Annotated in this window: 50 protein-coding genes, 1 tRNA gene and 1 pseudogene (1 of these 52 cut by a window edge); 11 read left to right on the top strand and 41 right to left on the bottom strand. The window is 71.5% G+C overall.

Annotated features, from left to right (window positions below; translation table 11 throughout):
* From yaaA to dnaE, 3 genes are all read right to left on the bottom strand, one after another.
* Positions 1 to 487: the 5' portion of a peroxide stress protein YaaA gene (gene yaaA / locus AACH11_RS19575; RefSeq protein ID WP_341375951.1), read on the bottom strand. The gene continues 299 nt to the left of window position 1, outside the view; the window shows 487 of its 786 coding nt (coding positions 1–487); the start codon lies at positions 485 to 487; the stop codon falls past the left edge of the window.
* A 119-nt stretch (positions 488 to 606) separates the two neighbouring features.
* A complete protein-coding gene (gene ypfH / locus AACH11_RS19570) occupies positions 607 to 1,401 on the bottom strand; it encodes an esterase (RefSeq protein ID WP_341375950.1) in 795 nt (264 codons plus the stop codon).
* A 150-nt stretch (positions 1,402 to 1,551) separates the two neighbouring features.
* Positions 1,552 to 5,229 (bottom strand): DNA polymerase III subunit alpha, encoded by a 3,678-nt coding sequence (dnaE, locus tag AACH11_RS19565; RefSeq protein ID WP_341375949.1) that lies wholly within the window; start codon positions 5,227 to 5,229, stop codon positions 1,552 to 1,554.
* A 242-nt stretch (positions 5,230 to 5,471) separates the two neighbouring features.
* On the opposite strand from dnaE, the pseudogene AACH11_RS19560 reads away from it, so the two are divergent.
* Together AACH11_RS19560 and AACH11_RS19555 are read left to right on the top strand one after the other, a co-directional pair.
* Positions 5,472 to 5,873 (top strand): annotated as a pseudogene (locus AACH11_RS19560) (VOC family protein); the annotation flags it as partial.
* The gene (locus AACH11_RS19555; RefSeq protein ID WP_341375988.1) at positions 5,850 to 6,344 is read left to right on the top strand and encodes a nucleotide triphosphate diphosphatase NUDT15; all 495 of its coding nucleotides are present in this window, start codon (positions 5,850 to 5,852) and stop codon (positions 6,342 to 6,344) included. The pseudogene AACH11_RS19560 and the gene AACH11_RS19555, both read left to right, overlap by 24 nt.
* 13 nt (positions 6,345 to 6,357) lie before the next feature.
* On the opposite strand, the gene AACH11_RS19550 is transcribed toward AACH11_RS19555, so the two are convergent.
* Positions 6,358 to 6,855 (bottom strand): NUDIX hydrolase, encoded by a 498-nt coding sequence (locus tag AACH11_RS19550; RefSeq protein ID WP_341375948.1) that lies wholly within the window; start codon positions 6,853 to 6,855, stop codon positions 6,358 to 6,360.
* 179 nt (positions 6,856 to 7,034) lie between these two features.
* Here AACH11_RS19550 and AACH11_RS19545 point away from each other — a divergent pair, with 179 nt between their 5' ends.
* The 4 genes from AACH11_RS19545 to AACH11_RS19530 all read left to right on the top strand — a co-directional run bounded on the left by AACH11_RS19545 (position 7,035) and on the right by AACH11_RS19530 (position 11,915).
* Positions 7,035 to 7,529 carry a pyridoxamine 5'-phosphate oxidase family protein gene (locus AACH11_RS19545; protein WP_341375947.1) on the top strand — a complete coding sequence of 165 codons (495 nt, stop codon included), beginning with the start codon at positions 7,035 to 7,037 and terminating at the stop codon, positions 7,527 to 7,529.
* 282 nt (positions 7,530 to 7,811) lie between these two features.
* Complete coding sequence (locus AACH11_RS19540) at positions 7,812 to 8,783, top strand: NAD-dependent epimerase/dehydratase family protein (protein ID WP_341375946.1); 972 nt, start codon at positions 7,812 to 7,814, stop codon at positions 8,781 to 8,783.
* A 127-nt stretch (positions 8,784 to 8,910) separates the two neighbouring features.
* Positions 8,911 to 10,179, top strand: a complete 1,269-nt coding sequence (locus AACH11_RS19535) for a glycosyltransferase family 4 protein (protein ID WP_341375945.1) — start codon at positions 8,911 to 8,913, stop codon at positions 10,177 to 10,179.
* Positions 10,176 to 11,915, top strand: coding sequence for an FAD-dependent oxidoreductase (locus AACH11_RS19530; RefSeq protein ID WP_341375944.1), 1,740 nt, complete (start codon positions 10,176 to 10,178; stop codon positions 11,913 to 11,915). The genes AACH11_RS19535 and AACH11_RS19530 overlap by 4 nt, the downstream gene beginning before the upstream one ends.
* A gap of 141 nt (positions 11,916 to 12,056) precedes the next feature.
* Here the strand turns inward: AACH11_RS19530 and AACH11_RS19525 are convergent, their stop codons facing one another.
* From AACH11_RS19525 to AACH11_RS19450, 16 genes are all read right to left on the bottom strand, one after another.
* Positions 12,057 to 12,809, bottom strand: coding sequence for a WecB/TagA/CpsF family glycosyltransferase (locus tag AACH11_RS19525; RefSeq protein WP_341375943.1), 753 nt, complete (start codon positions 12,807 to 12,809; stop codon positions 12,057 to 12,059).
* 337 nt (positions 12,810 to 13,146) lie between these two features.
* Positions 13,147 to 14,622 (bottom strand): lipopolysaccharide biosynthesis protein, encoded by a 1,476-nt coding sequence (locus AACH11_RS19520; RefSeq protein WP_341375942.1) that lies wholly within the window; start codon positions 14,620 to 14,622, stop codon positions 13,147 to 13,149.
* Positions 14,622 to 15,704, bottom strand: coding sequence for a glycosyltransferase family 2 protein (locus AACH11_RS19515; RefSeq protein WP_341375941.1), 1,083 nt, complete (start codon positions 15,702 to 15,704; stop codon positions 14,622 to 14,624). Before AACH11_RS19515 ends, AACH11_RS19520 begins: the two co-directional genes overlap by 1 nt.
* A gap of 72 nt (positions 15,705 to 15,776) precedes the next feature.
* The gene (locus tag AACH11_RS19510; RefSeq protein WP_341375940.1) at positions 15,777 to 17,000 is read right to left on the bottom strand and encodes a glycosyltransferase family 2 protein; all 1,224 of its coding nucleotides are present in this window, start codon (positions 16,998 to 17,000) and stop codon (positions 15,777 to 15,779) included.
* Positions 17,001 to 17,003: 3 nt separating this feature from the next.
* Complete coding sequence (locus AACH11_RS19505) at positions 17,004 to 18,278, bottom strand: glycosyltransferase (RefSeq protein ID WP_341375939.1); 1,275 nt, start codon at positions 18,276 to 18,278, stop codon at positions 17,004 to 17,006.
* Positions 18,275 to 18,850 carry a serine O-acetyltransferase gene (locus tag AACH11_RS19500; protein ID WP_341375938.1) on the bottom strand — a complete coding sequence of 192 codons (576 nt, stop codon included), beginning with the start codon at positions 18,848 to 18,850 and terminating at the stop codon, positions 18,275 to 18,277. Before AACH11_RS19500 ends, AACH11_RS19505 begins: the two co-directional genes overlap by 4 nt.
* A 21-nt stretch (positions 18,851 to 18,871) precedes the next feature.
* Complete coding sequence (locus AACH11_RS19495; RefSeq protein WP_341375937.1) at positions 18,872 to 20,422, bottom strand: O-antigen ligase family protein; 1,551 nt, start codon at positions 20,420 to 20,422, stop codon at positions 18,872 to 18,874.
* A 2-nt stretch (positions 20,423 to 20,424) separates the two neighbouring features.
* Positions 20,425 to 21,153 carry an exosortase C-terminal domain/associated protein EpsI gene (locus AACH11_RS19490; protein WP_341375936.1) on the bottom strand — a complete coding sequence of 243 codons (729 nt, stop codon included), beginning with the start codon at positions 21,151 to 21,153 and terminating at the stop codon, positions 20,425 to 20,427.
* 28 nt (positions 21,154 to 21,181) lie between these two features.
* Complete coding sequence (gene xrtB / locus AACH11_RS19485) at positions 21,182 to 22,048, bottom strand: exosortase B (protein WP_341375935.1); 867 nt, start codon at positions 22,046 to 22,048, stop codon at positions 21,182 to 21,184.
* Positions 22,049 to 22,187: 139 nt separating this feature from the next.
* Positions 22,188 to 23,102: a polysaccharide biosynthesis tyrosine autokinase gene (locus tag AACH11_RS19480; protein WP_341375934.1), complete on the bottom strand. Its 915-nt coding sequence runs from the start codon at positions 23,100 to 23,102 to the stop codon at positions 22,188 to 22,190.
* Complete coding sequence (gene epsF / locus AACH11_RS19475; protein ID WP_341375933.1) at positions 23,102 to 24,529, bottom strand: chain length determinant protein EpsF; 1,428 nt, start codon at positions 24,527 to 24,529, stop codon at positions 23,102 to 23,104. The genes AACH11_RS19480 and epsF overlap by 1 nt, the downstream gene beginning before the upstream one ends.
* A 43-nt stretch (positions 24,530 to 24,572) precedes the next feature.
* Complete coding sequence (epsE, locus tag AACH11_RS19470; protein WP_341375932.1) at positions 24,573 to 25,442, bottom strand: polysaccharide export protein EpsE; 870 nt, start codon at positions 25,440 to 25,442, stop codon at positions 24,573 to 24,575.
* 25 nt (positions 25,443 to 25,467) lie between these two features.
* On the bottom strand, positions 25,468 to 26,421 hold the full coding sequence (locus tag AACH11_RS19465; protein WP_341375931.1) for an EpsD family peptidyl-prolyl cis-trans isomerase: 954 nt from the start codon (positions 26,419 to 26,421) through the stop codon (positions 25,468 to 25,470).
* Positions 26,422 to 26,665: 244 nt separating this feature from the next.
* Positions 26,666 to 27,397, bottom strand: coding sequence for a bifunctional demethylmenaquinone methyltransferase/2-methoxy-6-polyprenyl-1,4-benzoquinol methylase UbiE (ubiE, locus tag AACH11_RS19460; RefSeq protein WP_341375930.1), 732 nt, complete (start codon positions 27,395 to 27,397; stop codon positions 26,666 to 26,668).
* Between the two features lie 176 nt (positions 27,398 to 27,573).
* Complete coding sequence (locus AACH11_RS19455) at positions 27,574 to 27,984, bottom strand: gamma-butyrobetaine hydroxylase family protein (protein WP_341375929.1); 411 nt, start codon at positions 27,982 to 27,984, stop codon at positions 27,574 to 27,576.
* Between the two features lie 129 nt (positions 27,985 to 28,113).
* Positions 28,114 to 32,064, bottom strand: coding sequence for a DUF3683 domain-containing protein (locus tag AACH11_RS19450; protein WP_341375928.1), 3,951 nt, complete (start codon positions 32,062 to 32,064; stop codon positions 28,114 to 28,116).
* Positions 32,065 to 32,442: 378 nt separating this feature from the next.
* Here AACH11_RS19450 and ugpQ point away from each other — a divergent pair, with 378 nt between their 5' ends.
* Complete coding sequence (ugpQ, locus tag AACH11_RS19445) at positions 32,443 to 33,195, top strand: glycerophosphodiester phosphodiesterase (RefSeq protein ID WP_341375927.1); 753 nt, start codon at positions 32,443 to 32,445, stop codon at positions 33,193 to 33,195.
* Between the two features lie 110 nt (positions 33,196 to 33,305).
* On the opposite strand, the gene argJ is transcribed toward ugpQ, so the two are convergent.
* The 3 genes from argJ to secA all read right to left on the bottom strand — a co-directional run bounded on the left by argJ (position 33,306) and on the right by secA (position 38,252).
* Positions 33,306 to 34,535 (bottom strand): bifunctional glutamate N-acetyltransferase/amino-acid acetyltransferase ArgJ, encoded by a 1,230-nt coding sequence (gene argJ / locus AACH11_RS19440; protein ID WP_341375926.1) that lies wholly within the window; start codon positions 34,533 to 34,535, stop codon positions 33,306 to 33,308.
* Positions 34,536 to 34,719: 184 nt separating this feature from the next.
* Positions 34,720 to 35,253, bottom strand: a complete 534-nt coding sequence (locus AACH11_RS19435; RefSeq protein ID WP_341375925.1) for an FxDxF family PEP-CTERM protein — start codon at positions 35,251 to 35,253, stop codon at positions 34,720 to 34,722.
* 254 nt (positions 35,254 to 35,507) lie between these two features.
* Positions 35,508 to 38,252 carry a preprotein translocase subunit SecA gene (gene secA / locus AACH11_RS19430; RefSeq protein ID WP_341375924.1) on the bottom strand — a complete coding sequence of 915 codons (2,745 nt, stop codon included), beginning with the start codon at positions 38,250 to 38,252 and terminating at the stop codon, positions 35,508 to 35,510.
* Positions 38,253 to 38,583: 331 nt separating this feature from the next.
* Here secA and AACH11_RS19425 point away from each other — a divergent pair, with 331 nt between their 5' ends.
* Entirely contained in the window at positions 38,584 to 38,919 is a 336-nt protein-coding gene (locus AACH11_RS19425) for a hypothetical protein (RefSeq protein WP_341375923.1), read from the top strand.
* Positions 38,920 to 38,968: 49 nt separating this feature from the next.
* Here the strand turns inward: AACH11_RS19425 and AACH11_RS19420 are convergent.
* The 6 genes from AACH11_RS19420 to petA form a co-directional block, all read right to left on the bottom strand.
* Positions 38,969 to 39,044, bottom strand: a tRNA-Thr gene (locus AACH11_RS19420).
* Positions 39,045 to 39,136: 92 nt separating this feature from the next.
* On the bottom strand, positions 39,137 to 39,721 hold the full coding sequence (locus AACH11_RS19415) for a ClpXP protease specificity-enhancing factor (protein WP_341375922.1): 585 nt from the start codon (positions 39,719 to 39,721) through the stop codon (positions 39,137 to 39,139).
* 34 nt (positions 39,722 to 39,755) lie between these two features.
* Positions 39,756 to 40,379: a glutathione S-transferase N-terminal domain-containing protein gene (locus AACH11_RS19410; protein WP_341375921.1), complete on the bottom strand. Its 624-nt coding sequence runs from the start codon at positions 40,377 to 40,379 to the stop codon at positions 39,756 to 39,758.
* 161 nt (positions 40,380 to 40,540) lie between these two features.
* Positions 40,541 to 41,326, bottom strand: a complete 786-nt coding sequence (locus AACH11_RS19405) for a cytochrome c1 (protein ID WP_341375920.1) — start codon at positions 41,324 to 41,326, stop codon at positions 40,541 to 40,543.
* Positions 41,327 to 41,351: 25 nt separating this feature from the next.
* Complete coding sequence (locus AACH11_RS19400) at positions 41,352 to 42,749, bottom strand: cytochrome b (RefSeq protein ID WP_341375919.1); 1,398 nt, start codon at positions 42,747 to 42,749, stop codon at positions 41,352 to 41,354.
* A gap of 121 nt (positions 42,750 to 42,870) precedes the next feature.
* Positions 42,871 to 43,470 carry a ubiquinol-cytochrome c reductase iron-sulfur subunit gene (gene petA / locus AACH11_RS19395; protein ID WP_341375918.1) on the bottom strand — a complete coding sequence of 200 codons (600 nt, stop codon included), beginning with the start codon at positions 43,468 to 43,470 and terminating at the stop codon, positions 42,871 to 42,873.
* Between the two features lie 188 nt (positions 43,471 to 43,658).
* Here petA and mscL point away from each other — a divergent pair, with 188 nt between their 5' ends.
* Together mscL and AACH11_RS19385 are read left to right on the top strand one after the other, a co-directional pair.
* Positions 43,659 to 44,078 (top strand): large conductance mechanosensitive channel protein MscL, encoded by a 420-nt coding sequence (gene mscL / locus AACH11_RS19390; RefSeq protein WP_341375917.1) that lies wholly within the window; start codon positions 43,659 to 43,661, stop codon positions 44,076 to 44,078.
* Positions 44,079 to 44,245: 167 nt separating this feature from the next.
* Entirely contained in the window at positions 44,246 to 45,610 is a 1,365-nt protein-coding gene (locus AACH11_RS19385; protein ID WP_341375916.1) for a hypothetical protein, read from the top strand.
* Here the strand turns inward: AACH11_RS19385 and pdxA are convergent.
* Both pdxA and AACH11_RS19375 read right to left on the bottom strand, forming a co-directional pair.
* Positions 45,585 to 46,580, bottom strand: a complete 996-nt coding sequence (pdxA, locus tag AACH11_RS19380; protein WP_341375987.1) for a 4-hydroxythreonine-4-phosphate dehydrogenase PdxA — start codon at positions 46,578 to 46,580, stop codon at positions 45,585 to 45,587. The two genes, AACH11_RS19385 and pdxA, sit on opposite strands and share 26 nt — an antisense overlap.
* Positions 46,581 to 46,669: 89 nt before the next feature.
* On the bottom strand, positions 46,670 to 47,422 hold the full coding sequence (locus tag AACH11_RS19375) for a Nif3-like dinuclear metal center hexameric protein (protein ID WP_341375915.1): 753 nt from the start codon (positions 47,420 to 47,422) through the stop codon (positions 46,670 to 46,672).
* Between the two features lie 61 nt (positions 47,423 to 47,483).
* On the opposite strand from AACH11_RS19375, the gene AACH11_RS19370 reads away from it, so the two are divergent.
* Positions 47,484 to 48,650, top strand: a complete 1,167-nt coding sequence (locus AACH11_RS19370) for a S1C family serine protease (protein WP_341375914.1) — start codon at positions 47,484 to 47,486, stop codon at positions 48,648 to 48,650.
* A gap of 92 nt (positions 48,651 to 48,742) precedes the next feature.
* Here the strand turns inward: AACH11_RS19370 and tatC are convergent, their stop codons facing one another.
* The 10 genes from tatC to AACH11_RS19320 form a co-directional block, all read right to left on the bottom strand.
* The gene (gene tatC, locus AACH11_RS19365; protein WP_341375913.1) at positions 48,743 to 49,528 is read right to left on the bottom strand and encodes a twin-arginine translocase subunit TatC; all 786 of its coding nucleotides are present in this window, start codon (positions 49,526 to 49,528) and stop codon (positions 48,743 to 48,745) included.
* Between the two features lie 21 nt (positions 49,529 to 49,549).
* A complete protein-coding gene (gene tatB / locus AACH11_RS19360) occupies positions 49,550 to 50,029 on the bottom strand; it encodes a Sec-independent protein translocase protein TatB (RefSeq protein ID WP_341375912.1) in 480 nt (159 codons plus the stop codon).
* Between the two features lie 143 nt (positions 50,030 to 50,172).
* The gene (tatA, locus tag AACH11_RS19355) at positions 50,173 to 50,397 is read right to left on the bottom strand and encodes a Sec-independent protein translocase subunit TatA (protein ID WP_341375911.1); all 225 of its coding nucleotides are present in this window, start codon (positions 50,395 to 50,397) and stop codon (positions 50,173 to 50,175) included.
* A 244-nt stretch (positions 50,398 to 50,641) separates the two neighbouring features.
* Positions 50,642 to 50,989: a histidine triad nucleotide-binding protein gene (locus AACH11_RS19350; protein WP_341375909.1), complete on the bottom strand. Its 348-nt coding sequence runs from the start codon at positions 50,987 to 50,989 to the stop codon at positions 50,642 to 50,644.
* A 69-nt stretch (positions 50,990 to 51,058) separates the two neighbouring features.
* Positions 51,059 to 51,451: a DUF4870 family protein gene (locus tag AACH11_RS19345; protein ID WP_341375908.1), complete on the bottom strand. Its 393-nt coding sequence runs from the start codon at positions 51,449 to 51,451 to the stop codon at positions 51,059 to 51,061.
* A gap of 46 nt (positions 51,452 to 51,497) precedes the next feature.
* Complete coding sequence (locus AACH11_RS19340) at positions 51,498 to 51,842, bottom strand: phosphoribosyl-ATP diphosphatase (RefSeq protein WP_341375907.1); 345 nt, start codon at positions 51,840 to 51,842, stop codon at positions 51,498 to 51,500.
* Positions 51,839 to 52,240, bottom strand: a complete 402-nt coding sequence (gene hisI / locus AACH11_RS19335) for a phosphoribosyl-AMP cyclohydrolase (RefSeq protein WP_341375906.1) — start codon at positions 52,238 to 52,240, stop codon at positions 51,839 to 51,841. The genes AACH11_RS19340 and hisI overlap by 4 nt, the downstream gene beginning before the upstream one ends.
* Before the next feature lie 61 nt (positions 52,241 to 52,301).
* Complete coding sequence (locus AACH11_RS19330; protein WP_341375905.1) at positions 52,302 to 54,218, bottom strand: acyltransferase family protein; 1,917 nt, start codon at positions 54,216 to 54,218, stop codon at positions 52,302 to 52,304.
* A gap of 82 nt (positions 54,219 to 54,300) precedes the next feature.
* Positions 54,301 to 54,813: an NUDIX domain-containing protein gene (locus tag AACH11_RS19325; protein WP_341375904.1), complete on the bottom strand. Its 513-nt coding sequence runs from the start codon at positions 54,811 to 54,813 to the stop codon at positions 54,301 to 54,303.
* Positions 54,806 to 55,765 carry an ATP-binding protein gene (locus AACH11_RS19320; protein WP_341375903.1) on the bottom strand — a complete coding sequence of 320 codons (960 nt, stop codon included), beginning with the start codon at positions 55,763 to 55,765 and terminating at the stop codon, positions 54,806 to 54,808. The genes AACH11_RS19325 and AACH11_RS19320 overlap by 8 nt, the downstream gene beginning before the upstream one ends.
* Positions 55,766 to 56,233: the final 468 nt, after the last annotated feature.

Here is a 56,233-nt window from a genome sequence, read left to right as displayed (position 1 = left end):
CCAGCCGCTCGTTGAGGTGGTCGGCGAGGCGGGTGCCCCAGAACGCGTAGAGGTCCTTGCCGCGCGGGTTGGCCAGGCGGGTGCCCATCTCCAGCCGGTAGGGCTGCAGGCGGTCCATCGGGCGCAGCGCGCCGTACAGGCCCGACAGGATCACCAGATGCTGCTGCGCCCAGTCGAGCTGGGCCGCGCCCAGGCTGCGCGCCTGCAGGCCGTCGTAGACGTCGCCGTTGAAGGCCAGCACGGCCGGCCGGCTGTTGGCCTCGGTGGCCTGTGGCTGCCAGGCGGCATAACGGCCGACGTTGAGCGCGGCCAGCGTGTCCGACAGGTCCATCAGGCTGGCGACCTGGGGCGGGGTCAAGGGCGCCAGCTGCGCGATCAGCTCGGCGGCCTGGTCGGTGAACAGCGGCTCGGTGGCCCGCGCGCGGGCGGCATCCGACAGCGGGGTGTCGTAGTCCAGCGACTTGGCCGGAGAGAGGACGAAGATCATGGGGCGGCAGTGTACGAAGGCCGCCTCGGCCTTGCCCGGACCCGGACCCGGGCCGGACTTGAAGACCGACGGAGGCCGGACCGGGGCCGGACAGCGCCGGACCCGGGCCGACGGCGGGCTCAGGGGGACGGAGTGGACGGTGTGGGCGGGGCCGCAGGGCCGTCCTCGCCCGCGGCGCTCTCCGCGCCCTCGCCGCCCGCCGCGCCCATGGCCGCCAGCCAGGTGCGGCGCGGGATGTGCGAGGTCAGCCGCTGCAGTGCGCACTGCACCAGCGCCGGCGGCATCGCGTGGCCGACGCCGCTGGCGATGTCGATCGTCGCGTCGCCCTGCAGCTGCTGCAGCCGCGCCATCGCGGCGCGCGCATGGTCGGCCGGGATCACCGGATCGTCGGCGCCATGGAAGAAGTGCAGCGTGGTGTGCTGCAGCGTGGCCTCGGGCAGGCGGGCATAGCGGCCGGAGAAGGCCAGCACGCGGCCGCAGAGGCCGTCGTGGCGCTGCACCAGCTCCAGCGAGACGATGGCGCCCTGCGAGAAGCCGAACAGCGCAGTGGCCTGCGGCTCGATGCCCCAGGCGGCCTGGGCCGCACGCAGCCAGTCGGCCAGCCGCGGCAGCATGGCGTCGACACGGGCCGGACGCTCCTCGTCGCTCAGGCGGCCGCCGGCCTCACCGGTCAGGCTGAACCACTGGCGGCCCGCGAGCGGGGTGGTGCCGGCGCCGTCCAGCGGCTCGAAGCCGTCGGGCGCGACGATGACGGCACGCGGGAACTGCTGGTGCAGCGTGCGCGCCAGCGGGGCCATGTCCTGTGCGCTGGCGCCCCAGCCGTGCAGCAGCACCAGCAGCAGCGCGGGCGGCTGTCCGTCGGCGGGCAGCCATTCGAGGGTGGCGGGCAGTCGGGTGGGGCTCGGTGTGGTCATGGGCTGGATTGTCGGCGGCGTCCCGCGACAGGCGGTTGAAGCGGCTTGCATGGCGGCTTCGGGCGGGCTGAAGTGCCGCGGGGGGCCACCGCCGGAGGCCCCGGGACCATGCCCGGCGGCATCCGACGGCCAAGGCCGGCCGGCGGCCCGTCAATGGAAGTCCCGGCTGTGCACGGCCAGGCCCTGCAGCAGCGCGCTGTGGTCGACCAGGCGGCGGGCGATCAGGTGGCGCACCTCGCCCTCGCACTGCCACTGGCCGTGCACCGCCAGCAGCCGGGCGGCCAGCAGCGGGCGGCGCTGGGCTTCGGCCACCTGCGGCCAGACGATGACGTTGACGGTGCCGGTCTCGTCCTCCAGCGTGACGAAGACCACGCCGCGCGCGGTGCCCGGGCGCTGGCGGTGGGTGACCAGGCCGGCCGCGCCCAGCCACTGACCGGGCCGCGCCTGGCGCAGCTCGGCGGCCGTGCGCAGGCGCAGGGTCGCCAGCTGCGGCCGCAGCAGGGCCAGCGGATGGGCGCGCAGCGACAGGCCACTGCTGCGGTAGTCGGCCAGCACCTGGTCACCGGGCGCGGGCGACGGCAGCACGACGGCCTGCGGCAGCGCATCGGCGCCAGCCAGCAGCGGCGGCGCACGGGTGTCGATGCCGCGCACCGCCCAGGCGGCCTGGTGGCGATGGCCGATGCGGGGTACGGCGGCGGGGCCCGCCACCGATCGGCCGGCCACGACGACCCGCTGCGGCGTGCCGGCGGCCGCCGCCGCATCGACGGCCGGCAGCCAGCGCAGCGCATCGGCCGCGGCCAGCCGCTGCAGCGCCCGCGCGTCCAGCCCGGCGCGGCACGCCAGATCCTCGACGCCGGTGAAGGGCGCGGCCGCACGCGCGGCGACGATGCGCCGGGCCTCGGCCTCGCCCAGGCCGGCGATGCGGTTGAAGCCCAGGCGCACGGTGCGCAGCGCCGGCCCTGCCGCGGCAGCGACACCGGGCGACGGTGCATCCGCCCGGTCCGCCGCCACCGCACCGGCTCGGACGCCCTCACCCTTCCCCTCACCATGCCCCTCGCCCGCCCCGGCGCGGACCGGCACCGGCTCCAGCCGCGTCCCCCAGTCGCTGCGCAGCACGCACACCGGGCGCACTGTCACGCCGTGCTCGCGCGCGTCGCGCACCAGCTGGGCCGGCGCGTAGAAGCCCATCGGCTGGCTGTCGAGCAGCGCGGCCAGGAAGGCGTCCGGATGGTGGCACTTGAGCCAGGCGCTGACATAGACCAGCAGCGCGAAACTGGCCGCATGGCTCTCCGGGAAGCCGTATTCGCCGAAACCCTGGATCTGGCGGAAGATGGCCTCGGCATAGTCGGCCGCATAGCCCTTGGCCACCATGCGGCCGACCAGGCGCTCATGGAAAGGACCGAGCCCGCCCTTGCGTTTCCAGGCCGCCATCGCGCGGCGCAGCCCGTCGGCCTCGCCGGGGGTGAAGTCGGCGGCCAGGATGGCCAGCTGCATCACCTGCTCCTGGAAGATGGGCACGCCGAGGGTGCGTTCGAGCGCCTGCGCCACCTCGGCGCTGGGGTAGCTGACCGGCTCCAGGCCCTGGCGGCGCTTCAGATAGGGATGGACCATGCCGCCCTGGATCGGCCCCGGCCGCACGATGGCGACCTCGATGACCAGGTCGTAGAAGCGCGCGGGGCGCAGCCGCGGCAGCATGCTGAGCTGGGCCCGGCTCTCGACCTGGAACACGCCGAGGGCGTCGGCGCGCTGCAGCATCGCGTAGACGGCCGGATCCTCGCGCGGCACGTCCTGCATCGAGAACGGCAGGCCGCGCACCGCGGCGCCGGTCAGGCGGGCGTCGTCGGCGGCCGGATCGGCGCCGAAGAGCGCTGCGGGGTCGCTGCCACCGATGCCATCGCTGCGGTCCTGGCCGTCGTCGCGGTCGCCGCCGTGGGCAGCGTCGGGGGCGTCGGGGGCGTCGGTATGGCCACGGCGGTCCGCGGCCTGCGCCGGCCGCACGTCGGCCATGCCCCGGCCGAGCTTGTCGCCCACCCACACCAGCGCGCGGCGGATGGCGCTCAGCATGCCGAGGGCGAGGATGTCGACCTTGATCAGGCCGAGCACGTCGAGGTCGTCCTTGTCCCACTCGATGACGGTGCGCCCGTCCATGCCGGCGTTCTCGACCGGCACCAGCCGTGCGATGTCGTCGCGCGCGATGACGAAGCCGCCCGGATGCTGGCTGAGGTGGCGCGGAAAGCCGATCAGCTGCGCGGTCAGCGCCAGCCACTGCGCGCACACCGGCGCGGCCGGATCCAGCCCCTGCTCGGCCAGGCGTTCGGGCGCGATGCCGTGGCCATCCCACCACTGCTGGCCGCGGCAGACGGCCTGGATCAGGTCCGGATCGAGCCCGAGCGCACGACCGACATCCCGCAGCGCCGAGCGCGGCTGGTAGCGGATGACCACCGCCGTCAGCGCCGCACGGTGCCGCCCGTACTTGCGGTAGAGGTACTGGATGACCTCCTCGCGGCGCTGGTGCTCGAAGTCGATGTCGATGTCGGGTGGCTCGTTGCGCTCGGGGCTGATGAAGCGCTCGAACAGCAACGGGGCGTCGACCGGATCGACCTCGGTCACGCCCAGGCAGTAGCAGACCGCGGAGTTGGCCGCGCTGCCGCGGCCCTGGCACAGGATGCCGCGCGCATGGCGGGCCCAGCGCACGATGTCGGCCACGGTCAGGAAATAGGGCTCGTAGCCGCGGGCGGCGATCACCGCCAGCTCGTGCTCGATGGCCGCGCGCACCGCCGCGGGCAGGCCCTGCGGATAGCGCTGGCGCGCACCGGCCTCGGTCAAGCGGCGCAGCCAGCTGGCCGGGTCGTGGCCGGCGGGCACCAGCTCCTCGGGATATTCGTAATGCAGATCGGCCAGCGAGAAATCGCAGCCGGCGGCCACCGCCAGCGTGGCCTCCAGCCAGGCCGGTGCGTACAGCGCCTGCAGCCGGGCGCGGCTGCGCAGATGGGCCTCGGCATTGGGCGCCAGATCGAAGCCGCAATCGGCCAGCGGCCGGCCCAGCCGGGTGGCCGTCAGCACATCGGCCAGCGGCTTGCGGTGACGGGCATGCATGCGCACCTCGCCGACGGCCACCAGCGGCAGGCCGACGAGCGCGGCCAGCCGCGGCAGCAGCGCGCGCTTGAGGTCATCCTGCGGCTGGTGCAGCAGCGAGATCGCGATGCCGCAGCGCGCGGGCCCGAACCAGGTCTTGAGCCACATGGCCTGGGCGTGCAGGGTCTCGAACACGGTGCCGTCGGCGTCGTCCGCACACAGGTCGGGCAACAGCAGTGCGTGGCAGTCAGGCAGGCCGGCCAGATGCGGCGCATCGGGCGCACGGCCCTCCAGATCGCCGGCCAGTGCGACGTAGCGGCCCTTGGGCGCGCGCCGGCGCGCCAGGCTGATCCATTGCGCCAGGTTGCCGTAGCCGCGCCGGCTGCGCGCCAGCAGCACCAGCGTGGGCGGCGGCCGGCCGGCCAGCGGCGAGGCCGCACCCGGGGCCAGCGCGGCCTGATCGGCACCGGCGGGCGCCGCACCGATGCGCCCGGCCACCGTCGCGGCCACGGCCGCACCGGCGTCAGCCGTCGACAGCCGCACCGTGGCCCCGATGATCAGCGGCAGGCCGACCTCGGCCGCCCGCGCATGGGCCCGCACCACGCCGGCCAGCGAGCATTCATCGGTCAGCGCCAGCGCGGCGTAGCCACGGGCGAGCGCGGTGTCGACCAGCTCCTCCGGATGGGAGGCCCCGTCGAGGAAGCTGAAGTTGCTGCGGCAGCACAGCTCGGCATAGGCGGGTGGGCCGGACATGGGGGGCGTGGGGCGGACGGGGGCAGGCAGCGGCGGCAGGCGCAGAGCCGGCATCGTAGCGCCGGAAACTGTATGGATATACAGCATTCGTGTGGGTGAGGCGATGCGGCGGCAGGCCGCGTGCAGACCACCACACGACGACCCGGCGGCTGTGACCGGTGCGGCCGACGGCCACGCCCCTTCCCGCGCCCCGGCTGCTGCGGCATGCTCGCGCCCTTGCCGATCCGGACCCTGCCCGCCGCATGAACCCCCACCTGTCCTGCATCACCCTGGCCGTCGACGACCTGGAGGCGGCCGTGCGCTTCTACCGCGACGGCCTGGGCCTGGCCACCGACGGCATCGTCGGCACCCAGTACCCGAACGGCGCCGTCGCCTTCTTCGCGCTGCAGGACGGGCTGAAGCTGGCGCTGTGGCCGCGCACCAGCCTGGCCGCGGACGCCGGACTGGCCGTGGCGGCGCGCAGCGCCACCGAGGTCGAACTGGCCCACAACGTGGCCAGCGAGGCCGAGGTCGATGCGCTGATCGCGCGGGCCCGCGCCGCCGGCGCGCGCGTGATCCGGCCGGCCGGCCGGGTGTTCTGGGGCGGCTGGGCCGGGCTGTTCCAGAGCCCCGACGGCCATCTGTGGGAGATCGCCCACAACCCGAACTGGACGCTGCCAGCCTCGGCCTCGGCCTCGGCCACGCCGCCGGCCGCACCACGGCCCGAGGTCGGTGTCGGCGTGCTGGTCCAGGCCGCCGACGGCCGGCTGCTGCTGGGCCGCCGTCGCGGTGCGCATGGCGCCGGCACCTGGTCGGCGCCCGGCGGCAAGCTCGAATTCGGCGAGTCGGTCGAGGCCGCGGCGCGGCGCGAGCTGGGCGAGGAAACCGGCCTGGCGGTCGACCACCTGCAACCCGGCCCCTGGACGAACGACGTCTTCGACGACGCCGGCCGGCACTTCCTCACCGCCTTCGTGCTGGCGCGCGGCGTGCGCGGCGAGCCCTGCAACCGGGAGCCGGACAAGTGCGAGGGCTGGCACTGGTTCGACTGGGACGCGCTGCCGCAGCCGCTGTTCGCCCCGCTGGCTTCCCTGCGCGCCAGCGGCTGGCGGCCGCCGGCGCCCGACGCCGCGGTCTGAAGGTCAGGCGGCCTCAGCCCGCCTCGCGCTCGACCACGTGGCGCGGCCAGTGACCCTGCCGCGGATCCAGCGCCGCGCTGCGCAGGAACACCGGATAGACGGCCAGCGCCGGCAGTTCGGCCGCACGGAACCAGCGGAACTCCAGCGCGAGATGGTCCTCGAGGCCGGCATGGACGCGGCCGGTGTCGGCCAGCGCCACCGTGGCATCGTCGAGCACCGCATGGTGGATGAAGCCCAGCTCCTGACGTGAGCGTCCCTGGTGGCGGAAGAAGCTCTCGCAGATCCAGGCCGCGCCGGTCACCCGCACCGTCACGCCGAGCTCCTCGCGCAGTTCGCGCACGACGGTGGCTGCGCTGTCCTCGCCCGGCTCGACGCGGCCGCCCGGCAGGCTCCAGAACGCGTCACCGGCCAGCCGGTGCAGCAGCAGATGGTCGTCGTGGCGCAGCAGCGCGGCGGCACGGACCTGGAAGTGGAAGCCGTCGGGACGGTCGGGGCGATCGATCACCAGCATCGGCCGATGCTACTGCCGCACCGCAGGCAGCCGGGCACGGGCACGGGCACGGGCACGAGGCGCCGCGACGCCGGCCGCGCGGCACCCGGCGCAGGCCCGCCGTCACACACGCGCTGGCCGTCGCCGCCGGGGTCGGCTGGGCATACTGCAGGCCACACGCCCACTGCCGGAACCGCCCGATGCTCGAAGCCGCCGAAGCCCTGCTGCTGCGCCGCCTGCTGACCGACCAGGAACTGGCCAGCCTGGCCACCCTGCACCGCGGCGAGCCCGCGGTCTCGATGGTGCCCTACGCGCTGCTCGACGGCCGCCACGACGCCGACGGCACGCCGGCACTGCTGCTGCACGTCAGCCGCCTGGCCCCGCACACGGCCGACCTGCTGGCCACGCCCACCGTCGGCCTGCTGGTGATGGCCCCGCGCACGCCGCAGGACAACCCGCTGGCGCTGCCGCGGCTGAGCCTGCAGGGCCGCGCCCTGCCCTGCCGGCCCGAGGACCCCGCCTACCCGGCCGCCCGCGCGGCCTATCTGGCCCGCCTGCCCGAGGCCGAGCCGATGTTCGGCTTCGGCGATTTCACGCTGGTGCGGGTGGTGCCGACCAGTGCCCGCTTCGTCGCCGGCTTCGGCCGCGCGATGGCGCTGGGCCCGGCACAGCTGGCGCAGGTGCTGGCCGCCTGAGCGGCCCTGAAGGCCCCGACCGGCGCCCCGGAAACCGCACGGCGTCCGGGTGCGCCCCCCCGCGTTCTGGCGGGGTGCACCCGCGGAACACATCACACCGGGGCTTGTAACTCCCCAAGTTGTTCATGATCTCCGTCACGGGACTGGGATCCAATCGGCCTGCCCGGAAAGTCCGGGTTGACCCTGATGCCGTGGCGCGCCCGCTGACGGTCCCGGTGGGCCCGCAAGGCCACGGGGCTGCCCGACGGGACGGGCGCGACGGCCTCGCCGACCCCCGCCCACGTGCACGAGCCCTCCGCCTCCCCGCTGCCCTCCCCCGCCGGCCCACCGGCCCCGAGCCTGGGCGAAGGGCCGCCGCGTCCCGTCGTCGTCACGGGCGCCGGGGGCTACATCGGCCGCGCCCTGCTGGCCGAGCTGCGGCGGCGCGGCCATCCGGTGCGGGCGCTGCTGCGCCGCCTGCCGGGCTCGACCGCGCTGCGCGAGGACCCCGGCCTGCAGTGGCTGCAGGTCGATCTGGACGATGCCGTGGCGGTGGCCCGCGCGGTCGAGGGCGCGGCCGCCGTCATCCACCTGGCCTTCGAGGTGCGGCGCACCCGGGCGGACCAGGCCGATCTGACCCAGCGTGTGCTGCGCCACCTGGTCGCGCCGCTGGATGCCGAGGCCCGCTTCGTGCTGGTCAGCAGCTTCTCGGTCTATGACTGGCGGCAGGTCGGTGCGGTGCTGCAGGCCGACTCCCCCCTGCTGGCCCCGCACGAACAGACGCCCTGGTACGGCGATTACGCGCATCTGAAGCGGCGCCAGGAGCACTGGGCCGGCCAGATCTGTGCGGCCGCCGGCGTGCCGCTGCACGTGCTGCGGCCCTCCCGCGTCTACGACCGCGAGCGGGTGCCGGCCGATCTGGTCGGCATCGGTCTGGGGCCGCTGCTGCTGGTGCCGCGTGCGCGCCGCCAGGCCCACGTGATCGAACGCCAGGCCTGCGCCGCGGCCATCGCCGACGCGCTGGCCCCCGAGGCCACGGCCGGTGTCCGCCTGCTGACCGCCTCGCCCGCACCGGCACTGCTGGACTGGGCGCGCCCGCTGCTGCCGCACCGTCGGCTGCTGGCCTTGCCGCGGCCCGTCGAATGGCCGCTGCGCCTGCTGCATCCGCTGGCGGCCTGGGCCCTGCGCCGCGGCTGGCCGGTGCCCGGCCTGCTGCTGCGCCACCGCTACGAGGCCCGCTACACGACCGCACGCGTCGGCCCGCTGGAGGGCTGAGGCGATCCTGGCCACCCCGCGGCATCACACGCCCGCGGCCACGGCGGCCCACGCCCTCCCCCCCTCGCCCGGCCTGCCTGCCCGCCTGCCCCGCCCGCCCCTCCGTCCCGCCGCCTTCCCCGCCCGCATGCGCATCGCCTACCTGACCAGCCACTACGCCCGCGCCAGCGACACCTTCATCCGCAACGAGGTGGCCGGGCTGCGGGCGCGCGGCCACGAGGTGCTGACCTACTCGATCCGCCGCGAGAGCGCCGGCGACGACGAGGAACTGCGGCGCGAGCAGGCGACGACGACCTACATCCTGGAGCAGCCGCTGGCGCGCCTGGCCGCGGCCGCCGCCTGGGCCCTGCTGCGCCGGCCGCGCGCCAGCCTGCAGGCGCTGGGCCTGGCGCTGCGCACGCGCAAGGCCGGCCTCAAGGGCCTGGCGCTGCAGGGGCCCTACCTGGTCGAGGCCGCGCTGCTGGCCCGCGAGATGGTCGAGCGCGACATCGCCATCGTCCACAACCACATCGCCGAGAACTCGGCCACCGTGGCCATGCTGGCCTCGGTCATCGCCGGCCGGCCGTTCAGCATGACGGTGCACGGCCCGGGCATCTTCTACCGCCCGGGCGACTGGGCGCTGGGCGAGAAGCTGGCCCGCGCCGCCTTCACCGCCGCCATCACCGACTTCTGCCGCAGCCAGTGCATGCTGTTCGCCGATCCGGCGCACTGGTCGCGCATCCACATCGTGCGCTGCACGCCGGGCGCGGCCTTCCGCCAGGCCCGCCCGCTGCCGGTGGTCGAGGCCCCCCGCCTGCTGTTCGTCGGCCGGCTGTGCGCCGAGAAGGGCGTGCGGGTGCTGATCGACGCCTTCGTCGCCGCCCGTGCGCGCGGCGTGGCGATGCAGCTGGTGCTGGTCGGCGACGGCCCGCTGCGCGGCGAGATCGAGGCCCTGGTGCGGCAGCACGGCCTGCAGGCCGACGTCAGCCTGCTGGGCTGGCGCTCGAGCCCGCAGGTGCGCGACGAGCTGCAGCGCGCCCGCGCCTTCGTGCTGCCGAGCTTCGCCGAGGGGCTGCCGGTGGCCATCATGGAAGCCTTCAGCCTGGGCCGGCCGGTGATCACCACCCGCATCGCCGGCATTCCCGAGCTGGTCGAGGACGGGCGCAACGGCTGGCTGGTGGCGCCCGGCTCGGTCGAGGCGCTGACCGACGCGCTGATCGACGCCGCGCAGCTGCCGGTGGCCGCGCTGCAGGCCCGCGCCGACGCCGCCGTGCAGGCGGTGCGCGAGCGCCACGACCTGGACACCGAACTCGGCCGGCTGGAGGCGCTGCTGCTGCGCCATGGCCATGGCGCGACGGCGCATCCCCCCCTGATCCCGACCGCCGCGGCGGTCACCGACGTGGAGTCCGCCCGATGATCGTGCCGCTGAACGAGACCCGGGACGAGCAGCTGCTCGACCACGACGTGTGCGTGGTCGGCGGCGGCGCCGTCGGCCTCGCCCTGGCCGACCGTCTGCTGGCGCGCGGCCTGCGCGTGCTGCTGATCGAGGCCGGTGGCCGCGACGAACACGCGGCCTACGAGGACGCCTATGACGGCCATGCCGAAGCGCCGCATCCGCCGACGCGCGACTACCGCCGCCAACGCCTGGGCGGCACGACCCATCTGTGGGGCGGCCGCTGCGTGCCCTTCGACGAGATCGATTTCCTGGCCCGGGACTGGGTGCCCGACAGCGGCTGGCCACTGCGGCTGGAGGCGCTGCAGCCCTGGATCACCGAGGCCACGGCCATCGCCGATGCAGGCCTCGCCGACTTCGGCACCACGGCGCTGCCGCAGGGCGACCGCCCGCTGTTCGACGGCCTGCAGCAGCTGAGCGGCCGCGTCGACGAACGCATCGAACGCTACAGCCTGCCGACCGACTTCGGCCGCAAGTACGGTGCGGCGCTGCAGGCCCATCCGCGGGCCACCGTGGTGCTGCAGGCCAAGGTGATGGACCTGGTGTGCGACGGCGAGGGCCGCCGGATCGTCGGCCTGACCCTGCGCTGCCGCAGCAGCGGCCGGCTGCGCACGGCCCGGGCGCGCGAGGTGGTGCTGGCCGCCGGCGGCATCGAGGCCACGCGACTGCTGCTGGCCACCCGTGCGGCCCAGCCGGGCTGGGCCCATCTGGACGCGCATCTCGGGCGTCACTACACCTGCCACTTCGACGTCATCCTCGGTCGCTTCGAGACACCGGGGCAACTGCCGCGCTTCGGCTTCGAGCGCACGCGTGACGGCGTCTACGCGCGGCGCAAGCTGCAGCTGTCCGCCACGGTCCAGCGCGAGCACCGCTTGCTCAACGGCTGCTTCCGCCTGCACTTTCCGGCCTACGGCGACCCCTCGCACGGCAGCGGCGTGATGTCGCTGATCCATCTGCTGAAGTCGAGCCTGCCGCGCGAGCACCAGAAGATCCTCAACCACGGCCATGGCCACCATGCCGGGGACCGCCAGCGCCTGGCCCATCTGCGCAACGTGCTGCTGGACGCGCCGGCGATCGCCCGCTTCGCGACCGACTACCTGCTGCGCATCCGCCTGGCCACGCGCAAGCTGCCCTACACGCTGGAGCGCGGGCGGACGCAGCAATGGCCGCTGGAGTTCAACGGCGAGCAACTGCCGACGGCCAGCAACCGCATCACGCTGCTCGACGCACGCGACGCGGACGGGCTGCCCCGGGTGCATGTGCACTGGGCCCTGACGCCGCAGGACATCGACTCGGCCCGCCGCAGCTTCGAGCTGCTGGCCGCGGAACTCGCGCGCAGCGGCCGTGCGCGCCTGCACCTGCCGGCCCGCGACGCGCTGGAACAGGCGCTGGCCGCCGCGCTGCCGGTCGGTGGCCACCACATGGGCAGCACACGCATGAGCGAGCGGGCGGGCGACGGCGTCGTCGATCCGACGCTGCAGGTCCATGGCGTGGCCAATCTGCACGTGTGCGCGAGCTCGGTCTTCCCGACCTGCAGCCATGCCAATCCGACGCTGATGGCGCTGGCGCTGGGCTGCCGGCTGGCTCAGCGGCTGACCCGCCGGCACCAGGATGCGACACCGGCCCGGCCGCTGAAGGCGACCGACGGCACGGCCCACACCGCACGCGACTGGACGCCGGTCGACAGCAAGGCGGCCTGAGCGAGGGCCTGAGCGAGGGCCTGGGAGGGCCGCAGAACGCCTGGGACGGCGCCTGGGACGGCGCCCGGGCTCGTCGGCCGCGGACCGGTCCGCGGCACGCGAGGCATGCCACCCGCGTGCAGACGCGGGCCCGCCCGCCGCTCAGGCCGTGGCGCGTGCGTTGCGGGCGCTCGAGTGACGCTCCCGCCAGCACTGGCGGAAGAACTCGTAGCCGCCGACCGTGTAGCGGCGCAGCAGCCGCCGCGGCTCCAGCGAGAGCCGGAACGCCCATTCGAGCCTGAGCATGCGCACCAGACGCGGCGCCCGCGGCGCAAGGCCGGAGAGGAAATCGAAATAGGCCCCGACGGCCGTGTAGACGGCCGGTGGCAGTTCGTCCAGGTGATCGATGATCCAGCGCTCCTGGCGCGGATTGCCGAGCGCGACCAGCACGATGTCCGGCTCGGCGGCACGCAGGCGGGCGATCAGCTCCCCCTCGGGCAGCACGGTGTAGCCGTCCAGCTGACCGACGACCTCATGGCCCATCGCCTGCAGCGCACGCGCCGCCCCCTCGATCGAGGCCGGCCGCGCGCCGTAGAGGAACAGCCGCATCGGCCGCCCGCAATGCTCGAGCATGTAGGGCGTGAAATCCGTGCCGTTGAGGTTGGACGGGAAGCGACCCCCGCACAGCCAGCGGGCGGCCAGATCCATCGCGACGCCGTCGTTGGCGACGATCACGCGGGGATCATCGAAACGCTCATGCCAGGGCGCGCACTGCACGACCATGTTGGCGTTGGCATAGACCAGCGCGGTGACCTTGCGCAGCGCCATGCGCTGCAGGATCACCGACTGCAGTTCCTGCTGGTTGGCCGCCACGACCCGGTAGCCGCCCAGATGCTTGTACGGTAGCTGGATCACAGGATGTGGTGGGGCCATCGGTGCGTGCGGACAGTGGCGACGGCGCCGGCTGGAAGATGCCGGTCGGCTGCGGAGCCACCCAGCGACGCGGACTGTAACGGGGCCGATCCACGGCCCGCACGCTGCCCACCGAAGTGCAGGGACCCGAAATGGTGGATGGCGGAGGTACGACTCATGGGGGGGCGGATCGAGACGGATCTGCGGCATGACCGGCTGCGCCGGCCCGCCAGACCCTCGGGACGATCTCGATTGTCAAAGCAATGTGTTTCGGCAGAACGCTGTGTTCGTGGGATGGGAGCCCCTGGGTGTGGAGTCTGACCGTCTCGCAATGCACGCATCAGGCCTTGAGCTGTGCCAGCAGCTGGCGCAGATCGGACCACAGCCCCTGGCGCCAGGCACCGACCGCGAAGACCAGGCCGAACGCGGTCGCACTGCAGGCCAGACGCCACCAGGCCAGACCGGTACGGACCGGATCCGGACAGGCCATCCGGGCCAGCACCCCGGCGCCCAGCGCGAGCGCACACAACAGCGCCAGCCGTCGCAGCCGCCCCACATCCAGCACCGCGGACAAGGGGACCTGCAGCGTGCGCAGCACCACCCGCATCGCCCACCATTCCCCCGCGACCAGGGCGGCCGCGCTGGCCATGACCGCACCGGCCACGCCCGCATGGCGCACGGCCAGCGCGCCACCGAGCGCGCTGACCAGCAGCACCCCGGCAGCGATGCGTGCGCCCGCCACGTTCTGGCCGATGACGGCCAGCAGGAAACCCGGCGCCACCAGCGCGCCGAGGGCACCACACAGATAGAGCTGCATCAGCGGCGCGGCCGCGTCGAAGCGCTGGGTATAGACCAAGCGCACCAGATCGGGCGCCAGCAGCGCCACCAGGACCAGCAAGGGCATCAGCAGCACGGCCACCAGCTGCTGCGAGATGCGCAGCAGCGCGGCCAGATCGGCCGGCCGGTGCTCGGCCCAGGCCAGACGGGCCCGTGGCAGCAGCGCGTTGTTGATCGGCTGACGCACCAGCACCGGCACCGAACCGACCACCGCGGCCACCGAAAGCGTGGCCAGCGCCGCCGCATCCAAGGTGCTGGACACCACCCACTGGTCGGCCTGCTGGCGCAGCGCGAACAGCCCGTCGCCGACGGCCAACGGCGCCGCATAACGCAGCAACTCGCCGGACGCCGCCCGGTCCTGGCGCCAGCCGCGCCACCCCAGATCACGCACGACGAAGACGGCCAGCAGCAGCACCTTGAGCGCGGCGAACACCAGCAGGCCGGCCAGCAGCGCGTCGAAACCGGGACGCCACCAGGCCAGCGCGGCCAGCACGCCGGTGCGCACCAGCCCGAGGGTGACGGTGGCCAGGGCCTGGAAGCGCACCCGTCCGCTGGCCGTGGGCAGGGTGTCCAGCAGGCTGCCCAGCAGCCACAGCACGACATAGCCACCGGCGGCCAGCGGCGCCCGGCCGACCAGCTCGAAGGCCCCACCCAGCTGGCCGGCCGCGGCCAGCAGCCCGAAGGCCAGCCCGCAGACCAGGGACAGGGCGGCCAGCAGCCACAGGGCCTGGGCCACCACCTGGCGCCGCCGCGGCGCATCGGCCCCCGGCAGGAAGTTGAACATCGCGCGCGGCAGCGACAGCACCGCCACGCCCTGCAGCGTGACCGAGACCAGCAGCAGCGCACGCATCGCGCCGAAATCCTGCGGGCTGACCAGGCGCACCAGCAGCACCGGCAGCACCAGCTGCAGCGCGTACTCGAGCAGCGCGGCCGCGCTCAGCAGCGAGGTATCGCGGCCCAGACCGCGGCCGGCCGCCATCAGACGGCAGCCTGCAGCGCGGGCAGTGGCTGGCGGCGCAGGCGCTTGAGCACCACGTTGCGCACCGTCTGGCGCTCGTGGCGATCCGGCCGGCAGGACGCCCAGTGGCCGAGCGCGCGGCCGAGCAGGCCCAGCGGCTGACGGTCGACATAGACCGAGCGCCAGGCCAGTTCGCGCTGCACCAGCTCGGGCTGGCGGCGCCAAGGGCCGTCGCTGTGCAGCAGTGCGTCGCGCATCTGGTGCCAGGCCTCCCGGTGGTCGGCCTGCACGCCGAGATCGAGCAGCGTGCCCCCGTGCGAGCCGAACGGTGCCGGATCGAAGGCCGCGCAACCCGCACGTTGGGACACCACCCGGGCGAGATGGCGCGACACCAGGCCGGACAGCCGGATCTGCTCGGTGTAGCGCGCGCGGCTGACCCCGCCGCCGTGGAAGCGGTAGCGCAGCAGGGGCTCGGGCAGGTTGCGCACCAGGCCGGCCACCGCCAGTTCACCCATCAGCTGGTAGTCCTCGACCAGCTCCGGTGACACCAGGCCGTCGCCGGCACAGCCGTCGAGCGCCAGCGACTCGCCGTAGCGCACCCGGACCCGCTGCATCAGCTCGCTGCGCAGCGCGGTGGCCGGATGCACGACCGGCATGCGGAACAGCGTCTGCAGCGCCAGCAGGGCCGGATCCGTGGTGATCTCGAAGCGGCCGAACTCGCGGCCCTCGGCATCGATCAGCAGCGCGCTGCCGCCGATGACCATGGCCTGCGGATCGTCGGCGAAGGCGCGGGCCACCCGCTGCAGGCGATCCGGCAGCGACTCGTCGTCCGCATCCTGCATCACCACATAAGGCGCCTGCACCAGCGACAGCCCGACGTTGCGCAGCCCGGCCACGCCGACGGCATCGGCATGCTGGCTGAGCGCGATGCGCCCGTCAGCCTGCGCCAGCCGCCCGGCCACGGCCATCGTGTCGTCGGTGCTGCCGTGGTCGAGCAGCAGCAGGCGCCAGTCACGCAGGCTCTGCGCCTGCAGGCTGGCGACGGCCGCCGGAAGGAAACGTGCGCCATTGCGCACGGGCATGATGATGTCGATCAGGGCCATGGCGGCGGACAGCGGAGCGGTCGGGCGGGACGGATGGATGGCCGCGGCGGACGGGGCCCGACAGCCGGGTACTCAATCACGCCGGGTGCGGATCCAGCCGCTGCGACGGCCGCTCAGGAAACGCAGATACAAAGGTAACTTGCCGGCAATGTACAGCGGGGCATAGGCCAGATCACGCCAGCCGAGCAGGTCGGCCGCGAACCATTGCCGGGCCAGCAGCACGGCGATGACCCAACCGGCCACCCCGACGGCCGCCAGGCCGGCGATCCAGGCCGGTGCGCCGGCCAGCGTCAGCAGCCCCAGGGCGGCCAGACCGGCCAGTTGCAGCGCCAGGGTCAGCACCAGCGGCGGGATCAGCAGGTCGGCGATCATGCCCAGCGCGCGCCAGCGGCCGGCAGTCGCGGCCCGCCACAACATGCCCGGCCCCTCGCGCAGCAGCAGCGACAGGTGGCCGTGCTCCCAGCGCGTGCGCTGCGTGCCCGCACCTTCGGCGTTGGCCGCCAGCACGCTGTCGACCACCGCCTCATCACAGAACTGCGGGGCCAGCCCCTGCTGGGCCAGATGCAGGCCCAGCTGCATGTCCTCGGCGATGTGGCCGCTGGCCAGCGGCGCCTGCGCGGCCAGCGCGAAGGGCAGCGCCATGCCGCTGCCGTAGAGACCGCAGGGCAGGCCCAGCGCCTGCATGCCCAGCGGCCGCACCCGGTTCTTCAGCCGCACGGCGAAGGCCGAAACGCGGGACTTCAGGCGCTCGTCGGGCGCATGCAGCAGGTAGCGCGCCTGCACCGGCAGGCCCAGCTGCGCGCAGCGGCGCACCAGGCGCGGCAGACAGCCGGGCTGCAGGGTGCAGTCGGCATCCAGGATCACCAGCCAGGCCGGCGCCCGGTCCGGGGCCTGCCGGGCCTCGTCGCGCAGCACGTTGCGGCCATGGTCCAGCGCCCAGCCCTTGCCCCGGCGCTCGCGGTCGACCCGCTCGGTGACCTCGGCGCCAGCCGCGCGGGCGATGGCCGCGGTGTCATCGCTGCAGTTGTCGGCGACCACCAGCAGGCGGTCGCCCGGACGCAGCTGCGCCCTCACCTGGCGCAGCGTGCGCTCGATGCCGGCGGCCTCGTCATGGGCCGGAATCAGCACCGCGACCGTTCCGTCGACCGCCGGGCCGTCCGCCCAGGTCGTGGGTTGGGCCGGCGCGGCGGCCGCGGCGCGCGCCAGGCGGCGTGCGCCCAGCACCTGCAGCAGCAGCGCCAGTCCGGGCAGGGCCAGCAGCAGTGCCGGCACGATCAACAGCAGGGTCCAGATCACCGTTCAATCCACTTTCCGCGTCTGCAGCGGCATCGCGGCCACCACGGCCGCCAGATCATCGCCACCGGCCGAGGCCTGCATCAGCACGTGCAAGCGCCGTGCCTCGATGTCGGCATCGTGGGCCGCCAGCACCCGCTCACGGCCCGCCTCCCCCATGCGGGCCAGGCGGGCCTCGTCGGCCTGCAGGCAGGCGTGCATCGCGTCGGCCAGCGCATCGACATCGCCCGGCGCGCAGGTCCAGCCGCAGACACCGGGCTCGACCAGCTCGGGAATGCCGTTGACCCAGGTCGTGACCACCGGCCGGCGCAGCGCCAGCGCCTCCATCAGCACCACCGGCAGGCCCTCGGCGAAGCTGGCCAGCACCAGTGCGCGCGACTGCAACAGCAGCTCGCGCACCGTGTGGCTGCCGATCCAGCCGGTGATGCGCACCCGGGCCGCCAGGCCGAGCTCGGCGATGCGGGCCTCGATCGGCGCCCGCAGCTCGCCGTCGCCGGCCAGCACCAGGTTGAAATCGATGCCGCGCTGCGCCAGCAGCCCGGCCGCCTCGATCAGCAGCAGATGGCCCTTCTGCTCGGACAGCCGGCCGATGCACAGCAGCTGCCGGCCCGCCGGCGCGACCGCCGGCCCCTGGTGGAAGGTGGGCTCGAGCGCGCAGTGGGCGATCGCGATGCGCGGCCAGTGCGTGGCATCGACCCAGCGCATCAGCTGGCTGCGGCAGTAGGCGGTGATGGCCACGGTGAAGGCGGCCTCGCGCATCTTCTCGCCCAGGTGCAGGAACTCGGGCTTGTCGAACTCCTCGGGCCCGTGGACGGTGAAGCTGTAGGGCGGCCCGCCGAGCCGGCGCAGCAGCAGCGCCACGGCGGTGGAGTTGGTACCGAAATGCGCATGCACATGCTGGACGCCGCGGGCGCGCATCCACAGCAGGGCGGCACAGGCCTCGGCCAGGTAGATCAGGTGCACCGGCGCCGGACGGTCGGCCCGCCAGCCCATGCGCAGCGTGCAGGCCAGCGCCGACAGCCAGCGCCGCGGCGCGGCGGCCGCCACCCGCAGCGTGGCCCACAGCAGCGGCAGCAGACCGCCCCGCAGCAGATGGTGGGTGCGCTGCAGCTCGGCCGCGTCATCGGCGTCGGGCGTGGGCGCGTCCCAGCCACGCATGGCCAGCCGGTGCACCTCGACGCCGGCCCGTTCGAGGGCCAGGATCTCGCGCCGGATGAAGGTGTGGCTGACCTTGGGGTACTGGTTGACCAGATAGGCCACGCGCAACGGCGCGGCGCTCATGCGGCGGACTCCGGCGGCGGCAGGCCGCCGTCGGCCGTGATCGCGGCCGACGGACGGACACCGCGGGCGGCGATGACGCGCGCCGGGTTGCCGACCGCGCTCGCGCCATCGGGCACGTCCTGCAGCACCACCGCCATCGCGCCGATGCGGGCCCCGTGGCCGACGCGCACGCCGCCCAGGATCTGCGCATAGGCGCCGATCTCGACGTCATCCCCCAGCCAGGGCGACGGACCGTCCGGATGGCGGTTGCCCAGCGTCACGCCCTGGCGCAGCACGCAGCGGGCACCGATGCGGGCGGACTCGTTGATGAAGATGCCGCCGAAGTGCCAGATGCGCAGGCCAGGGCCGATCTCGGCGCCCTTGGGCAGGCTGACGCCGGTCACGGTCTCGACCAGACGGAACAAGGGCCAGTACAGGCGGGAGAGCCAGCGCCGCGCCGCGCCCGGTGGGCGGCGGTCGAGGCGCCGGCCGGCGCGGTAGAGCCAGACCGCCCACAGCGACTGCTCGCGGGCCAGCGCACGCCAGCCGCCATAGGCGGCCAGATCGGCATCGAAATCAGGATCGCGGGACATCGTCTCGGTCGTCGAGAGGACTCAGCGCGGCCGCACCGGCCGCCAGGCCTGCAGCAGCACAGGGCGCCGCCGCACGGCTGCGGCCACCGGTTGCACGGGCTGACCGGCACGGACCGGATCGGCCTGCCAGACCAGCATGAAGCGCAGCATCGCCCCCAGCGCGAACCAGTAGTACCAGTTGAACACCAGGTAACCCAGCATGTTGTCGGACGCCGAGACCACGTAGTACATGGCCACCTGCCCCATCGCGGTGATGGCCAGCGGACGGCTGCAGCGCCACAGGCCCGAGAACATCATGAACAGCCGGCCGTACAGCCAGGTCCAGGCCAGCAGGCCGAGGACGCCGAGCTCGAAGAAGGCCTGCACCAGCACGCTGTGGGCGCCCCACTCGCGGCCACCGGCCAGCGGGAAGAAGATGGTCGACAGCTTCATGAAGCTGCCGTAGCCATAACCGGCCAGATACTGCGCCTTGCCCATCCAGGTCAGCGCGCTCTCCCACAGCACCTTGCGCCAGGCGAACGAGTTCAGGCGCGCGTACTGCACCACCTCGTTGCCCTCGCCGAGCGCGAGCACGCGCTCACGCACCTCCGGCACCGCCATCGCCGCCACCATGGCCAGCACCAGGTAGACGAGAAAGCGCCGCTCGACGAACACGCCGTACATCGCCACCATCATGAAGGCGGCGACCCAGGCGCTGCGGGTCTTGGTGGCCAGCAGCAGGCCGAACATCACCAGCATGAAGCTGACGTGGAACATCCGCGTCAGCAGCTGGCTGGTGGCCTGCGTGGCCTTCCACAGGTAGAGCACCACGCCGATCATCAGGACCAGGTAGAAGGCCATGATGTTCGGGTGATTGAACGGGCCCGCGTAGCGGCCCGCGCTGCTGGATGTCGGGTCATCGAGGGCCCCGGCGGTCTGGCCGGTGGCCACCGTCCAGATGCCGACGCCGACCACCGGCACCGCGCACCAGACCAGCAGCTTGAGCATGCGGTGCAGGCTCTTGAGGTCGTCGACGAAGTAGAAGGCGGCGATGAACAGCATCGTCGACGACAGGTTGGCCAGCGCGTTGCGCACCGACGGCATCAGGTCCGGCGAATGGATCAGGCCGCCGAACTGCATGACGACGAACGGCACCCAGACCATCCAGACCGGCCGCGGCACGCGCTTCGGATCCTGGGCGACGAAGGCCAGCGTCAGCACGATGACGGCCAGATTGAGCATCCCGCCCAGGCCGCCCATACCGGCGAACTGCGCCCCCTCGAACAGCACCTGGTTGGTCCCGGCCCGGATCAGCAGGATGCCCACCAGCAGCCCCCTGGGGCTGATGAAGAGCAGGAAGACGATGGCCAGGAACATCGGCAGCAGGAAGGCGAAAGCCAGCCGCTGGTCGGCCAGATCGCCCAGCTGCACGCTGAACAGGCCGAGGAACAGGCAGAAGAACACCAGAACCACGGCGCCCAGCGCCCAGGCCGCGACGCGGGCCCAGGAGCGGTCACGCCGCCAGGTGAAGACCGGCCCGGGACGGCCGCGCCGCAGCCAGCCGGTGCGCCAGCCCCCGAGCCCGGGCGACATCATCACCGGGCCAGCACGCCGCGGTCGGCCGCCGCCACGGCCGCGGTCATCTCGGACAGGAAGCCGGCGAGCAGCTGCTGGGCACGCTCGGCCTCGGCGTCGGTGCGCAGGCGCTGCGAGACGCGCACCAGGATGCCGTCGGGGATGCGGCCACGCAGCCCTTCGTTGAGGATGTACCAGCGCGCGCGCAGGCCGTCACCGCCGTAGGTGTCGCCGATGCGGATCCAGTAGCGCACGGCCTCCAGCTGGCCGCGGTTGCCGGCCAGCATCTGCACGGTGGGCACCGGCTGGGCGACATCCGGCAGCAGCAGCGGTGCGCCCGGGCGCAGGTCCATCACGTTCAGGCCCTGGGCCGGATAGCAGACCTCGGGCCGGTGCACCTTGACGTCCTGGCGCTGGCGCTCGCCCCAGGCCAGGGCCAGCATCACCACCTCGCCCTGGTCGTTGACGTAGGTGCGCATCAGCTCGCGGTCATAGGGCTGCTCGGTGCTGGTCTGCACGCCCTGCGACATCTGCACCTGCTGCATCGCGTTGGGCAGCAGACGCCAGTTGCCGAAGGTCTTGGGCACCATCGCGTCGAGATCGGGCTGGCGGCCGCCGGTGCTCAGCTGTGGCGTGGCCAGCCAGGCCAGCATGGCGGCCAGCAGCATCGCCAGCAGGGCGATGGCCGCCCCGCGCAGGGGCAGACGCGGCACGGACAGACGGGGAGCGATCGAGGGTTGGAGGCTCATGGTCGGCTCGGTCGGTGGAACGGCGGACTCAGGCGGCGGCCACGCCGCGTCCACGCGCCAGGCGCTGGGCGATCAGGCGCAGGCCGCTGTCGACGCCGATGATCAGCATCAAGGCCGTCAGGAACAGCACCATGCCGGAGAACTCGTGCATGAAGCCCTGGCCGACCTCGTCACCGAAGTGGTAGGTCAGCAGCGCGAGGATGACCACCCGCGTGACGTTGGCGGTGAAGGACACCGGCACGATGAAGAGGGCCAGCGCGACGTTGCGGAACACCGATTCGTGGCGCATCACGTTCATGTAGAGCAGGCCGAGCGCCTCCAGCGTGAACAGCGAGTTCAGGCCGGCACAGGCGTCGGCCACCAGCAGCTGGTAGCTGCCGATGCCCAGGATCACGCCGCTGCGCGAGACCGGGTAGCCGGCGCTGTAGAGCACGTGCTCGGCGGCCCAGGAGACGGCCAGCTTCATCGGCTGGGTCACCGCATCGACGATCGACGGCGGCAGCGGCACGGCGAAGGCCAGCAGGAAGAACGCGAACCAGAAACGGCGCGTGATCGCCCCGCCCCAGTGGATCAGCGCCAGGCTGACGAGCACGACGATCATCGAGCCCATCTCGAACAGCGCGATCTCCTGCGAGCGGCCGATCGCGTACATCAGCAGGCCGATCACCAGCAGCGGCCAGCCCAGCGCGGGCTGGGGCGTGCGCGGCAAGGGCGGCTTCAGCCCCATCACGCGCCGCGCGTTGAAGGTGAAGAACCAGATCGACAGCGCGAGCACGATCGGCCCGTGCGAGTTGCGGTCACCGCGCCAGGGCCCGCGCATGAAGTCGACCACCGTCGGGCCGTACATCACGAGCAGACCGAGACCCAGCAGCAGCGCCGCCAGCCAGGGCGGCACGGCGGTGGAGGACGGAGAGGCAGAGCGTGCGGCAGAAGACACGATGGAGGCTATCGGGCCGCCGAGGCCCGCCACTGTTCGACGACCGGCGCAGCGTAGCGGCGGCAAGGCCGGGCCGCTGCACCGCGGGCGCGGGGGGTCAGAACTCGTTGAAGATCACGCCCGCCACGCGGGTGGACGTCCCGGCCAGAGACGCGGCCAGCGTCTGCAGACCCTCCAGGCGGGAGCGGTCCTTGCGGGCCAGCATCAGGGCCGAACCGCAGCGCGCGGCGATCACCGTGGCATCCGCACCGTAGACCGCCGCCGGCGTGTCCACGATCACGTGGTTGAACTTGTTGGTCAGCTCGCGCAGCAGCAGGCCGAAGGCCGGCCGCTCCAGCAGTTCCAGCGGATTGGGCGGCGGCGCACCGACCGGCAGCACGAACAGGCCCGGCACCCCGTCGACCGGATGGATGACGTTTTCCTCGACCCGGCCGGAGAGCACCAGCGAGAGGCCGGACTGGTTGGGCACCCCGAAGATCTCGTGCTGGCGCGGACCGCGCAGGTCGGCGTCGACCACCAGCGTGCGACCGCCGAGCTGGGCCAGCGTGACCGCCAGATTGCCGACGAAGAAGCTCTTGCCGTCACCCGAATCCGGGCTGATGACGGCCAGCGCACGGGCGCCCGCGGGTTCCTCGGTCTGCATGCGCATCATCAGCTGGCTGCGGATGGCGCGGAAGGACTCGGACTGGGCGGAGAACGGCTGCGTCAGCGCGACCAGCTCGGCGCTGCGCTGACGGCGCTCCTCGGCCGCGTACGGGTAGTGGAACTGCTCGGCCAGCGCGTGCATCACGTCGTCGGCCGAGACCAGGCCGAGCGAGACGGCCGCCTCGCCGAAGCGCACGCCGCGCTCGCGCTGGACGGCGACGATGCGTTCGACCTGCTCGGCCGTCAGATGGCGCAGCTCGGCCAGGATGGTGCCGATGGCACGGTCACGCACCTGTGGCGTGCCGGCGCCCGCGGATTCGGGCGACACGGCACGCGGCCGCGGGGTGACGGTATCGGAAGACGACATCAGACGACCTTGTTCGCGGAAACCGGGCTCTGGCCGAGCAGACGCTGGGCCATCTGGGGACGGGCCAGCTTGGCCACGGCAGGACCGGGACCGCCCAGCACACCGATGACCGGCAGGTCCAGCGCCTCGGCGATGTCCTGCGGCCCGCGCACACGGCGGTCACGCAGCTCCAGCACCACGCACAGGCCGGCGCCCAGCACCAGACCGGCCATCGCGGCGATCACGGTGTTCAGGGCCACGTTCGGACCGGCGGGCTCGGCCGGGGACACGGCCTCGGTCAGCAGGTTGATGTTGCTCTGCGTGTTCTGGCTTTCGAGCTGGGTCTGGTTGCTGCGCGCGAAGACCGTGTCGTAGGCCTTCTGCGCGTTGTCCACGTCGCGCTGCAGCACCATGCCCTCGTCGCGCACCGTGCGCAGGCGCACGAGCTTGTCGCGCTGGCTCTCGAGTGCGCCACGCACCTCGGACACGCGCTGGCGGTTGATGTTGAGCGTCACGCCGACGCTGCCGACGGCGGCGCGGGTCTCCTGGTCGAGCTTGGCGCGCTGCTCGGCCAGACTGGCCTTGGCGGAGATGACCTGCGGATGGGCATCGCCATAGCGGGCCATCAGATCCTGCAGCTGGGCCTCGGCCCGCGTGATCTCGCTCTTGAGCTGGTTGATCAGGGGGTTGTTCAGCACCTCCTGCATGCGGTCGCCACGGCGGGCGGCCACCTGGGCGTCACGGCTGACGGCATCGGCCTGCTGGGCCTGCAGGGCGACCAGCTGGCTGCTGAGCTCCTGCAGCCGGGCGTTCTCGACGTCCAGCCGCTCATCGCTGGCGATGATGCCGTTGGCCTTCTGGAACTCGCTCAGCCGGGCCTGGGCCCGCTCCAGCGTGGTGCGGGCCTCGCGCACCTGCGTCTCGAAGAAGGTCGAGTACTGGCGGGCCGGATCGACCCGCAGCTCCAGCGTGGTGGCGATGAAGGCCTTGACCCAGGCGTTGGCGACGGCCGCGGCAAAGCGCGGCTCGCTCCAGCTGACGAAGATGGAGAGCACGTTGCTCTCCTTCGACGGCCGGATCTCGACCTTCTTCAGCAGCATGCCGGCCAGCCACTGCTCGAGCGTGCCGCGGCCGCGGGCCTCGATCTGCCAGCGCTCGCGGAACTCGGGGTTGTCGGTCAGCTTGAGCTCGCGGACCACGCGCAGCGCGACCCGCTCGCTCTGCAGCACGTCGACCTGCGTGTTCATGAAGGCCGGCGACGCCAGACCCGGATAGATCATCGCCGAGACCGGATCGGGCTTGGCGTCGACCACCACCGAGGCCATGGCCTGGTAGCGCTTGGGCAGCAGCAGGCTGATGCCCAGCGCGGTCACCGCGGTGATCAGGAAAGTGGCGGCCAGCAGCCACCAACGGGCCCGCAGGGACGCGAGGAAAGTCGACAGGTTCACGGCCTGTGGTCCTCCGATGATGGGTCGACGGCCCGCAGGGCGCTCAGAAGATGCTTTCGCGGACGTAGACGACGTCGCCGTCACGCAGCCGGTCGTCCATCGCCGGCGTCAGGACCTGGGTCTTGCCATCGGCGCCGGTGCGGTGCACGCGGATGCCGCGCTCGGTCCCGCGCTGGTTCAGACCGCCGCCGGTGGCCAGCGCCTGCATCAGCGACATGCCGCGCTCCAGGCGCATCGCCCCCGGGCGCTGCACCTCACCGTAGATGTAGATCATCGGCTGGCGCTCGACCCAGATGATGTCGCCGTGCTGGACCAGCATGTCCTGCTGCGCGCCCCCCGGCGCGAACATCGTCGGCAGGTCGACCTCACGGCGGAAGGGCTGACCGTCACGGGTGCCGGTGACCACCACCATGTCCGAGCCGGCCGGCTGCACGCCGCCGGCGATCGCCAGGAAGTCCGACAGGCGCATGTCGGCGACCTCGATCGGATAGCGGCCCGGGCGGTTGACGTAGCCCAGCACGCTGGCCTGGTTGCCACGCACCTGCAGGATCACGATCGAGACCTGCGGCTGCTTGACGAAGTTGCCGTTGCGCAGACCCTCGGCGATCAGCTTCTCGGCCTCGGTCACGCTGCGGCCACCCAGGCGCAGCGAGCCCAGCAGCGGATAGGTGACCAGGCCCGACTCGGTGACCCGGGTCTCCAGCGTCAGATCCTGGTTCTGGTAGACGTTGATGCGCAGCACGTCGCCCGCGCCGAGGCGGTATTCGGGCGTGGCCGCGGCCGCACGGGTGGTGGCCGAAGCCTGGGCCTGGGCCGGTGCGGGCACCGCCAGGACCAGGGGCAGCGCCAGAGCGGCCGCGACGAGGGCCGCGACCGGACGCGGCAGACGGAGGGACTTGATCGACGTCGTCATGGGTGGGGTCTGCCGGGTTCCGGCCTTATTTCGTGTCGCTGGCGCCGACGGCCGGGAGGACCGTCGTCTCGGATGCGGCGGCGTCGCCACCGGCGGCCGCGGGAGGCGCGCCCTCGGCGAACTTGCCCGCGTAGCTGATCTTGGCCTCGGCGCGCAGGCGCTTGAGCTCGTCCTCGACCAGCTTGCGCTTGCGGTCGTTGGCGAGGAACTGCTCGATGACCGGACGCGCGCGCTCCTCGTCGACCGGCTGCGAGCGCGAGCCGGCCAGCACGATCACCTGCAGGCCGGTCGGGCTCTGGTTGACCATGGCCTGACCGTCCTTCATGCGGGCGAAGGCGTCGAGGCTGGCCAGCGGCAGCTGCTCGGCCGCGCGCACCGCCTGGTTGGCGGCGAAGCGGATGTCGCCGGCCTTCAGGTACTCGATGAAGTCGGCGATCGTCTTGGAGGCGCCCAGCTTCTCGCGCAGGCCGGCGAACTGCTCGGGCTTGGCCTCGATGGTCAGCTCCTGCAGCTGGTAGATCCGGCGCTGGCTGAACAGCGCCGGCTTCTCGTCGTAGTACTTCTTGATCTCGTCGGGCGTCGGCTTGGCCACGGCCTCACCGAGCTTCTCGAGGTAGGCGCGGGCGATGATCTCGCGACGGGCCATCTCCAGCTGCTGCACGACGCGCGGATCGCGGTCGAGCTTCATCGCGTCGGCCTTCTGCAGCGTGAGCTCCTGGTCGATCAGACGCTCGAGCGCACGGCGACCCGCGACATCGACCTGATCGGGCTTGAGCCCGCGCTGCTGCTGCAGGACGTAGTTGATCTGGTGGACGGTGATCTCGCTGTCGTTGACCTTGGCAGCGGTCTGCGTGGCCCCTGCGCCCTCTTTCTTGTCACCGCAGCCGGCCAGCAGCAGCAGACCGGCACTGGCCAGGGCCACGGCGCCACAACGCAGGGCCTGCACGGTCGGAACGGGACGACGCTTGAACGTGTTCATGGATAACGGTGCGCTTCCCGGCGGGAAGTCGAGTGAGGGCTGATGGACGCCGAAGGACCAGGGACCGGGCCCGTCCGACGCAGTGTAGGGGCCGACCGTGAAAGAGCCGGGTCACCGATTTCACGGCGAAACCGATACGGAACGTGACGAAGATCCCGCAAACCGAGGGTCGCCACGGCTTCCGCGGCGCGGGGCTGTCGCATCCACACCGCGGATGCGGGGCCGCGGCGCAGCGCGCGCTGGCTCAGCACTTGATCCCGACGTGCAGCGCGACGATGCCTGCGCTCAGGTTGTGCACGTCCACGTGGCCGAAGCCGGCCTGCTTCATCATCGCCTTGAGCTCGGCCTGCGGCGGATGCATGCGGATCGACTCGGCCAGATAGCGGTAGCTGTCCGCGTCACGCGCCACCAGCTTGCCCATCAGCGGCAGGATGTTGAGCGAGTAGAAGTCATAGGGCTTGCGCAGCGGCGCGGCGACCTGGCTGAACTCGAGCACCAGCAGACGGCCACCCGGCTTGAGCACGCGGCACATCTCGGCCAGCGCACGGTCCTTGTGCGTCATGTTGCGCAGACCGAAGGCCACGCTGACCAGGTCCAGACTGTCGCTGCGCAGCGGCAGCGCCTCGGCGTCGCAGACAGTGGTCGGCAGCACCAGACCCTCGTCCTGCAGCCGGTCACGGCCGGTGGACAGCATCTCGAAGTTGATGTCGGTGTGCAGCACCACGCCGGTCGGGCCGACCTTGCGGGCGAAGGCGCGCGACAGGTCGCCCGTCCCGCCGGCGATGTCGAGCACCCGGTCACCGGCCCGCAGACGGGCGACGGCCACGGTGTAGGCCTTCCAGGCCCGGTGCAGACCGAACGACATCACGTCGTTCATCACGTCGTAGCGCCGCGCCACCGAATCGAAGACGCCGCGCACCCGGCGCGCCTTGTCCTGCTCGTCAACGGTCTGGAAGCCGAAATGGGTCTGCGCCATGGGTCTGCGGGTTCGGTGGCTGTGCGGGAAGGAAGGGCCGGCCACGGGGGCCGGTCGGGGCTGCCGGCCGGCGGAGCGCCGACGCCCGGAGACGGGCGGAACGGCACTCCGGCCAACCGGCGGCGCGGAATCGGAGCGGAGTCAGGGCGAAAGCGGAACGGCGCCGCGGCGCGCGCTCAGTGGCCGTGGTGGCCGCAACCGGCCGCCGCGGCGGCCATCGGCGCATCCCGGTCGACGCCGGCATCGGCCACACGCCGCAAATAGTGCGCCATCAGAGCGTCCTGCTCCATCCCCAAGCGATGGAGCAGTTCCCAGGTGTAGAGGCCGGAATCGTGGCCGTCGCTGAAGAACGGCTGGATCGCGTAGTGGCCGACCATCTCGACGCGCTCGATCAGCACCTCGCGCTTGCCGGTCTGCAGCACCTCCTGGCCGGGCCCGTGGCCCTGCACCTCGGCGGACGGCGAGTACACCCGCATCAGCTCGAAGGGGATGCGGAAGGTCGCCCCGTCGTCGAAGCTGATCTCGAGCTGGCGCGAGGTCTGGTGGACGGTCAGTCCGGTCGGTTGGGGCGTGGCGGAACGGCTCATGCGGGCAGGACTCCGGGAATGCCCGAGTGTAGCGGGCACACACTGGCGCCCCGGCTCCGGGGCCCGCAGCCGCAGGCCCCGCACCTGACGGGGTTCACGCCCGGCCGCCGACGCGGCCGGCGGCCGGAATCAGACCAGCACGCGCTCGATGCCGCCCGCGTTGGCGCGCTGCACGTACTCGGGCATCCAGTTCGCACCGAGCAGCTTGCGCGCCATCTCGACGACGATGTAGTCGGCCTCCAGCAGCCCCCCTTGCAGGTCGTCCTGGTAGCGGCTCAGGCCCTGCAGGCAGCTCGGGCAGCTGGTCAGGATCTTCACGTCGTCCTTCGGCGTCAGCGAGGCCTGCGCGCGCAGCACGGTCTCGGCCTTGCGGATCTCCTCTTCCTTGCGGAAGCGGACCTGCGTCGAGATGTCGGGCCGGCTCACGCCGAGGGTGCCGCTCTCGCCGCAGCAGCGCTCGCTCTTGACCACCTGCGGACCGACCAGCGCCTTGACCGTCTTCATCGGCTCCTGCAGCTTCATCGGCGTGTGGCAGGGGTCGTGGTAGAGGTAGGCGCCGGCCTCGGCCGCCGGCAGGGTGATGCCCTTTTCCAGCAGGAACTCGTGGATGTCGACGATGCGGCAGCCGGGGAAGATCTCCTCGAACTTGTAGCCCTGCAGCTGGTCGTAGCAGGTCCCGCAGCTGACCACCACCGTCTTGATGTCGAGGTAGTTCAGCGTGTTGGCCACGCGGTGGAACAGCACCCGGTTGTCGGTGATGATCTTCTCGGCCTTGTCGACCTGGCCCGAGCCACGCTGCGGATAGCCGCAGCACAGATAGCCCGGCGGCAGCACGGTCTGCACGCCGGCATGCCAGAGCATGGCCTGGGTGGCCAGGCCGACCTGGCTGAACAGACGCTCCGAGCCGCAGCCCGGGAAGTAGAAGACGGCTTCCGCATCGGCCGCGCCCTTCGGGTCACGGATGATGGGCACGTAGTCGCGGTCCTCGATGTCGAGCAAGGCGCGCGCCGTGCGCTTGGGCAGGCCGCCCGGCAGCTTCTTGTTGATGAAGTGGATCACCTGCTCGCGCACCGGCGCGGTGCCGACGGTGGCCGGCGGTGCCGACGTCTGCTTGCGGGCGGCGAGCTTCAGCACGTCGTTGGCCAAGCGCTGGGCCTTGTAGCCGACATCGACCACCGCCGAGCGCAGCAGCTTGATCGTCTGCGGATTGGTGGCGTTGAGCATCAGCATCGCCGCCGCATTGCCGGGACGGAAGCTCTTCTTGCCCATCTTGCGCAGCAGGTTGCGCATGGCCATCGTGACATCGCCGAAGTCGATCTTGACCGGACACGGCGACGCGCACTTGTGGCAGACGGTGCAGTGGTCGCTGACGTCCTCGAACTCCTCCCAGTGCGCGATGCTGACGCCGCGGCGCGTCTGCTCCTCGTACAGGAAGGCCTCGACCAGCAGCGAGGTGGCCAGGATCTTGTTGCGCGGCGAGTACAGCAGGTTGGCACGCGGCACGTGGGTGGCGCACACCGGCTTGCACTTGCCGCAGCGCAGGCAGTCCTTGATCGACGCGCTGATGTCGCCGATGTCGCTCTGCTGCATGATCAGCGACTCGTGGCCCATCAGGCCGAAGCTCGGCGTGTAGGCATGGCTGAGGTCGGCCGCGTGCACGTCCTCGCCCAGGCGGCGCAGCGACTCGCCGCGCAGCAGCTTGCCCTTGTTGAAGCGCCCTTCGGGATCGACCCGGCGCTTGTAGTCGGCGAAGTTGGCCAGTTCCTCGTCGGTCAGGAACTCCAGCTTGGTGATGCCGATGCCGTGCTCGCCGCTGATGACGCCGCCCAGCGAGCGCGCCAGCACCATGATGCGGGCCACCGCCTCGTGGGCGGTCTGCAGCATCTCGTAGTTGTCGGAGTTGACCGGGATGTTGGTGTGCACGTTGCCGTCGCCGGCATGCATGTGCAGCGCCACCCAGGTGCGGCCGCGCAGCACCTCCTGGTGCACGCGCTGGCAGGCGGCCAGCAGCGGCGCGAAGGCGGCGCCGGCCAGCAGCGTCTGCAGCGGACGCAGCAGCTGCACCTTCCAGCTCGCGCGCAGGCTCTTGTCCTGCAACTGCTCGAAGTAGCTGCGGGCTTCGCTGGGCTGCACGCCGTCGAGGTGGTGCAGCCAGTGGCTCCAGGTCGCACGCACGTCACGCAGCAGGGTCAGCGCCTGCTGCACGCGGTCGGCCAGCAGCTCGGCCGCGGCGGTGTCCTCGCCATCGTCCACATGCTCGAAACCGGGCAGACGGCCGCCGGTGAACAGCGTCTCCAGCCGATCGACCAGCTGCAGCTTGTTGCGCAGGCTGAGCTCGATGTTGATGCGCTCGATGCCCAGCGTGTACTCGCCCATCCGCTCGAGCGGGATCACCACGTCCTCGTTGACCTTGAACGCGTTGGTGTGGCGCGCGATGGCGGCGGTGCGCTTGCGGTCGGCCCAGAACTTCTTGCGCGCGTCGGCGTTGATGGCGATGAAGCCCTCGCCCGAACGGCCGTTGGCCAGGCGCACCACCTCGCTGGTGGCCCGCGCCACCGCGTCCTCGTCGTCACCGACGATGTCGCCGATCAGCACCATCTTGGGCAGACCGCCGCGCTTGCTCTTGGTGGCATAGCCGACCGCCCGCAGATAACGGTCATCCAGATGCTCCAGGCCGGCCAGCAGCACCGGCTGCGTGCCCTGGGGCGCGCCGGCGGCCAGCCGCTTCTGCTCGGCGAACATGAAGTTCTTGATCTCGACGATCGAGGGCACGGCCTCGATCGGGTTGCCGAAGAACTCCAGGCAGACGGTGCGCACGTGCGCCGGCATGCGGTGCACGACCCAGCGCGCGCTGGTGATCAGGCCGTCACAGCCTTCCTTCTGGATGCCGGGCAGGCCGGCCAGGAACTTGTCGGTGACGTCCTTGCCCAGGCCTTCCTTGCGGAAGGTGCGGCCCGGGATGGCCAGCGTCTCGGTCTTCTCGAGCACCTTGCCGGTGGCGTCGAACCAGCGCAGCTCGAAGCGCGCCTCGTCGACGTCGTGGATCTTGCCCAGGTTGTGGTCGAGGCGGATCACCTCCAGCCACTTGGCCTGCGGCGTCACCATCTTCCAGCTCGCCAGATTGTCCAGCGCGGTGCCCCACAGCACGGCCTTCTTGCCGCCCGCGTTCATCGCGATGTTGCCGCCGACGCACGAGGCCTCGGCCGAGGTCGGATCGACCGCGAAGACATAACCCGCACGCTCGGCTGCATCGGCCACCCGCTGGGTGACCACGCCGGCGCCGGTCCAGATGGTCGCCACCCGGTGCGCGAGGCCCGGCATCTCGACCAGCTCGACCTCGGTCATCTGTTCGAGCTTCTCGGTGTTGATGACCGCGCTCATCCAGGTCAGCGGCACGGCGCCGCCGGTGTAGCCGGTGCCGCCGCCGCGCGGCACGATGGTCAGGCCGAGCTCGACGCAGCCGGCCACCAGCGCGGCCATCTCGGCCTCGGTGTCGGGGGTCAGCACGACGAAGGGGAACTCGACGCGCCAGTCGGTGGCGTCGGTGACGTGGGCGACCCGGCTGAGGCCGTCGAACTTGATGTTGTCCTTGGCCGTCACGCGGCCGAGTGCGCGCCGGGCGCGGGCGCGCAGCGCGGCGACCTCGCCGAAGCGGGTGGCGAAGCGCTCGACCATCGCGCGGGCGGCCTGCAGCAGCTCGCCCACATGGCCATCGCGCACCGGATCGTCCTGCGGCGTGCGGCGCACCTGCACCTCGTGCAGCCGGTGGTGCAGTGCATCGATCAGCAGCTGCCGGCGCTTGGGGTTGTCCAGCAGGTCGTCTTCCAGGTACGGATTGCGCTGGACGACCCAGATGTCACCCAGCACCTCGTAGAGCATGCGGGCCGACCGGCCGGTACGGCGCTCGCCGCGCAGCAGACTCAGCAGTTCCCAGGCCCGGGCACCGAGCAGGCGCAGCACGATCTCGCGGTCGGACAGCGAGGTGTAGTTGTACGGGATCTCGCGCAGACGGGGCGTGTCGTGCGTGTCGGCCAGGGCGGCGGCTTCGGCCAGGGGAGCGATGACGTGCGGTGCGTTCATGGACGGCGGGCGACGAGCGGGCAGCGGGATGGCGCCCTGTCTCGGCACCTGGCTGGATGCGGGTGGCGCCCGTCACACGCACGCCGCGCGATCCTGGGGAGATCCAGATGCGCAGCGAAGTCACATCTGCCCGGGCATCGGCACGTCGCGCGGCATCGGATCCGGGCGGCCATCCAGTCGGAAGGACCGACGATTCTACCGGGGCGACCCACAATTGACCGGAAGCGACAACCGGACGCGACGTCAGGTCATCGATGGCATGCCATCGGACGCAACGGCGCCTGCCACGCAAGCTGCGGCGTGCGAAGTTGCCGCTCCCACCGGGTGGACCCCGTCATCCGGACGCCGCGCGATGGCGGCATCATCACGGCCATGTCGATGCCGGAGCCCTCCCCCACCGCCTGGCCCCTGCCGCGCTGGATCGCCCACCGTGGCGCCGGCCGCCTGGCGCCCGAGAACACGCTGGCCGCCTTCCGTCTGGGCGCCCGCCACGGCTACCGCGCCTTCGAGTGCGACGTGAAGCTGTCGGCCGACGGCGTGCCCTTCCTGCTGCACGACACGACGCTGGAGCGCACCAGCAACGGCCTGGGCCGGGCCGGCGATCTGCGCTGGTCGCAGCTGGCGCTGCTGGACGCCGGCAGCTGGCACGGCCGGCGCCATGCGGGCGAGCCGCTGGCCACCCTGGCCGGCGTGGCCGCCTTCATCCTGCGCAACCGGCTGGCGCTGAACATCGAGCTCAAACCGGTGCCGGGCCAGGAGCGCCTGACCGGCGAGGTGGTGGCGGCCGAGGCCGCCCGGCTGTGGGCCGGCTCGGGCCTGCCGCCGCCGCTGCTCAGCTCGTTCAGCCCGGTGGCCCTCGACGGTGCCCGCCAGGGCGCCCCCGGCCTGCCACGCGCCCTGCTGCTCGATGCGCTGCACGAGGGCTGGCCCGAACTGGCCCGCGGCCTGGGCGTGCAGGCCGTCATCACCGACCACCGGCTGATGGACGCGGGCGTGCTGGCCACGCTGCGCGCGCAGCGCTGGCGGGGCCTGTGCTACACGGTCAACGAGACCGAGGACGTGCAGCGCCTGCTGGCCCTCGGCATCGACGGCCTGATCACCGACGCGATCGATCGCCACGCGCCGGACTGAGCGCGCCCCGGAACGCGGCCACGGGGCCTTGCGGCGGCGCGCACCGCAAGGCGACGGGGCCGGTGGGGCGGGCGGGGCGGACCTCATGCCGGCCCGCCCGCCCATCCGCGTCAGCTGCGGTAGTCGGCGTTGATGCTGACGTAGTCGTGCGACAGGTCGCAGGTCCACACCGTGGTGCTGGACGCGCCGCGGTGCAGATCGACCCGCACGGTGATCTCGGACTGCTTCATCACGCGCTGGCCGTCCTCCTCCCGGTAGTCCGGATGGCGGCCGCCCTGGCGTGCGACATGGACCTGGTCGAGAAAGAGATCGATCAGCCCCTGGTCGAGGTCGTCGATGCCGGCATAGCCGACGGCCGCCAGGATGCGGCCCAGATTGGGATCGCTGGCGAAGAAGGCGGTCTTGACCAGCGGCGAATGGGCGATGGCATAGGCCACGCGCGCGCACTCGTCGGCATCACGGCCACCGTCGACCTGGACGGCGATGAACTTGGTCGCGCCCTCACCATCGCGCACGATGGCCTGGGCCAGCTGGCGGGCGACGTCGACCACCGCCTCGCGCAGCACGGCGCCGTCGGCGCTGTCCAGCGCGGTGACCGGTGCATGGCCGGCCGCACCGGTGGCGATCAGCAGCAGCGAGTCGTTGGTCGAGGTGTCGCCGTCGATCGTGATGCGGTTGAAGCTCTGGTCGGCCGCCTCGCGCACCAGCTGCTGCAGCGTCGCGCGCTCGACCACCGCATCGGTGCCGATGAAGCCCAGCATGGTGGCCATGTTCGGCCGGATCATGCCGGCGCCCTTGCTGATGCCGGTCACGGTGACGGTGCGCCCGCCGATCGTCACCTGGCGGCTGGCGGCCTTGGGCACGGTGTCGGTGGTCATGATGCCGCGTGCGGCCAGGGCCCAGTTGTCGGCCTTGGCGTCGGCCAGCGCGGCCGGCAGACCCGCCTCGATGCGCTCGACCGGCAGCGTCTCCATGATCACGCCGGTGGAGAACGGCAGCACCTGTTGCGGGCCCAGACCGAGCTGCGCGGCCAGTGCGGCGCAGCTGCGACGCGCACGGGCCAGGCCATCGGCACCGGTGCCGGCGTTCGCGTTGCCGGTGTTGACCAGCAGCGCGCGCGGCGCGACGTCAGCGGCGAGGTGTTCACGGCAGACCTGCACCGGCGCGGCGCAGAAGCGGTTCTTCGTGAACACGCCGGCCACCGTCGACCCGGCCGCCCACTGCAGCACGACCAGATCATGGCGACCGGCCTTGCGGATGCCTGCCTGGGCCACGCCCAGGGTCAGACCGGGGACCGGATGCAGGGCCGAAGGATCGATGGGAGCAAGATTGACGGGCATGACAGGATCGCGCGGGAAGAGGTCGAGGAACCGCGGGATTCTAGGATCGGGCACCCGCCCGGCCTTGTGTCACGGGGCGCAGCCACCATGAAAAACGGCGGCCCGTGACACCGGGCCGCCGTCCACGCGGCAGGAGGTCGCCGCACCGGCGGCCGTCACGGCCAGCCGATGCAGCGCTCGTCGCTCAGTCGGCCATGCGGCGACGACGGGCCAGCAGGCCGATCGCGCCGAGACCCGCCAGCATCATCGCGTAGGACTCGGGCTCGGGCACCGGCGCCAGCGGCGGGGTGATCGGGGACGCGCTGACGGCGATCGAGCCGGTGAAGGAGCCGTTGTTCAGCGAGGCGCCGTCGACGACCAGCGTGTAGGTGCCGGAACTGCTGACCGGGCCGGTGTAGTACCAGTAGTCGACCGAACCGAACTGGGTCGTCGCATCGATGGCCGGCGTGAAGGCGTTGCCGTCGAAGGTGGCACCGCTGATGTCGTAGCCGCTGCCCATCAGCGAATTGGCCGTCAGCAGCGAGGTGCCGATGTAGACCGGACCGCTCAGGCCCAGGGCCGACAGATCGAGCGTGAATTCGCTGCTGGCCTCGTCACCGGTGAAGGTGCCCGAGTACGTGCTGCCATTGAGCGTCAGCGTGATCGGCGTGGCCGCGGACGCGAGTCCACTGACCAGGGCGACGGCCAGCGCAGCGGCCGTCTTGACGAAAGCATTCATCTAGTTTCCTCCTTGAAACGGAAGGTATCCCAACTGCTTGAACTGGGAATGCAATCTACCGCACTGCGGCAAATTGTCATCCCCTGCCGTCGCATTCTTCGTCAATCCGGGACACACATGCCCCCGCGTGCACGGGGGAGGAGGAAGGGTGGGCAGATGCTCACCGCACGAATCCGGGGGCGGCCTGAACGGGACATCCACCCGTGAGCCCCCGGCAGGCACGACGGCGACGCATCACGCCACCGTCGCCCGGCTCAGGCCAGCTTGCCGTGGCAGGACTTGTACTTCTGGCCGCTGCCGCAGGGACAGGGGTCGTTGCGGCCGACACGCGGCACCTCGTCGGCAACGGTGGCCGGATCGGCCTCGGCGCTGACACTGCCATCCTCGTTCGGATGGGTGTAGGTGACGTTGCTGAACTGGCCGGCCTGCTCCTCGATGGCCGAAGCCGCGCGGGCAGCCTCGTCCTGGCTCTGGATGCGCACGTTCAGCAGCAGGCGCGTGACCTCCATCTTGACCACTTCCAGCAGCTGACTGAACAGCTCGAAAGCCTCGCGCTTGTATTCCTGCTTCGGATTCTTCTGCGCATAACCGCGCAGGTGGATGCCCTGGCGCAGATAGTCGAGCGCCGCCAGATGCTCGCGCCAGTGGCTGTCGATGGCCTGCAGCAGCACCATCCGCGAGAACGGATCGAACTGGCCGTGGCCGACCTGGGCAACCTTGGTCTCGAAGACGGCATGGGCCGCCTTCACGCAGGCGTCGACGACTTCCTCGTCGGTGATCGCGTCGCGCTTGGCGACGTCCTCGCGCAGCGCCAGCGTGATGCCCCACTCCTCGGCCAGCGTCTTCTCCAGCGCGGCCAGATCCCACTGCTCCTCGACACTGTCGACCGGCACATGGGTGCGTGCGACCGTCTCGATCGCGCCGGCCCGCAGATGCGTGATCTGCGCATCGACGGACGTGCTCTCCAGGATCTCGTTGCGCTGCTGGTAGATGACCTTGCGCTGATCGTTGGAGACGTCGTCGTACTCCAGCAGCTGCTTGCGGATGTCGAAGTTGCGGCCCTCGACCTTGCGCTGGGCGCCCTCGATCGAGCGGCTGACGATGCCGGCCTCGATCGCCTCGTCCTCGGGCATCTTCAGCCGGTCCATGATCGAGCGCACCCGCTCGCCGGCGAAGATGCGCATCAGCGGATCTTCCAGGCTCAGGTAGAAGCGGCTCTGGCCCGGATCGCCCTGGCGGCCGGCACGGCCGCGCAGCTGGTTGTCGATGCGCCGGCTCTCGTGGCGCTCGGTGGCGATGATGCGCAGGCCGCCGGCGGCCTTGACCTGCTCGTGCAGGCCGGCCCACTCGTCCTTGAGCTGCTGGATGCGGCGCGCCTTCTCGTCCTCGGCCAGGCTGTCGTCGGCCTCGATGAACTGCACCTGCTTCTCGACGTTGCCGCCGAGCACGATGTCGGTGCCGCGACCGGCCATGTTGGTGGCGATCGTGATCATGCCGGGCCGGCCGGCCTGGGCGATGATCTCGGCCTCCTTGGCGTGCTGCTTGGCGTTCAGCACGTTGTGCGGCAGGCCGGCCTGGGCCAGCATCTGGCTGATCTGCTCGGAGTTCTCGATCGAGGTGGTGCCCACCAGCGTCGGCTGGCCGCGCTCGTGACTGGCGCGGATGTCCTCGACCACGGCCTTGAACTTGGCGGTGGCGGTCTTGTAGATCAGGTCCAGCTCGTCGGTGCGCTGCACCGGGCGGTTCGGCGGGATCACCACCGTCTCCAGACCGTAGATCTCCTGGAACTCGTAGGCCTCGGTGTCGGCCGTACCGGTCATGCCGCCGAGCTTGGCGTACATGCGGAAGTAGTTCTGGAAGGTGATCGAGGCCAGCGTCTGGTTCTCGCTCTGGATCTGCACGCCTTCCTTGGCCTCGACCGCCTGGTGCAGGCCGTCGGACCAGCGGCGGCCACTCATCAGGCGCCCGGTGAACTCGTCGACGATGACGATCTCGCCGTTCTGCGCCACGTAGTGCTGGTCCTTGTGGTACAGGTGGTGGGCCCGCAGCGCCGCGTACACATGGTGCATCAGCGTGATGTTGGCCGCGTCGTAGAGGCTGGCGCCCTCGGCCAGCAGGCCGGCCTTGGCCAGCAGGGCCTCGGCGTTCTCGTGGCCCTCTTCCGTCAGGAAGACCTGGTGGGTCTTCTCGTCGACGGTGAAGTCGCCCGGCTCGATCACGCCCTCGCCGGTGCGCGGATCGGCCTCACCGATCTGCTTCTTCAGGCCCGGCACGACGGCGTTGATGCGCACGTAGAGCTCGGTGTGGTCCTCGGCCTGACCGGAGATGATCAGCGGCGTGCGCGCCTCGTCGATCAGGATCGAATCGACCTCGTCGACGATGGCGAAGTTCTGGCCCCGCTGCACGCGATCGGCGGTCTCGTAGACCATGTTGTCGCGCAGGTAGTCGAAGCCGAACTCGTTGTTCGTGCCGTAGGTGATGTCGGCGGCGTAGGCGGCCTGCTTCTGCTCGCGCGTCATGCCCGGCACGTTGACGCCGCAGCTCAGGCCGAGGAAGCCGTACAGACGGCCCATCGACTCGGCATCGCGGCGCGCCAGGTAGTCGTTGACCGTCACCACGTGCACGCCCTTGCCGGACAGCGCGTTCAGGTAGACCGGCAGCGTGGCCATCAGCGTCTTGCCCTCGCCGGTGCGCATCTCGGCGATCTTGCCCTTGTGCAGGGTCATGCCGCCGATCATCTGCACGTCGAAGTGGCGCATCTTGAAGACGCGCTTGCCCGCCTCGCGCACCGTGGCGAAGGCCTCGGGCAGCAGGTCGTCGAGGGTGCTGCCGGCGGCCAGCTTCTGGCGGAACTCGTCGGTCTTGGCCTGCAGCTGGGCGTCATCGAGACGCTCGAACTGGGGCTCCAGCGCGTTGATCTGCTCGACCACCCGACGCAACTGCTTGAGCAGCCGGTCGTTGCGGCTGCCGAAAATCGAGGTCAGGAGCTTGGGCAACATGCGGGAAAGGACGCGCGGTCGGGCGTGAAGGAGGGAATCGGCGACGCGAGCCCACCCGACAGACGCGAGGACGCGGGGCACGCCACCGCGGTCCGCGGCGTCGCGCCTGCGTCGTGCGCAGACCATGCAAGGAGCCCTCGGGCCACCCGCGGAAGACCTCTGCCGAGGTCCGCCCGCCAGGCTGGCCGACGAAGCATCTGGGGGCATCGCGCCAGGACACAAGTCCGGTGGATCGTCCCGCCGGAAAGCCGTCGAGTCTATCATCGGGGCCCGTCGCGACGGCCCCTGGCCGGGGGCCGAACCGACCCGCAGCCCCACCCGAGCGTCCCGCATGAACCCGAACCGTCCGACCACGCCCTGGCTGCCTCCCGGCACCCGCGGCATCGACCAGGTCATGCGTGACAGCGACGCGCTGACGCTGCTGACGCAGCGGCTGCGGGCCTCGCAAGCCCGGCTGGACGCGCTGCGGCCGCTGTTGCCCCCCGCCCTGCGCACCCAGGTCCAGGCCGGGCCGCTGGACGAGTCCGGCTGGACGCTGCTGGCCTCCAGCCAGGCCGCAGCCGCCAAGCTGCGCTACATGGTGCCGGCCTTCGAGGCCCATCTGCGGGTACAGGGCTACGACGGCCCACCCGTGCGACTGAAGCTGATGCCGCCACGCCCCCGCTGAACGGGGTGATGGACGGACACGGGACCGCCTGGGACAGGCGAGGTCGCGATGGTGCCGACTATCCGAATCGAACGGATGACCTTCGCTTTACAAGGGCGCTGCTCTACCAACTGAGCTAAGCCGGCAAGTGGCCTGCCGCGCGGATGCGGCACGGGCCAGATCAGGCGCTGCCGCACGGTCAGGTGCGGCAGCGCGGCGCATTGTAGGGGCGAGTGCCCTACTTCACGCGCTTGAGCATCGGCCGACCACCCGCCGGTGCGGGCGGTGCCGGCGGGGGCTCGTCGCCGGTGGTGCCGGCCTCGGTGGCCGCGCCCGACAGGGTGCCGGCATCGGACGGCGCAGCACCGTCGACGACCGGCTCGGCCGCGTCGTCCGCCGCACCGTCGCCGGCCAGGCGCAAGCCCCCGCGCGCAGCGGCGACCGGTGCGGGAGCGGTCTCGGCCGGCGATGCCTCCGGCTGCGCCGCAGCCGGCATCGGGAAGGCCATGCCCTGGCCGTTCTCGCGCGCATAGATCGCCACGACGTGGTCGACCGGCACCGAGATGTCACGCGCCTTGCCGCCGAAGCGGGCCTTGAACTCGATCGACTCATTGCCCAGGCGCAGCCCCGAGGTGGCCTCGAAGCCGACGTTGAGCACGATCTCGTTGTTGCGCACATGCTCCATCGGCACCTGCACCGACGGCGTCACGCACACGGCGATGTAGGGCGTGAAGCCGTTGTCGCTGCACCAGTCGTGCAGCGCGCGGATCAGGTACGGACGGGTGGAAGTGCCCTGATCCTCAGGGCCGGCCTTGCTGTTCATGCCGACATCCTACGCGCTGGCACGCGGCACACGATCACTTGCGCATCACCTTCTCGGACGGCGTCAGCGCCTCGATGTAGGCCGGACGCGAGAAGATGCGCTCGGCGTACTTCAGCAGCGGTGCGGCGTTCTTCGACAGGTCGATGCCGTAGTAGTCCAGGCGCCACAGCAGCGGAGCGATGGCCACGTCCAGCATGCTGAAGTCGTCGCCCAGCATGTACTTGTTCTTCAGGAAGATCGGGGCGAGCTGCGTCAGACGCTCGCGGATCTGGCTGCGCGCCTTCTCCAGCTGCTTGTCCGTGGCCTTGGTCCCCGCCGGCAGGCCGCGGCCCTCCAGCAGGTTGACATGGGCGAACAGCTCCTTCTCGAAATTGAACAGGAACAGACGCACGCGGGCACGGGCCACCGGATCGCCCGGCATCAGCTGCGGATGCGGGAAGCGCTCGTCGATGTACTCGTTGATGATGTGCGATTCGTACAGGATCAGGTCGCGCTCGACGAGGATGGGCACCTCGTTGTACGGGTTCATCAGCGCGATGTCCTCGGGCTTGGCGAACAGGTCGACATCCCGGATCTCGAAGTCCATGCCCTTCTCGAACAACACGAAGCGGCAACGGTGCGAATAGGGGCAGGTGGTTCCTGAATACAGCACCATCATGGTGGCGAGCTCCTGTTGTCTAGGGCGGCAGTGGCGACGTCGACGCCACCGCAGTCACAAAAAGCAATGCGCGCAGCGGGCATGGGGTGCATGCCAGCGCTGCGCGCCGGGCCCGAAGACGTGGCTTCAGGCCGACGTCGTCGGGCGGAAAACCCGATAGCTTACTTCACGTCCTTCCAGAACGCGGCATTCAGACGCCACGCAATGAAGGTGAAGACCGCCAGGAAGAGCATCACGACGACGCCCAGACGCACCCGCAGGCCCTGCGCCGGCTCGCCCATCCACTGCAGATAGGCGACCAGATCGGCGACGGCGGAGTCGTACTCGGCCTTGCCCAGGGTGCCGGGCTTGACCAGCTCGAAGCCCTTGAAGACGTGGGTGGTCCTGGCCGGATCGTGCGGATCCTTGTGCTCCTCGTAGACCGCCCGCTGCTCACCCTGCAGCTGCCACAGCACGTGCGGCATGCCGACGGCCGGGAACACGCTGTTGTTCCAGCCGGTCGGCCGCGACGGATCGCGGTAGAAGCCCCGCATGTAGGTGTAGAGGTAGTCGGCACCGCTGCCCTGGGCACCGGCGCGCGAGCGGGCGATCACGGTCAGGTCCGGCGGCGTGGCGCCGAACCAGTCCTTGCCGTCCTTGGCGCTGGCCGACACCGTCATCAGGTCGCCGACCTTCTCGCCGGCGAAGACCAGGTTCTGCTTGATCTGGTCGTCGGTCAGACCGATGTCCTTCAGGCGGTTGTAGCGCATGAAGGCGGCGGCGTGGCAGTTCAGGCAGTAGTTGACGAACAGCTTGGCGCCGTTCTGCAGCGCGGTCATGTCCTTGACGCGCTCGGCCGGGAACTTGTCCCAGGCCGGGCCGTCACCGCCCGAGGCCGAGGCGGCGCCGGGGAAGGACAGCGCGGTCAGCAGCGCGGTGGCCAGCACGGCCAGAGTCTTCTTGATCATGTGTGTACTCGCTGCGGCGGTGGGCTCAGTGAGGCTGGAACGTGACGCGCTCGGGCACCGGCTTGAAGGTGCCGATCGTGCTCCACCACGGCATCAGCAGGAAGAAGCCGAAATAGAACAGCGTGCCGACCTGCGAGACGATGGTGCCGATCTCCGACGGCGGCTGGATGCCCAGATAGCCCAGCACGACGAAGATGACGACGAACACCGCGTAGAGCGTCTTGTGCCAGCTCGGACGGTAGCGCAGCGACTTCGCCTGGGCATGGTCCAGCCAGGGCAGGAAGAACAGGATGACGACCGCGCCACCCATCACCACCACGCCCCAGAACTTCGCGTCGAAGGTCTTCAGCAGAGCCGCGGCGATGACGATGCCGACCACGGCGGCGATGCGTGCCTTGCCGCGCAGCACGGCCAGCGCACCCAGCCCGCCGAGGGCCAGGATGACGACCAGCACGTTGACCATCACGTCCGTGGTGGCCCGCAGCATCGAGTAGAACGGCGTGAAGTACCAGACCGGCGCGATGTGCGGCGGCGTCTTCAGCGGGTCGGCCGGGATGAAGTTGTTGTACTCCAGGAAGTAGCCACCCAGCTCGGGACCGAAGAAGATGACGGCGCAGAACACCATCAGGAACATGCCGACGCCGAAGATGTCGTGCACCGTGTAGTACGGATGGAAGGGGATGCCGTCCAGCGGCTTGCCACTGGCGTCCTTCTTGGCCTTGATCTCGACGCCGTCCGGGTTGTTGGAGCCGACGTCGTGCAGCGCCAGCAGGTGGGCGACGACCAGACCCAGCAGCACCAGCGGCACGGCGATGACGTGGAAGCTGAAGAAGCGGTTGAGCGTCGCGTCACCGACGACATAGTCACCACGGATCAGCAGGGCCAGGTCCGGGCCGACGAAGGGCACGGCGGCGAACAGGTTCACGATCACCTGGGCGCCCCAGTAGCTCATCTGGCCCCAGGGCAGCAGATAACCCATGAAGGCCTCGGCCATCAGGCACAGGAAGATCGCGCAGCCGAAGACCCAGACCAGCTCGCGCGGCTTGCGGTAGCTGCCGTAGATCAGCCCGCGCCACATGTGCAGGTACACCACGACGAAGAACGCCGAGGCGCCGGTGGAGTGCATGTAGCGGATCAGCCAGCCCCAGGGCACATCGCGCATGATGTACTCGACCGAGGCGAACGCCAGGCTGGCGTCCGGCTTGTAGTGCATCACCAGGAAGATGCCGGTGACGATCTGGATCACCAGCACCAGCAGTGCCAGCGAGCCGAAGAAGTACCAGGCGTTGAAGTTCTTCGGAGCGTAGTACTCCGACATGTGCACCTTGTAGGCATCGAACGCGGTGGGGAACCGGTTCTCGAGCCAGTTCGTGACCTTGGCGGCCACGGGCGCGTCGGCGGGAATTTCCTTGAAGGTAGCCATGTGCGTGCCTTGTCGACTGCTGCCGTCTGGGTAATGGGGTGAGCGCGGGATGGGCGCGGCGATCAGGCGGACTGTCCGCGGACGACCGCCCGGTGGGCGGCGGGTGCGCGGAGCCGGCCCGTCAACCCTTCTTGTCCTCGCCGATCAGCAGCTTGGCGTCCGACAGGTACATGTGCGGCGGCACCTCGAGGTTGTCCGGCGCGGGCACGTTCTTGAACACGCGGCCGGCCATGTCGAAGGTCGAACCGTGACAGGGGCAGAGGAAGCCCCCCTGCCAGTCCCCCGGCAACGAAGGCTGGGCACCGGTGGCGAACTTGTCGGACGGCGAACAGCCCAGGTGGGTGCAGATGCCGACGGCGACCAGGTACTCGGGCTTGATCGAGCGGTGCGCGTTGCGCGCGTACTCGGGGGTCAGCTCGGACGGCTTGCGTTCGCTGGCAGGGTCTGCCACGAGAGGCTCCGTCTTCTTCAGACCCTCGAGCATCTCGGGCGTGCGGCGCACGATCCACACCGGCTTGCCACGCCATTCGACCGTCATCTTCTCGCCCGGCTTCAGGCCGCTGATGTCGGCCTCGACGGCCGCACCGGCGGCCTTGGCGCGCTCCGACGGGGCGAAGGTGCTGACGAACGGTACGGCGGCGGCCACGCCACCGACGGCGCCGGCGCCGGCCGTGATCGCCACCCAGGTGCGTCGACCCTGATCGACGGTGCTGTCACTCATGGGAATCCTCTTCTTGCGGATGCTACGGATGCGCCGCAGGGCGCTCGCGGGACAGCCAAAGATTCTAGATGAGCGGCCTCCGTGCAATCGTCACGAAAGCCACGATGGACAGGCACTCAAGTCGGCCGATACTCGTAAAGGGCCATTGTTTTGCCCTGCATCAAACAAGCTTGCCAGAGGAGTCGTCAGTGAGCATCGGCAGTGAATTCAAGGAGTTCGCCCTCAAGGGCAACGTGGTCGATCTGGCCGTCGGCGTGATCATCGGCGGCGCCTTCGGGAAGATCGTCGACTCGCTCGTGGGCGATGTCATCATGCCGATCGTCGGCAAGGTCTTCGGCGGCCTGGACTTCAGCAACCACTTCATCCAGCTGTCGGGCGCACCGGCCGCCACGCTGGCCGAGGCCAAGAAGGCCGGCGCGGTGATCGCCTACGGCAACTTCATCACCATCGCCGTCAACTTCGTGATCCTGGCCTTCATCATCTTCATGATGGTCAAGCAGATCAACCGCATGAAGGCCGAGGCACCGCCGGCGCCGCCCGCACCGCCGGCCCCGACGCCGGAGGACGTGATGCTGCTGCGCGAGATCCGCGACAGTCTCAAGCGCTGAGCGGGCGGGCGCGTCAGCGGGACCGGAATCGACCGGAGGTGCGCCCTCTCTCGGGCGATCCGGTCCTCAAGTCCAGCCGTGATCGACCGAAGACCCTGGCATGGATGCGCGGCCGCCGGTGGCCGCGCACCGCATGCGGCCCGAGGTGCCGCAGCCGTCCGTGTGCCATGGTCGCCCCCCATACCCCACCTCGCCTGCCGCCGGGCCTCGGCGCGGCCATCAGCCGCATGGCCCGCTCGCTGCACGGCAGCGCCCTGCGTTGCCGGGATCGTCTGTGCCTGGGCACCGGCGACGAACTGAGCGCCGAAATCCGTGAGCGCCTGCTGGCCGCACAGGCCTTGTTGGCCCGCCGCGTCGGCGTGCTGTCCCACGACTTCGAGGCCGCGCTGCTGGCCGATTGCGCTCGCCTGCTGGCGCTGCGCCCGGGCGGCGTGGCCGACAGCCGTTGCCCCAGCCCCGACGAACTGATCTCCCGCTGGGAGCAACTGGCCGGCGTCAGCGCCGACGAACTGGCGCTGCACAGCGCCGCCGCGCGGCTGGCCGATGAACTGGCCGTCGCCTGTGCCCATCCACTGCGCGCACTGCAGGACCGCATGGGCCAGCTCTGGCCGCAATGGCCGGCGACGCTGCGCACCCAGCTGCTGCAGCCCGAACAACTGACCCAGGCCCTGACCCAGGCCCTGGAGGCCCTGTGCGACGAGCCCGAGCTGCGCCTGCTGCTGTGCGAGGAGCTGGGCCGCAGCTGGGGCCCGGCGCTGGGCGAGACCTGCCTGGCGCTGGCGGCACACTGGCCGCAACCGCAGGATGGCGGCACGGCCCCGACGCCCTCGGGCATCCCCTCGCAGACGCCGGACAGCAACCCCGATGACGCACCGGCCTCGGCCCGGACAGCCGCGTGGCCGGCGCCTGACGACCGTGACGCCAGCCTGGAGCAGCTGCTCGAGCAGACCCCGGCCCGCGTCGGCGCCCCGGCCGCCATCGGTCGGTTGATGAGGACGCTGTGGCTGCCGCTGATCCAGCGCGCCGAGGCCGGCGATCCCCCCGCCCTGCCCGCCCTGCCGGACGGCGGCGCAGCCCCGTTGACGGGCACGCCCGCGGCCAGCGCCCTGTGCCGGGCCTGGGCGCTGGAGCTGTTGCTGAGCACGCTGCCAGCCGTCGCGGCCTGGCCGCGGCCCGGCCTTGCGCAGCGCCTGCCCGCGCTGATGAAGGCCTTGCAGCTGGCGCTCGACCATCTGGACTGGCCACCGGCACGGCGCGAAGCCTGGCTGGCCGAGCTGCTGACGCTGCATGCCGTGGTGCTGCGCCAGCGCCCGGGCCTGCCGGAGCCACGGTCACTGGGCCACTGCCACGCCGCGCTGACCCGGCTGGCCGGCGCCCTGGGCTGCAGCCTGCCGCCGACCTGGCATCCCGAGCCCCAGGCCCTGCCATGGAGCCACTGGCTGGACCTGGCGCGCGATCGCACCCGGCGCCAGCTGGCCGAGCTGGCACAAGGCCCGGCGCCCCGCCTCAGTCCGCCCGTGCCGGATCGCTGACCAGGCGCCGCGCCATGCGCACCGCCGCCTGCAGGCTGGCCGCATCGGCCACCCCCTGACCCGCGATGTCGAAGGCCGTGCCATGGTCCGGACTGGTGCGGACGAAGGGCAGGCCCAGCGTGACGTTCACGCCCTCGTCGACGCCGAGGTACTTGACCGGAATCAGGCCGTGGTCATGCGTCATCGCGACGACGACGTCGAATTCACCCGGATGGCGGGGCGGATCGTGTCGGGCGCGCATGAAGACCGTGTCCGGCGCGAACGGCCCCCGGGCATCGATGCCCTCGGCGCGGGCCCGGGCAATGGCCGGGGCGATGATGCGAATCTCCTCGTCGCCGAACAGGCCGCCCTCGCCCGCGTGCGGATTGAGGCCGGCCACGGCGATGCGCGGCGCGGCCAGACCCCAACGCCGGGCCGCCTGGTCGGCGATGCGCAGCGTCTGCAGGATGCCGGCCTCGTCGAGCCGCTCGATGGCCTGCCGGAGCGCGACATGGATCGTCACCAGCACGACGGCGAGCTGGCCGTTGGCCAGCATCATGCGCACCGGCACCCCACCGGCCAGATCCTGCAGCAGCTCGGTGTGGCCCGGCCAGGGCTCGCCGGCGGCGGCCAAGGCCTCCTTGTGGATCGGCGCCGTGACCAGTGCGGCGACGGCACCGTCGCGTGCCAGGCCGGCCGCCGCCCGGACACAGGCCGCCGCAGCCGCACCGCAGGCCGCCTGCACCCGCCCCATCGGCAGCTGGGCCAGGCCCTCGGGCAGACCGGGCGGACGCCAGACACCCAGCGCACCGGGCGGGACGACGCTGCGATCGTGCGGATCGTCCAGCACCGCGATCGGGCGCTGCAGGCCGCACTGGCGCTGCGCACGCTGCAGCACCTGCGGATCACCGACGACGAGCACGCGGTCGAGGGCACCGGCGGCGGCCGCACGCACGATGGTCTCGGGACCGATGCCGGCCGGATCCCCCATGCTCAGCGACAGCCAGGGCGGCGTGACGGACGGGGCCGGCGCCACCTGGGGCCCGGGAGCGGCGGAATCGTTCACCATGGTCTGCAGGCTCATGCCGGGTTGTCGATCTCGATGAAACGGTGCTCGAGGCCGAACTCGCGCGCCAGATGTTCGCCGAGCGCCGGTGCGCCGTAGCGCTCGGTCGCGTGGTGGCCGCAGGCCAGATAGGCGGCGCCGGTCTCGCGGGCCAGGTGCGCCTGCGGCTCCGACAGCTCGCCGCTGATGTAGGCATCGGCACCTGCGGCGATCGCCGCCTCGAACCAGCCCTGGGCACCGCCGGTGCACCAGGCGATGCGACGCAAGGGCCGGCCATCGCCCGGCAGCAGCACCGGCTCCCGGCCCAGCACCTCGGCGCAGCGGCGCGCGAGCGCACCGGCGTCCGCCAGATCGGCCGGGGCATCGCCGATGAAGCCCAGCGCCTGCTCACCGAAGCGGGCATCCGCGCGCAGCCCCAGGCACGCGCCCAAGGTCGCGTTGTTGCCCAGCGCCGCATGACCGTCCAGCGGCAGGTGGTAGGCCAGCAGGTTGATGTCATGGGCCATCAGGCGCGCCACGCGCTGGCGCAGCCAGCCGGTCAGGCGACCGTCATGGCCACGCCAGAACAGACCGTGATGGACCAGCAGCGCATCGGCCCGCCAGGCGATGGCGGCCTCGATGAGGTCCAGGCTGGCCGTCACGCCGCTGACGATGCGGCGGATCTCGCCGCCGCCCTCGATCTGCAGGCCGTTCGGCCCATAATCCTTGTAGCGGTCGACCTCCAGCAGTTGGCCGAGGTAGGTCACGAGCTGATCTCTGCGGGCCATCCGCCTTGCTCCCTGCCCTGCGCGGCCCGATGGGCCGTCGCCGGCGATGGTGCTGCACCCCATGCGCAGACTCTGGTTGCTATTTTCGCAGGCCGTCACGGTGGTGCTGGCCACCGTGTTCGTCATCGGCACCCTCAAGCCCCACTGGCTCGGTCCGGCACCCCGTGCGGCCGGCTGGAACGGGCCACCCGTGGTCACCCTGCGCAGCGTGCCCACCGGGTTGCCGCGGCTGATGCCCGAGCCGGCCGCCAGCGGTGGCGGCTACGCGACGGCAGCCCGCGTGGCCGCACCGGCCGTCGTCAGCGTGATGGCCAGCAAGTCGGCCAACGCGCAGGACGAGCGGGGCGGCAGCCGGCCGTTCAACGCCCTGCCCCGGGTCGATCCGGACGAGACCGGCTTCGGCTCCGGCGTCATCGTCTCCAGCGACGGCGTGCTGCTGACCAACAACCACGTGGTCGAAGGAGCCGGCCGCATCATGGTGCGGCTGAGCGATGGCCGCCAGGCCGTGGCCGAGGTGGTGGGCACCGATCCGGAAACCGATCTGGCCGTGCTGCGCATCGCGCTCGACGAGCTGCCGGCGATCACGCTGGGCCGCGTCGATGCGCTGCAGGTGGGCGACGCGGTGCTGGCGATCGGCAACCCGTTCAACGTCGGCCAGACGGTGACGGCCGGCATCGTCAGTGCGCTCGGCCGCCAGGGGCTGGGCCTGTCGACGTTCGAGAGCTTCATCCAGACCGATGCGGCGATCAACCCGGGCAACTCGGGCGGCGCGCTGGTCGACGCCCAGGGCCATCTGGTGGGCATCAACACCGCGATCTTCTCGCGCTCGGGTGGCAGCATGGGCATCGGCTTCGCGATCCCGGTCGATCTGGCGCGCCAGGTGATGGAGAGCCTGCTGCGCGACGGCCAGGTCACGCGCGGCTGGCTCGGCGTCGAGCCGCGCGAGCTGACGCCCGAGTTCGTCGAGAGCTTCCACCTGCCGGTCAGCGAGGGCGTGCTGATCACCGGCGTGCTGGCCGAAGGGCCGGCGGCCAAGGGCGGCATGCGCCCGGGCGATGTGGTGCGCGAGATCGACGGCCGCACCGTCCACAGTGTCCCGGAGTTGCTCAACCAGGTCGCGGCGCTGACGCCGGGCCAGCCGGTGACGGTGGCGGTGCAGCGCGGCAGCCAGGCGCTGGAGCTGAAACTGTCGGTGGCCCGCAGGCCACCGCAGATCGCACGGCGCTGACCGCACGGCGCTGCGTGCGCGTCGCACGCGGCCGTGCCACAACAGCGCCAGATGCGGGTCCCGCCCTGGAGACCCGGGGCGGGTGACCGGCCTCAGGCCGCCTTGTTGTCCTCGGCCGCGTCCTCGGGCCGCTGGGTATGGCGGATGAAGACCTGGGCCGACCAGATGCCGACCTCGTAGAGGATGCACATCGGGATGGCCAGCGCCAGCTGCGAGACCACGTCGGGCGGCGTGACGACGGCCGCGATGATGAAGGCCACGACGATGAAGTAGCCGCGCCACTCCTTGAGCTGGGCGATCGTCACCAGGCCGATGCGCGCCAGCACCACCACCGCCACCGGCACCTCGAAGGCGGCGCCGAAGGCGATGAACATGGTCAGCACGAAGCTCAGATAGGCCTCGATGTCCGGCGCGGCCGTGATGCTCTTGGGCGCGAAGCTCTGGATGAACGCGAAGACCTTGCCGAAGACGAAGAAGTAGCAGAAGGCCACGCCGACCAGGAACAGCAGGGTGCTGCTGACGACCAGCGGCAGCACCATCTTCTTCTCGTGGTTGTAGAGGCCGGGCGCGACGAAGGCCCAGACCTGGTAGAGCACGATCGGCAGCGCGACCAGGAAGGCCGCCATCAGCGTGATCTTCAACGGCACGATGAACGGCGAGATCACGCTGGTGGCGATCAGCGTCGAACCCTTGGGCAGGTGGGCGATCAGCGGCGCGGCCAGCAGGTCGTACATGCCGCCGGGCCCCGGCCACAGGCACAGCCCGCCGAAGACCACGGCCACGGCCAGCAGCGCGCGCACCAGGCGGTCGCGCAGTTCGATCAGGTGGGAGACGAAGGGCTGCTCGGTGCCTTCGAGCTCGTCGCGGGGTTCACTCATCGCGGCAGGGCTCGCTTGACTTCACTTCAGGGTGCCGGGACGCGGGCGGTGGCGGGCCACACGGGCCGCGCCCGACTGCACCTTCTGCCGCACGCCCTGGCGCTGCTTGTACCACCGGGGCATCGCACCGCGCTTGACGCGCCAGTGCTTGTCCGGATGCTTGTAGGCCGGAGGCGGCGGCTCCCAGGCGGAACCGCTGGACGACCAGGACGTGTCGTCACCCGACAGCGCGCCGGAGACCTCGCCACCGATCTGGTTGAACTGCTCGTGGACCGAGTGCTCGACGTCGCGCGCGGCGGACTCGAACTGGGCCTTGGCCTTCTGCAGCTCCTCCAGCTCGATCGAGCGGGACACCTCGGCCTTGACGTCGGTGACGTAGCGCCGGGCCTTGCCCAGCATGGTGCCCACCGTGCGGGCGACGCGCGGCAGGTCCTTCGGACCGATGACCAGCAAGGCCACGGTACCGACGATGAGCATCTTGTCGAAGCCGAGGTCGATCATGCGCGGGGACGGCAGGGAAGATCCGGCCGCCCCCGGAAGGCGGGGTCGACCGGACAGAACGGCTCAGGGACGGCGGCAACGGCGGGCCGGTGCGCGGCCACCCGGTCGGCGGCGGCGCCAGGCCGCGCCGACAGCGGCCGGACTCAGGACTTGGTCTTGGCCTCGACGTCGACGGTGTTGGCGTCGGCCGCCTTCTGGGTGACCTGCTGCGGCGTGTCGGCGGCGGCATTGCCGTCGCGCATGCCGTCCTTGAAGCCCTTGACGGCCGACCCGAGGTCACTGCCGACGTTCTTGAGCTTCTTGGTACCGAAGATCAGCACCACCACGACCAGCACGATCAGCCAGTGCCAGATGCTGAATGAACCCATGTCGAGACTCCTGCGTGAGGGAAGGATGCCGGCACATGAGGCCGGCAACCGGAATTGAAAGCCCCCCGTCCGCGCGGCCGTCACGGAACGGACGCCCGGCGATGGGAGAAAACGGACCATTCTAGGGGCCGGCCGTGTCGCCACCGTGGCCGCGACGACACAGAGTCGTGCAGGCCGCGATGGCGGCAGGCCCCACGGCGCCGGGCCTGGGCCGCCGTGCCGCCGTGCCGGACACCGCCGTCGGTCAGCCCTTGGACCAGGGACGCGGGCCGCCCATCACGTGCAGGTGCAGGTGCATCACCTCCTGCGCGCCGTCGACACCGGTGTTGATGATGTGACGGAAGCCGTTGGTGACCCCCAGATCACGCATCAGCTTCGGCGACAGCGTCATCATGCGGCCCAGCAGGGCGGCCTCGGCATCGGTCACCTCGGCCATGCTGACGATGTGGGTCTTGGGGATGATCAGCACGTGCACCGGCGCCCAGGGCGCGATGTCGTGGAAGGCCAGCAGCTCGTCGTCCTCGTGGACCTTGCGGGCCGGGATCTGGCCGGCGACGATCTTGCAGAAGATGCAGTTCGGATCGGTGTGCATGGGACGGAAGGCGAAGGGAAAGGACAGGGGCGTCGACGGGCGCGCCGCCGGCCCCGGGCGGCCGGTGCCTCAGACCGGCATCGGCCGGCGGTCACGCAGCGCGGTCCAGCCGCGCAGCACCCGCCAGAGGAACCAGACCGAGATCAGCCCCCAGGCGATCCAGCCCGGGACGATCAGCAGCAGCCACAGCGGCAGCGTCAGCCCGTAGGCCAGCGCCGACCACAGCACGCTGCGGATGCGCCAGCGGAAGTGGCTGGCCTGCCAGCTGCCGGCCGCCTCGTCGCGCTTGACCAGGTCGATCACGAAGGCCAGCACCAGCAGGCCGACGCTGGCCTGGGTGCCCGGCAGCACCGCACCGATGGCGACGAAGGCATGCAGCGCGTAGCTGACGTGACCGAGCGTGATCAGCGAGCGCTCACGCTCCGGATCGAGGACGACGGGTTCGGCGGCAGGCGAGGACATGGTGATCGACGGTCTGGGCGATGCGGGCCGGCGTGGCGGTGGGCGTTCAGCCCGGCCGGCGGGCGAATTCCTCGAGGCCGGACAGGCCCTCGCGGCGGGCCAGCTCGGCCACCACGTCGGCCGGCTTGAGGTCGAAATGGGCCAGCGCGACCATCGAGTGGAACCACAGATCGGCCACCTCGTAGACGATCTTCTGCCGGTCGCCGTCCTTGCCGGCCATCACCGTCTCGACGGCTTCCTCGCCGACCTTCTTCAGGATGGTGTCGGTGCCCTTGTGGAACAGGCGGGCGACGTAGCTCTTGTCGGGATCGCCGCCGGCGGCGGGCTTGCGCGATTCGATGACCTCGGCCAGACGGGCCAGCAGATCCTGGGAAAGCATCGGTGCGGTCATGGCTTGGGCTGGCGGTAGATGGTGGCCGGATCCTGCAGCACCGGCTCGACCGGCTGCCAGGCGCCGTCGCGCAGCACGCTGTAGAAGCAGCTGTGGCGGCCGGTGTGGCAGGCGATGCCGGGCTCGTGGCCGAGCTGGGTGATCTTGAGCAGCACGACGTCGTTGTCGCAGTCCAGGCGGATCTCGTGCACCTGCTGGAAGTGCCCGCTCTCCTCGCCCTTGTGCCACAGCCGCTGGCGCGAGCGGCTGAAGTAGACGGCCTGCTGGCGCTCGGCGGTGAGCTGCAGGGCCTCGCGGTTCATCCACGCGAACATCAGCACGTCACCGCTGGCCGCCTCCTGCGCGATCACCGGCACGAGGCCGTCGCGGTCCCATTTGATGCTGTCCAGCCATTCCATGGGCCTGAGTGTAGCGAGGGCGGCCGCACGGGCCGCGACCGGCGCCGGTGGCGCGGCCCGCTCAGCGCCCGGCCGCCGGCTCCGGCCAGGCCTGGCCGAGCAGGCGCTGCACGCCGGCGATGCTCAGGTGGTTGCGGTCGATGTAGAGCGGCCGGCCCTCGTCGTCGCTCGGCTCGCAGCGCGGCGTGCAGACCCCGCGCCAGGCGTCGACGTAGCGCGCCGGCGCCGGCACCTCGGCGCGCAGCGCGTCGACCAGGGCCTGGCGCTCGCGGCGCATCAGGCGCGGTGCGAGGTCGGTGCCGAGGATCTCGCTCCAGGCCAGCAGGCCGGGTACGCGCGACAGGTAGTCGGGCCAGGGGCCGACGACGGTCACCTGCCGCACCAGCGGCAGCGCGCGGCGCACGGTCTCGGCCAGCCGGACCGGGTCACCCGTCTCCCAGTAGCCGACCAGCACCAGCTCGTCGATGCGGCCGGCGTGTGCCTGCAGCCAGGGGCCGAGCATCCGCTCGAACCAGGCCCGGCAGTCGGCCGAGCCACTGCTGCCCAGCACCGGGCGGCAGCCGATGGCCGGCGCCCGCAGCACCTGAACGCCGGCGCCCAGATGCGCCTGCAGCAGAGCGCCGAGGTTGGCCGCATGGCTGTCGCCCAACACCAGAACATGGCGGCGGCCGGGCACCAGGCGCAGACAGGGCTCGGGCAGGCTCAGGCCGGCGTCGTGCACCCGGTCGGCCGTCAGCAGGCAGCCGCCCTCGTGGAACACGTCGCGCGCGTCGTGGAACTCGGCCCAGGCCAGGGCCCGCGGGTGATCCGCCCACCAGGCCGTGGTCGCCAGCCGCAGCAGGGGCACCGCGGCCAGCGCCAGCCCGAGGACGAGGACATAGCCACGACCGACGTCGACCCAGCGCAGACGACCGGCCAGCGCCCGCGCCGGGGCCTCGACCAGCGCCCAGCTCAAGGCCCCCAGCACCAGGCTCAGGCCGATGACCAGCAACTGCACCTTGACCGAGTACAGCGCGGCGAAGGTCATCGCCAGGCAGACCAGCGGCCAGTGCACCAGGTAGACCGAATACGAGATGCGCCCGATCCCGCGCAGCGGCGCCCAGGCCAGCAGCCGGTCGAGCATGCCACCGCAGCCGGCCGCCGCCAGGATCAGCAGCGTGGCCAGCACGCCGGGCAGCGCGCCGAGGCCGGGAAAGTGCGCGCGCTCGTCGGTCAGGTGGTAGCAGGCGGCCAGCAGTGCCAGCCCGGCCCAGCCACCGGCGCGGCGCAGGCGCGGCCAGCGCCCGGGTGGCAGGCCGATGCGCAGCGCGCCGCCGGCCAGGAACTCCCAGGCACGGGTGACCGGTAGGTAGAAGGCCTGGCCGGGCGCGAGCCGGGTCCAGACCTCGGCCAGCACGCACAGGCCGACGGTGGCCAGCAGCCACAGCCGCCGCTCGCGCTCCGGCACGCCGCGCCGGTAGAGCCACCAGACCAGCAGAGGCGCGACCAGATAGAACTGCTCCTCGACGGCCAGCGACCAGGTGTGCAGCAGCGGCGCGTCCTGGTTGTCGGCGAAGTAGGAGGTGGTGGCCAGGAACCAGAGGTTGGCCACCGCCAGCAGGCTGGCCCAGGCGCTGGCCTGCAGATCGCCCTGCAGCGCCGGTGGCCGCACGATGCCGAACACCGCGACGGTCAGCAGCACGGTCAGCAGCAGCGCCGGCGCCAGCCGCAGCACGCGCCGGCCCAGGAACACCGGCCACGAGAAGCGCTGCGCCAGCACCTGCTCGCGCAGCAGGCCGATGATCAGCCAGCCGGAGATGACGAAGAAGACATCGACGCCGAGAAAGCCACCGGGCAGGCCTGACCAGTGGACATGGAACAGCAGGACACCGAGCACGGCCAGCGCGCGCAGGCCGTCGATCTGGGGAATGTAGGCGGACAAGGCATGGACGCCGAGGTCGAACTGCGGCCCCGGCGCGGTGCGCAGTATCCGCGTCACGCCCTGTTGCGGATCGGCGGAAAAGTCCGGTCCGTCTCGCGCGTGAGGTCGCGCCCCGCGAATGCGGGGAACGCGACGGGCGTCAGGCGGAACCGTCGGCGCACAACGCGCCGGCGTGCCCCCGCTCGTCGGCGAACCAGCGCAGCACCGGCAACGTGCCGGGCAGCACCGGGCTGACGGCCACCGGCAGGCGGCACCAGGCCATCTGCTGGCCTTCACGCATCTCGAACTCACCCGTCCAGTCGTGGACCTTGCAGAACTGCAGGCGCACGCGGGCATGCGGATAGTCGAACAGCTCGACGCGCCAGGGCTGGATGGCGCCGATGGTGATGCCGATCTCCTCCTGCAGCTCGCGGCGCAGGGCCTGCTCCAGCGTCTCGCCCGGCTCGAACTTGCCGCCGGGGAATTCCCAGCAGCCGGCGTAGACCTTGCCGACCGGGCGGCTGGTCAGCAGGAAATCGGCCTCGTGCCAGCGGCCGTCGGCGTCCTGGGTGCGGCGCACGAGCACGCCGACGGCGACGTCGGTGACCGGGCGGTCGCCTTGCGGGGCGCCGTCGACGCGGGTGATGCGGGGGGTGTCGGCGGGCTCAGACATGGTCGAGTCCGGCCGGGGGTTCGATCTCGTCGGCCCGCACCATGGGCTGCAGCACGAAGCCGTCGTCGGCCGGTGCGGCTCCGGGGCGATGGCGGCCGGCCAGATCACGGGCGAACTGGAAGGCGACGCGGCCGGAGCGCGAGCCGCGCTCCAGCGCCCAGACCAGCGCGGGCTGGCGGGCGGCATCGATGGCGGCCTCGTCGAGGCCGTAGTGGCTCAGCCACTGGGCGACGATGGCCAGGTACTCGTCCTGGCTGAACGGGTAGAAGCTGATCCACAGGCCGAAGCGCTCGGACAGGCTGATCTTCTCCTCGACGCCCTCGCCGGGGTGGACCTCGCCGTCCTCGGTGTGCTTGTAGCCGAGGTTCTCCTTCATGTACTCGGGCAGCAGGTGGCGGCGGTTGCTGGTGGCGTAGATCAGCACGTTGTCGCCGGTGGCCGAGACGCTGCCGTCGAGGATGCTCTTGAGGGCCTTGTAGCCGGGCTCGCCGTCGTCGAAGCTGAGGTCGTCGCAGAAGACGATGAAGCGCTCGGGGCGGCTGGCGACGAGGTCGACGAGGTCGGGCAGGTCGACGAGGTCGGTCTTGTCGACCTCGATCAGGCGCAGGCCGCGGGGCGCGTAGGCGTTGAGGCAGGCCTTGACCAGGCTGCTCTTGCCGGTGCCGCGGGCGCCGGTCATCAGCACGTTGTTGGCGGGGCGGCCGGCGACGAACTGTTCGGTGTTGCGCAGCAGGCGCTCCTTCTGGCCATCGACTTCCTGGATGTCGTCGAAGGTGATGGTGGCGAGGTGGCGCACGGGCTGCAGCCAGCCGGCGGCGCCGCGCTTGCGGTAGCGGTAGGCGACGGAGGCGTCCCAGTCGGGTGCGGACAGGGCCTGGGGCACCAGGTGTTCGAGCCGGGCCAGCAGGCGATCGGCGCGGGTGAGCAGCGAGTCGAGGGTGGAGGCACTCATGGCGGGCGAGTGTAGCCATGGGTGGTGGGCGGGTGGATGGGCGGAAGGATGGCTCGGCGGTTGACGTGCTGGGCCATGTCGCCCTGGCTGCACGGCGACGTGGCGAGCTGAGCTGGCGGAGGCCGATGGACGGAGCTCGCGAGGGCCGGTGGCCTGGGGGCGCTCACTCCATGTCCCCCGCCGACCGTCCGCCGGACGGTCGTCTCCTCCTTGACTTGCGTGAGCGCCCCCAGGCCACCGGCCCCCGCCTGCCACCACCGGAACCGGCGGCAGCAGCAGCAGCAGCAGCGGCAGCGGACATGCCAGGGTGATGAGGCGGGGCGTGGGGCGGCTGACCGGATCCCGCAGGTCAAGGAGGAGCCGTCCGTCCAGTGGACGGACGGCGGGGGACACGGAGGGATCCGGTCAGCCGCCCCGCGCCCCGCGCTCGGTGCACGCCCCCCCCCCCCCCAACAACCCCCCCCCGGA

It is taken from the genome of Pseudaquabacterium rugosum (genome assembly GCF_038066575.1).
Lineage (GTDB): Bacteria > Pseudomonadota > Gammaproteobacteria > Burkholderiales > Burkholderiaceae_C > Pseudaquabacterium > Pseudaquabacterium rugosum.
Note: the sequence above shows the minus strand (reverse complement) of the source record. Positions and strands in the feature narration are given on the sequence as shown.

Excerpts from the sequence above, each read along its gene's own strand:
- ypfH (WP_341375950.1), bottom strand. The coding sequence starts at position 1,401 with ATGACCACACCGAGCCCCACCCGACTGCCCGCCACCCTCGAATGGCTG.
- dnaE (WP_341375949.1), bottom strand. The coding sequence starts at position 5,229 with ATGTCCGGCCCACCCGCCTATGCCGAGCTGTGCTGCCGCAGCAACTTC.
- AACH11_RS19550 (WP_341375948.1), bottom strand. The coding sequence starts at position 6,855 with ATGCTGGTGATCGATCGCCCCGACCGTCCCGACGGCTTCCACTTCCAG.
- AACH11_RS19545 (WP_341375947.1), top strand. The coding sequence starts at position 7,035 with ATGCTCGAAGCCGCCGAAGCCCTGCTGCTGCGCCGCCTGCTGACCGAC.
- AACH11_RS19535 (WP_341375945.1), top strand. The coding sequence starts at position 8,911 with ATGCGCATCGCCTACCTGACCAGCCACTACGCCCGCGCCAGCGACACC.
- AACH11_RS19530 (WP_341375944.1), top strand. The coding sequence starts at position 10,176 with ATGATCGTGCCGCTGAACGAGACCCGGGACGAGCAGCTGCTCGACCAC.
- AACH11_RS19520 (WP_341375942.1), bottom strand. The coding sequence starts at position 14,622 with ATGGCGGCCGGCCGCGGTCTGGGCCGCGATACCTCGCTGCTGAGCGCG.
- AACH11_RS19515 (WP_341375941.1), bottom strand. The coding sequence starts at position 15,704 with ATGGCCCTGATCGACATCATCATGCCCGTGCGCAATGGCGCACGTTTC.
- AACH11_RS19505 (WP_341375939.1), bottom strand. The coding sequence starts at position 18,278 with ATGAGCGCCGCGCCGTTGCGCGTGGCCTATCTGGTCAACCAGTACCCC.
- AACH11_RS19500 (WP_341375938.1), bottom strand. The coding sequence starts at position 18,850 with ATGTCCCGCGATCCTGATTTCGATGCCGATCTGGCCGCCTATGGCGGC.
- AACH11_RS19495 (WP_341375937.1), bottom strand. The coding sequence starts at position 20,422 with ATGTCGCCCGGGCTCGGGGGCTGGCGCACCGGCTGGCTGCGGCGCGGC.
- AACH11_RS19490 (WP_341375936.1), bottom strand. The coding sequence starts at position 21,153 with ATGAGCCTCCAACCCTCGATCGCTCCCCGTCTGTCCGTGCCGCGTCTG.
- AACH11_RS19480 (WP_341375934.1), bottom strand. The coding sequence starts at position 23,102 with ATGTCGTCTTCCGATACCGTCACCCCGCGGCCGCGTGCCGTGTCGCCC.
- epsE (WP_341375932.1), bottom strand. The coding sequence starts at position 25,442 with ATGACGACGTCGATCAAGTCCCTCCGTCTGCCGCGTCCGGTCGCGGCC.
- AACH11_RS19465 (WP_341375931.1), bottom strand. The coding sequence starts at position 26,421 with ATGAACACGTTCAAGCGTCGTCCCGTTCCGACCGTGCAGGCCCTGCGT.
- ubiE (WP_341375930.1), bottom strand. The coding sequence starts at position 27,397 with ATGGCGCAGACCCATTTCGGCTTCCAGACCGTTGACGAGCAGGACAAG.
- AACH11_RS19455 (WP_341375929.1), bottom strand. The coding sequence starts at position 27,984 with ATGAGCCGTTCCGCCACGCCCCAACCGACCGGACTGACCGTCCACCAG.
- AACH11_RS19450 (WP_341375928.1), bottom strand. The coding sequence starts at position 32,064 with ATGAACGCACCGCACGTCATCGCTCCCCTGGCCGAAGCCGCCGCCCTG.
- ugpQ (WP_341375927.1), top strand. The coding sequence starts at position 32,443 with ATGCCGGAGCCCTCCCCCACCGCCTGGCCCCTGCCGCGCTGGATCGCC.
- argJ (WP_341375926.1), bottom strand. The coding sequence starts at position 34,535 with ATGCCCGTCAATCTTGCTCCCATCGATCCTTCGGCCCTGCATCCGGTC.
- AACH11_RS19435 (WP_341375925.1), bottom strand. The coding sequence starts at position 35,253 with ATGAATGCTTTCGTCAAGACGGCCGCTGCGCTGGCCGTCGCCCTGGTC.
- secA (WP_341375924.1), bottom strand. The coding sequence starts at position 38,252 with ATGTTGCCCAAGCTCCTGACCTCGATTTTCGGCAGCCGCAACGACCGG.
- AACH11_RS19425 (WP_341375923.1), top strand. The coding sequence starts at position 38,584 with ATGAACCCGAACCGTCCGACCACGCCCTGGCTGCCTCCCGGCACCCGC.
- AACH11_RS19415 (WP_341375922.1), bottom strand. The coding sequence starts at position 39,721 with ATGAACAGCAAGGCCGGCCCTGAGGATCAGGGCACTTCCACCCGTCCG.
- AACH11_RS19410 (WP_341375921.1), bottom strand. The coding sequence starts at position 40,379 with ATGATGGTGCTGTATTCAGGAACCACCTGCCCCTATTCGCACCGTTGC.
- AACH11_RS19405 (WP_341375920.1), bottom strand. The coding sequence starts at position 41,326 with ATGATCAAGAAGACTCTGGCCGTGCTGGCCACCGCGCTGCTGACCGCG.
- AACH11_RS19400 (WP_341375919.1), bottom strand. The coding sequence starts at position 42,749 with ATGGCTACCTTCAAGGAAATTCCCGCCGACGCGCCCGTGGCCGCCAAG.
- petA (WP_341375918.1), bottom strand. The coding sequence starts at position 43,470 with ATGAGTGACAGCACCGTCGATCAGGGTCGACGCACCTGGGTGGCGATC.
- AACH11_RS19385 (WP_341375916.1), top strand. The coding sequence starts at position 44,246 with ATGGTCGCCCCCCATACCCCACCTCGCCTGCCGCCGGGCCTCGGCGCG.
- pdxA (WP_341375987.1), bottom strand. The coding sequence starts at position 46,580 with ATGGGGGATCCGGCCGGCATCGGTCCCGAGACCATCGTGCGTGCGGCC.
- AACH11_RS19375 (WP_341375915.1), bottom strand. The coding sequence starts at position 47,422 with ATGGCCCGCAGAGATCAGCTCGTGACCTACCTCGGCCAACTGCTGGAG.
- AACH11_RS19370 (WP_341375914.1), top strand. The coding sequence starts at position 47,484 with ATGCGCAGACTCTGGTTGCTATTTTCGCAGGCCGTCACGGTGGTGCTG.
- tatC (WP_341375913.1), bottom strand. The coding sequence starts at position 49,528 with ATGAGTGAACCCCGCGACGAGCTCGAAGGCACCGAGCAGCCCTTCGTC.
- tatB (WP_341375912.1), bottom strand. The coding sequence starts at position 50,029 with ATGATCGACCTCGGCTTCGACAAGATGCTCATCGTCGGTACCGTGGCC.
- tatA (WP_341375911.1), bottom strand. The coding sequence starts at position 50,397 with ATGGGTTCATTCAGCATCTGGCACTGGCTGATCGTGCTGGTCGTGGTG.
- AACH11_RS19350 (WP_341375909.1), bottom strand. The coding sequence starts at position 50,989 with ATGCACACCGATCCGAACTGCATCTTCTGCAAGATCGTCGCCGGCCAG.
- AACH11_RS19345 (WP_341375908.1), bottom strand. The coding sequence starts at position 51,451 with ATGTCCTCGCCTGCCGCCGAACCCGTCGTCCTCGATCCGGAGCGTGAG.
- AACH11_RS19340 (WP_341375907.1), bottom strand. The coding sequence starts at position 51,842 with ATGACCGCACCGATGCTTTCCCAGGATCTGCTGGCCCGTCTGGCCGAG.
- hisI (WP_341375906.1), bottom strand. The coding sequence starts at position 52,240 with ATGGAATGGCTGGACAGCATCAAATGGGACCGCGACGGCCTCGTGCCG.
- AACH11_RS19325 (WP_341375904.1), bottom strand. The coding sequence starts at position 54,813 with ATGTCTGAGCCCGCCGACACCCCCCGCATCACCCGCGTCGACGGCGCC.
- AACH11_RS19320 (WP_341375903.1), bottom strand. The coding sequence starts at position 55,765 with ATGAGTGCCTCCACCCTCGACTCGCTGCTCACCCGCGCCGATCGCCTG.